This is a genomic window from Nitrospinota bacterium, assembly GCA_027619975.1.
Classification (GTDB): domain Bacteria; phylum Nitrospinota; class Nitrospinia; order Nitrospinales; family VA-1; genus JADFGI01.
Genome location: JAQCGX010000020.1, coordinates 1 through 55,346 on the forward strand (window position 1 = coordinate 1; position 55,346 = coordinate 55,346).

Sequence of the window (55,346 nt, forward strand, 5' to 3'; positions counted from 1 at the left end):
TGGTTTTCTTAAATTAACAGTAAACTTGAAATTAACATTTTAAGGTCCCAAAAATAGTTTTTCAGCAACCTGTTAGGGTGACTTTTACAAATTGATAACTTTGCCTATAACCAGTGCTAACCCATTTTTAACAGGAGGTGGCGATACTCTTAGTTGAATTTTCGAAACCTCTTTAAAAGGCGCCACCGGCAAACTAAAAACTAAAGCTGACGTTCTTCATAACAACTCTCCACGAAAAATAGTCACTGCCTGTCCCTCAAGAAGAGCACGGTCCCCGTTCAAGGAAACCCGCACAAAACCGCCCCTGGTGGAAGCCTGGTACCCAAACAATTTCTGTTTGCCAAGCTGATCTGCCCAATAGGGCCCTAAACTACAATGCGCCGATCCGGTCACCGGGTCTTCATCAATTCCCGCCCCAGGCGCGAAAAACCGGGAGACAAAATCATATTTTTCTGAAGCCGACCGACTGGTCACAATGACTCCCCTGACCGGAAAAGCTTTGAGCGCCTTTAAATCCGGTTTCAAGGTGCAAACCATAGATTCGGATGCCACCTCAACCAGATAATCTGTTCCATCCCAGCCGGTGAATTTTGCGTTCACACCCAACGCCGCCATCAAGCCTTCAGGAGGCGGAATGTTTTCAACCGTATTTGCGGGAAAATCCAATTCGATCCATTGACCCCGGCGGTGCGCCGTCAGGAGTCCACTGCGGGTATTGAAATGAGCGGGTTGATCCGTTTGCAGGACACTCTCTTCCCATAGCGCATGGGCGCTGGCCAGCGTCGCATGGCCGCAAAGATCCACCTCCGTCGTTGGCGTGAACCAGCGCAAATCAAAAGCGTTGGGTTTTGGAACGATAAAAGCGGTTTCCGATAGATTCATCTCTCTGGCAATATTTTGCATCCAGGCCGCATCTCCAGGCGTATCTAAAATACAAACGGCAGCGGGATTGCCTTTAAAAGGTTCCGAGGTAAAAGCGTCGATCTGAATTATTTTTATTCCCACAATTTTGCACCCATAAAGCCAATGCTAATACCAACCGGCAAAAACACTTTTCCTGGCCAGCAGGATTATAACCTGAATAAAAAAAAGCCCCTTGGGAATTACCCAAGGGGCCTAATGATTAACCCTGAATCACTACTTTGCTTAACAGTCGTAGTACAAATGGAATTCCAAAGGATGCGGACGCAGTCTCATCGGAGTGATCTCCTTTTCCCTTTTGTAATCGATCCACTGGTCGATCACATCCTGAGTGAAAACGTCACCTTTCAGGAGAAAGTCATGATCCTCTTCCAAAGCGGCCAACGCTTCATCCAGTGAATGGGGAAGGGTGGGCATTCCCGCCAGCTCTTCCGGCCCCAAAGCATAGATATCCTTGTCCAGCGGTTCACCGGGGTCGATTTTATTTTCAATGCCGTCCAATCCCGCCATCAGCATGGCCGCAAAGGCCAGATACCCGTTGCAGGAAGGGTCCGGAAAGCGAACCTCAACACGCTTGGCCTTCGGGCTTGGGGAATACATGGGAATGCGGCAGGCCGCGCTCCGGTTGCGACTGGAATAAGCCAGGTTCACGGGAGCTTCAAACCCAGGCACCAACCGTTTGTAAGAATTGATGGTTGGCCCTGTAATAGCACAAATGGCGCGTGCATGTTTCAGGATGCCGCCAATATAGTGGAGACCCAATTCACTGAAACCGGCATAACCGTTGCCTGCAAAAAGCGGCTTGCCATCTTTCCATACACTCTGATGGACGTGCATGCCCGATCCATTATCACCATACAGAGGCTTTGGCATGAAGGTTGCCGTTTTACCGTGTCTTTTAGCAACATTCTTGACAATGTATTTATACCATTGCAGATTGTCCGCGGTCTTGACCAGAGATGAAAACTTCATGGCGAGTTCGTTCTGTCCGCCGGTGGCCACTTCATGATGGTGGCATTCCATACCCATCCCCACATCTTCCATCAACAGCATCATTTCAGAGCGCATATCCTGAAAGGTGTCTACAGGGGACACAGGGAAATAGCCTTCCTTATGACGCGGCTTGTGCCCCAGGTTGGGGCCATCATCGCTGCCCGTGTTCCAGGTCCCTTCTTCAGAGTCCACTTGATAAAACGAGTGGTTGGAAGCAAGGTCATAACGCACATCATCAAAAATAAAAAACTCCGCTTCCGGGCCGAAGTAAGCCGTATCGCCAATGCCCGTAGACTTCAGATACGCCTCGGCCTTTTGCGCGATATTCCTGGGATCTCGGGTATATTTTTCTTTGGTTATCGGGTCAACGATGTTGCAAAGCATACTGATTGTAGGAATTTCCATGAAGGGGTCCATGACCGCCGTTGTGGAGTCAGGGATGACGAGCATGTCGCTGGCATTGATCGCCTGCCATCCACGCACACTGGAACCGTCAAACCCCAGCCCTTCTTCAAACAGATGTTCCTCCAATTCACTGATAGGAACCGAAAAGTGCTGCCACGTGCCCAAAAGGTCTATGAACTTCATGTCCACAATTCGGGCATCATTTTTTTTTGCCAAATCAACCGCTTCCTTCGGGGTCATCGAACGCTCCTGTTACAAAATAGTTTTATAAAAACCAATTCATTCATCATCGGCAAAAATCTCCCCCGGCCTCTCCCTCATTGGGGTTCGTAATACGAAACCGGTTCAGACTGATTGGGGTATATATTTAGGGTGCAAAGGAAAATACCGTATTTTTCCACTGACGGCAAGAGTTGCTTTTAAATCGCCTCTTCGCCCCTCTCACCAGTGCGAATACGGATGGTATCCACCAGGTCGGTAACAAAGATCTTGCCGTCGCCAATTCTTCCCGTTTGGGCCGCAGACATAATAGTATTGATTACATCTTCCACCTGACCATCGCTGATGATGATCTCCAACTTGATTTTGGGAAGAAAATCAACGACATATTCCGCGCCCCGGTACAATTCGGTGTGCCCTTTTTGGCGGCCAAATCCCTTCACTTCGCTGACCGTGATGCCTTTGACCCCGATCTCATTTAATTTATCTTTCACTTCGTCCAATTTGAACGGCTTGATAATCGCCTCAACCTTCTTCATAAATTTTATCCCCTTTTTTACACCCCAGATTCGAATATCCGGCCTGGGCTATACAATTCCCATGCCCCTTTTAAACGCGCCCAACACTCCAATGGGTTACCAGAGCACGCTGAATTGCTCGAATAATTTTTTTATCACCTGACTTTATAGCCCATGAAGATATTTGGTTCACAGGCAATTATTCCCCTAATAAAATGACATTCAATTCTCATGCCAACAAAAAGGAAAGTCATAGAGTCAGGGGGGGAACTCTAAGTAACTAATTTCCAAAGGGTTTAAAAATAATTAAAACTATACCCCATTGACCGAGCAATTTCAATTGCTAGAATTGCCCGGTTTTTAATCAATTACTCGAAAAAAATGATACAAAATGAGGCTTTTCCCGGATCAACTAATCACAATCCAGAGTTAACTGATTCAGGCCATTTTCCAGTTCCATCTGTTTTTCCTGAAGGGAGTCTTCGACAATTTGGCGGGTGAGGTGCATGGGGTTGCCAACATTCACGGCGCAGCGGGTAAAAGGCAGAGGCAGGATAAACCGGTCCCAACTGTTTAAAACTAATTTGTGTTTGCCCGAAAAAGTCAAGGGAACCACCGGGGTTTCAGTCATACCGGCTATTTGCAAAATCCCCGGTTGCACCTTGCAACGGGGTCCGCGCGACCCGTCGGCAATGATGGCAATCCTTCCCTCCCGCCTCAGCACCTTGATCAGGGATCGGGCAGACGGAACCGCCTTTTTAAAGGAAGACCCGCGAATGACCGCATACCCCATCAACTGGGCAAGACGGGCTAAAATATCTCCATCCTGGCTGGGGCTGATCAACAGGTACAAATCGGGTATTTTACGAATATGATAAAAAATATAGAAAATCCGGCCATGCCACAGGGTAATGATAAACCGTCCGGAAAGCCGGCGGATATACGCTTCCCCCTCTGGATTTTTGTGGTGCAACCGCAGTGTGAGACACCAAATACGGAAAATGACAAATAAAAGGTAGGGAATCAAATAATTATTGAGAAATTTTTTCATGTCCTGAAGGCTCATCGAGGTATTGGCAAATACTTTCGGCCACTCGGTTCATCACCCCTGGTTCTCCGAGAGATTCGCGGATTTTTAACAGACGTGATCGCATAGCTTCCAACCGCTCAGGATTTTTAAGAAGTGCCATGGCTTCCTGTTTGATGTTTTCGGCAGTCGCCTGCCCTTGTATCAATTCTGGAACCACCTTTTCTCCGGCGACAATATTGACCAGCCCTATCATCTCCGTATCTATGAGGATTCTGGCCAAAAAGTAAGTGACGGGGTTGAGTTTATAAATGATCACCATGGGGCATCCCAATATTCCCGCTTCCAGAGTGGCGGACCCGGAGGCGATGATGAGAAAGTCGCAACAATTCATGACATCATAGGTTTTTCCCGTAACGAGACGAATGTTCAAGGGATTCCCTTTTAACTTCCGCTTAATGATTTCAGGATCAATGGAGTCCGCAATGGGAAGGACAAACTGACAGTTTCCCAATTCATTTTGAATTTTTTCCGCCGCCTCAAGCATGACATCCAACAGGGATTGGATTTCATTTTTCCGACTGCCCGGAAGCAAACCAATGATTTTTTGGCGGGAGTCCAAATTAAATTCTGCACAGGCATCCTCTGTGTCCATGGAAGGATGCACCTTGTCGGCAAAGGGGTGGCCTAAAAACTCGGCATCCACTCCCGCTTCCAGGTACATGCGCTCTTCAAATGGAAGCACCACAAACATTCGGCTGACCGTCTCACGAATTTGTTTGATCCGGCCTTTACGCCAGGCCCAGATTTGCGGACTGATAAAATAAAATACAGGAACCTTTGCCCGTTCACACAATTTTGCCAGCATGAGATTCAAGGTGGGATAATCAATGAGGATGGCGGCGTCATATTTCCCTGAAGATATTTCGGCGGCAAGCGTACGGTAAACTTTTATATAAAGCGGCAGTTCTCCGAGAATTTCTATGGCTCCGATCGCCCCCATTCTTTCGATATCGAAAAAAGTTTCCACACCTTCCGCACGCATCTTCTTACCGCCCACACCAAAAAACCGGCACTTGGGGTGAAAAGATTTTATGGCTTCCACCAAGTGGCTTCCATGCAGGTCACCGGAAGCTTCCCCGGCAACAATAAGGATACGCAATGATTTTTTGGGCATTTAATAATGTGGCTCTCAAAAAAATGACACTTTTTGGCTTTTGCAATCACCAACCTCTTATTCCAAGAAGTTGATTCATAGTTCAAGTCGAATTTTTTGAGGCGCCCTTATTCATGTTAAATGGAATTAAAAGAGAGCAAGAGCCGAACATCACACGCAAACCACGGACAATCCCGCCTGGTCGGCCATTTCCACAACTCTTGCCTGATCGACCAGCATCACTCGTTCCGCCTCCAGCGCCAGAACCCTGGCTCCGCCCTTGACAAGTCCCTCAATGGTTTGAGGCCCCACTCCCGGACTGTCGAAACGGTAATCCTGATCGGTTCGGCTGACCTTGATGGCAACAGCGTTTCCCCTGGCCAGGGCACATCCTCTTTCAATGGCACGATCCGTTCCCTCAATCGCTTCCACAGCGATGACCGTTTTATTGCAAACGATCAGGGTTTGTCCAATTTCCATATCCGCCAGTTTTTTTGCAATCGGCAACCCAAACTCGATATCCTCTATTTCGCTTTTGGAGGGTTGACGACGGGATAAGACTCCTTGAGGAGGAAAAATTTCTCTTAAGAACTCACGTTGATCCAAAACCTGGAATCCTTCTTTCTCCATTTCTTCGATCACCCCAAGCATGAGGGTTTTGTCTTCCTTGTTCTTCAGGTTTTTCAGGAATTTTAGCGTCCGCATGTCAAACATCTGGAGACGAAAAATAACGCTCTTGTCCACTTTTCCGAGGATCATAACTTCCCGGATGTTTTCGTCTTTCAGGGTTTTAAATATCTTTGAGGTTTTGCCGACTCCTATGGAATAGGACTTCTCGGCAAAGGGGGCCAGTCGGGTATGGATTTCATCTGTAAACCCAATGGATACGATACGGACACCATTTTTCGATGCCTTACGCGCAAAATAGATGGGGATCTCACCCGCACCGGCAATGAGGCCAATCCGGGAAGGTTGGGTTTCGTTCATGCACCAGGGGTGTTTCCAAGCTGGTTGTACTTAGAAAGAATGTTCAAGGCAATCTCCAAAGAGTACAGTTCATTATCGACGGCTACTTTTCGCGGACTTCCGTTTTTAGCGCAGTCGATGAAATGCTGAAGCTCCAGCTTGAGAGGATTTTCCTTGTGAACAAAAATGCGTTCCACCAGGGACTCCTGTTTGTACATGAGGGACCCTTTACTGAGTTTATGCTCGGAAGAAGACTGTCGATGAATATATATTTCCTGATCGGTGTAGTCCAAAAGAACATAGGAATCTTTCTGGGTGACGGAAAGGGTTCTTTCTTTATTTTGTGAAGCGCGGCTCGCGACAATGTTGGCAATGCAACCATTTTCGAATCCCAGTTGCACACTTACAAGATCATCTTTCCTGGAAAACACGGAAGTTCCAAGCACATGGATATTCACAACTTTGGACTTGATTAGATTCAGGACAATATCGATATCATGGATCATAACATCCAGAACCACCCCATCATCCTTGATGCGTTCATTGTAGGAACTCATGCGCTTGCATTCCACAAAAATTGGTTGGGACACAATTTTATGGAGTTCCTGAACCGCGCCATTGAACCGCTCTATATGGCCAATGTGAAGTGTCAATTTTTTGCGGGAAGCGATATCAAACAGCTCTCTGGCCTGATCTAAATTGTCGGAGCAGGGCTTCTCCAACAAAACGTGAATACCGGCATTGAGAAAATCCTTACCGACAGAATAGTGTAATGAGGTTGGAACAGCGATGACAACAACATCCACCTCTTTAAAGATATCCCGGTAATCGGAAAAATAAGAACAGGAATAATTTTTGGCGACGGTGCGGGCTCGCCCCTCATCAATATCCGCCACCCCGACAAGGGAAACCTCGCTCATTTCCGATAAGACCCCGACATGGTATTCCCCCATCTTACCCACGCCAATGACACCTGCTTTCACCTGACCCATTATTTCGTAATCCCTCGTGATGATTGTTTAATGAAGTCGATAAGATATCGGATTTCGTCCCCCATTCCAATTTCCTCTTCTATTTTCTCAATAGCCTGTGATGTGTTGAGTTCGGGGTCCAGTAATAATTTCATAGCATTTTTTAAGGCGGCACGAACCGGGGGTTTGAAATTTTTCCGCCGCAAACCAATCGAATTGGTACTGACCAATCGAGCCGGAGCGCCTTCGACAAGCGAAAAGGGAAGAATATCTTGGGTGATGGCCGCTTTCCCCCCCACCATCGCAAACTTTCCGATGCGAACAAATTGATGCACACCTACCTGGCCGGAAACAAACGCATGGTCTTCCACCAGCACATGTCCTGATAGCCCGGTATAATTCACGATGATGACGTGATCGCCAATCTCACAATCATGGGCGATGTGCACATAGTTCATCAGCAGACAATGATTGCCAATTTTCGTTTTCTGGGATTCCTTGGCCCCCCGGTGAATGGTCACGTATTCCCGGATGACCGTGCCATCTCCGATTTCGACGGAGGATGACACATCCTTAAAATTAACGATCTGAGGCTCGCCTCCGATAGCCGCTCCATGAAAAATTCGGCAACCGCTACCAATCACGGTATTGGGGCAGATCAGGACGTGAGAACCAATTTCCGTATTATCGCCGACGGTCACATTGGGTTCAAGAATTGAATGGGGTCCGATGGAAACATTTTCCCCCAGGACCACACTCGAATCGATCTGGGCGCTCTTATGAATTGTCATCTTAAACAACCCTGAAAGGTTTCACTTTGGCGAAGAAGTACAGGTCCACCGGAACCACAGGCGGGGACGGGATGGGTAATAAACAACCTTCGAAGGATGGTACTTCGGATTTTATTTTCCAAGCATTGCCTGCAAAGTACACTCAGTAACCAGTGCATCGCCGACATAGGCTTCAGCCTGAAACCGAAACAGGGTTCCTCTCTGTTTTATCTTGTTCAACTCAAGCCGTAACTGATCCCCCGGCACCACCGGCTTGCGAAATTTGGCGGCGTCAATTCCAGTAAAAAAAACAGAAGGGCTACCTTCTTTCTTAAGAATTTTTAAGGCCAGAATACACGCAACCTGGGCCAGCGCCTCAATGATCAACACGCCCGGCATCACCGGGAATTCGGGGAAATGTCCTTGAAAAAACGGTTCGTCGGCGGTCACGTTTTTGATCCCTACGATCCGGGACTCCATGTCACATTCGGTCACTCGATCGACCATCAAAAATGGATAGCGGTGAGGAATGACTCGCTTGATTTCATTAATGTCCATCATGGCAGTAATTTGTTTTAAAAATAAATAGCATTTTAAGATGACAACTTTAGGGTCGGCGGGAGAACCTCCCCGGCTTTTTTACTTGAGCCTGAATCTGTCATCCACAAAACCAGTTTCCCACCTGAGATCTTATTTATACTTAAGGTCGTAAGCTTTTACAGCCAAATCGGTAATATCGTTTCCTTCATCGAGATAAAGGACTGATTTTTTCTCTAAAATCATAGAATAGTTACGATCCTTACCCACTGCCTGGACAATCTCTATCATTTGCAATAATAATTTTTGAGTCATTTCCTTTTCTTTTTTACCAAACTCGTTGTTCTGGTCTTCTACGTAACGCTCGAATGCAACTTTTTCTTTTCTAAAATCATCTTCTTTTTGCTTCTTAAGTGTTGGGTCCAGCACAAAGCTCTGCTTATTCAGATCCTCAAGCATCTTTTTTATTTTTTCTTCTTTTTGAGATATCACGCTTTTTTGCTTTTGAAAGCTGGCTTTGAAAGCGGCAAACCCATTTTTCCAGTCTTTAGTGCTGGAAATGGCTTTCTGGACATCAATGAAACCAAATTTGGGTGTGGAGGCGGCTGTAGCCATACTAACCGTTAACGCCCATGCCAATACTGTGATTGACAAGAGGCGACCAAGTTTTGTGATGGACCGAGTCAGTTCGTGCTGCATGAAGATTATCCCTCTCAAAATTAAAATGCTTAAATTGTAATAAACTAAAAAGCGCTGCCGGCCGTGAAGTGAAATGCCGTCAAATCCTCTCCGTCTTTTTGGTCGAGCTTGAATCCATAAGCAAAACCAACGGGACCAAACGGGCTGAGAAAACGCAATCCCACACCAACGCTGTGCCGCATTTCCACCAGGTTGATATTTTCCGCAGTTGTGGAGATATTGGTACCGTTTCCATAAACATTGCCCCGGTCATAAAACGCAAACCCGCGAAAGGACTTTGAGAAGGGAAACTGCAGTTCTGCATTGAATAGCAGGGATTGCGTTCCGCCAATGGGATCCCCTGTAGCATTCTTAGGGCCCACATCCCGTATATTGAACCCTCTCAGGCTGTTGGGACCTCCCATAAAATAGCGCTCAAATGCGGGCAAAGTGTCGCCATTATAATCTTCAGCATAATTTAACTCAGCATGAATGGCGCCCACCAACTTCCCAATAATTGGGCGGTAGATGGTAAATTCATACCCGGATTTTACGAAATCGGAACCACCAAGCGGCCCGCCGGCGAATTCAAATCGTAACACATGCTTCATACCCTTGGAAGGATTTAAAAAGTCATCCCGTGTATCGCGCACATAGCTTGGAACTATGCGGCTGGTGGTCCGGATTTCATTTTTTAGAAATGCCGTCTCATCGCCAGGATTAACATCTGAAACCTCTACATTTTCAAAACGATAATTCAACCCAACCCAGTCATACTCTGTGAGGGATTTCCCCAGGCGCAACCCGCCCCCCTGGCTTCTGGATGAAAAGCTGAAAAAGTTTGTTTTTCTATTAAAAAGATCGACTCCCCCTAGAATGTCCGTATCAAATATCCGGGGTTCCGTAAAGGCCAAATTAAAATCACTCCGTATAGCGGACAAACTGGTAGAAAAAACAAGACTCTGCCCTCTGCCGAACAGATTGTTCTGCGAAACGGACCCTGTAAAAATCACTTTTTCAACAGAACTGAAGCCGGCACCCACTGAAATTGACCCTGTGGGACGCTCGGTCACTGTCGTGGTAACATCGATCAAATCGGGCTTTTCGCCACGACCCGTGTCTATCTTAACATCTTCAAAAAACTGGGTATTATTGAGCCTCTGCTTGGTGCGTCTCAGCTTTTCGCTGTCGAACAAATCGCCTTCCCGCAAACGAAATTCCCTGCGTAGTACATTATCCCGCGAACTTACATTCCCCTGAATATTAATTTTACCGACGTAAACCTTTTTACCTTTCGCAATTTCTATGCCAAGGCTCACCGTTTTTTTATCATCATCGATTTTGGTAACCGGGTTGACATCCGCATAAGCGTAACCCTGGGTAGAATAAAGATCGGAAATTTTTAAAACGTCTTCACGAAGCCTTGATACGTTGTACCACTCGTCTTTTTTAGACTGAACCGCTCCCAGAAGTTCTTCATCGGTAAAAGTACCGTCCCCTTTAATGTCGATGCTTCCGACCTTATACCGGACCCCTTCCACCACCGGGATGGTTATATAGATTGCCTGGTCTTTTTTATTGACATCGATTTTGGGCTCCAACACACTCACCCTGACAAAACCACGGTCCTGATAGAAAGCTTCGATTCGAAACAAGTCCAGTTTCAGGATATCTTTTTGGTAGACTCCCGATTCATCCAGCCAGGAATACCAGGTTTTCTCCTTACTCTCCATTTGCTTGCGGAGCTCTTTATCTGCAAAGGCTTTGTTACCGGAAAACCTGATTTTCTCAACACTTACTTTCCCGCCTTCCTTGATGTGGATCGTGACTTCAACCAGATTTTCAGGAGTCAATTCGGTTTCGATCTTGGATTCAACAAAAAAATAACCCTTCGCGTGATAGAGATTTTCTATCATTTCAATACTTTCAGCAACTTGCTGATCGTGAAAAACAGCCCCACGGCGCAATCCTATCTTTTCCTGGATATCTTCCGAGTCTATTATTTTATTGCCAACTATTCTTAAATCACCAATGGATGCGATCTCCACCACCTTAAAGATGACATTCAACCCACCCGGCACGCTTTGCGTATCCACCTGAATGTCTTTAAATTGACCCAGGTCGTAAATTTGTTCGATGTCTTTGCGGATTTGCTGGCGAGAGAGGGGTTTACCAATTTCTGTCTTGATATAATAGAGAACCGTCGAATCATCGACCCGTTTGTTTCCCTGGATGCTCAAGGATTGAACGATCTCTCCTTCCTGGGCAAAACCCAACGCAGGGAAAAGGAGAAAAAACTGAACGACTAAAATGGATAGAAAAAACCTGGAGACTTTCGTCATTTCTTTAAAATATTCTCAAATTCCTTGATTAATCGGAAGTTTTAACGCAGGCAATTTTGGCCAAAAAAAAGTATTAAGCTTTCAATCAGTTTAAGGCAAGAAAGCTTAATACTTTTCAATGAATGGATCCATAACCGCTGAAATTAAATTTAAATTCCCAGCGGGATTCTAATACGCCTCAACAAGCATTTAGAGCCCCGGCGGATTTTTCGGTGAACACAAGCTCATCACCCCGCAAACCAACCTTGATATGCCCGCCACTCTTGAACCGACCCTTCAACATTTCATCTGAAAGCCGGTCTTCAAGATATTTTTGAATGGCACGTTGCAACGGACGGGCGCCAAAGGTTTTATCGTAACCTTTTTCAGCAAGCCATCTCTTGGCCTCCATACTCATTTCCATGGTGAGGCCTTGCTGAATGAGCTGTTCATTGACCAGCTTCAACTGAACGTCCAGAATTTCCACAATATGTTCCAAGTCCAAGGGACGGAACACCACCATCTCGCTGATCCGATTTAAAAACTCAGGGTTAAACGTTCTCTTTAAATCCTGCTTGATTTCCTTTTGCATCTTTTCATAATTCAACTCAGCATTGTCCTTGTGAAACCCTAAGGTAGTGCCTTTATCCAGGCTTCTGGAACTGATATTGGAGGTCATAATGATCACGGTGTTCTTAAAGTCAATCACCCGCCCATAACTGTCCGTCAACCGGCCATCATCCATGATCTGCAACAAAAGATGAAACACATCAGGATTGGCTTTTTCGATTTCATCGAACAGTATTACGGAGTAGGGTTTTCTCCGTACTTTTTCCGTCAACTGCCCACCTTCTTCATAACCCACATAACCGGGAGGAGCACCCGTCAAACGGGAAACATTAAACTTCTCCATATACTCCGACATGTCCAGGCGTATCAGGGAATCCCTATTACCAAACAAAAACTCGGCGAGGACATTCGCCAGCTCTGTTTTCCCCACCCCTGTCGGCCCAAGAAAGAGAAAGGTGCCGATCGGCCGACGCAAATCCTTCAGTCCAGATCGGGAACGGCGAATCGCTTTGGTGACCACCTTGACCGCCTCGCTCTGCCCGACAACCTTGGAAGACAATTCTTCTTCCATATTGAGCAGACGCTCACTTTCTTTTTCCTCAATCCGGGAAAGCGGAACCCCTGTCATGCTTGAAACCACAGCGGCGATATCTTCTTCCGTGATGGAGGGTTCGCTCAAGTCCTGGTCGCCTTCCCATCGCTCTCTTTCCTTTTCAAGCGTTTCCCGAAGCTTCTCTTCCTTGTCACGCAGATCCACAGCCTTCTCGAATTCCTGACCCTCAATACAAGTTTTCTTTTCCCGAATCAGAGAGTCAATATCCCGTTGAATCTGACGCATCTCCGGCGACTGGGTCACTTTTCTGAGGCGCACGCGGGACCCCGCTTCATCGATCACATCGATCGCCTTATCGGGCAAAAATCGATCACTGATATACCTGTCCGCGAATCGCACCGCCGTGACGATGGCCTCGTCGGTAATTTTGGCTTTGTGATGCATTTCGTAAGGCACTTTCAAACCCTTGATGATCTCAATGGTTTCCTCAACCGACGGCGGATTCACCACGACGGGCTGGAAGCGTCGCTCCAGCGCTCCGTTTTTCTCAATGTATTTCCGGTATTCTTCCAAAGTCGTTGCGCCTATACACTGAACTTCCCCGCGCGATAAAGCGGGTTTCAACATATTGGAGGCATCCACCGACCCCTCAGCGGCACCAGCGCCAACCAAGGTATGCAACTCGTCGATAAAAAGAATGATATTTTCATTCTGCATAATTTCTTTCATGATTCCCTTGAGACGCGCTTCAAACTGCCCCCGGTATTTCGTCCCCGCAATCAACGAACCCAGGTCCAGAGAAACAACTCTCTTGTTAAACAATGTATCGGGAACTTCCTTTTCCACCACCATCTGAGCCAACCCTTCGACAATGGCCGTTTTGCCCACTCCCGGCTCGCCAATCAAAACCGGATTGTTTTTTGTGCGCCGACTCAGAATCTGAATCACCCGCTCAATTTCCTTGAAACGGCCTATGATGGGGTCCAGCTTTCCATCAATCGCCATCTTCGTGAGATCACGGCTGAACTCATCCAAGGTCGGGGTCTTACCGACTTCTCTGGAGCTTTCTGTAGGCTCCTTGAACATTTCAGCGATCTTCTCCTTCACATCATCGAAAAACATCCCAAAACTATTAAGAACCCTGCAAGCAACCCCCTCCTTTTCCTTAAGCAACCCCAGAAGTAGATGCTCGGTCCCGATATAGTTATGATTCAGGGATCTGGCTTCCTCCACCGCAAATTCCAAAACTTTCTTTGCCCGCGATGTGAAAGGAATATCTCCGATGATCAAGGAGTTGGAACTACGGGGAAGATTTTTCTCAAGTTCTTTTCTAAGCTCCCTGAGATCCGCTCCCGACTTTTGCATAATGGCTACCGCAATGCCGCCGCCATCTTTCACAACACCTTGCAATATGTGTTCCGTTCCAAGATATTCATGACGGTAGAGTTCAGCTTCTTCACGTGCAAGGATTATGACCCTACGGGCTCTTTCTGTGAATCGTTTGAACATGATTCAACCACCTCGTTTAAAAATTTTGCGGGACTGTGCTTGGGTAGGTCGGGAGGGTTCGTTCCGGACTGGTGAAGCACTCTGTTTTTTTGTTTGATACCTCTATTAGTTTAGCAAAAGGAGCCAATTATACAAGGATTTATTTCTCCCCGTTCCAGTTGCCTTAACCCCTTATAACCTTTATGGTTTCAACATATCGCCCCCATAACAGAAATCGGAAAATAGGGCCGGAATCCTTCAAGCGTCGGCCGATAACTTTTTTCGCACAGACCCCGTATCCGGTTCTGTCATTTTCAGGCTCTGTTTTCGATGAAAATCGGCCTGTTTTTCCAACGATCTTCATGAATAAAAAACTATTGAGAAAACCACCCTTGATGGCTTTTTTACAAACCTAAAAAAAAACCAAAATTTTCTCTGAAAAAAAATTTCACTGACGAAATCGAGAAAGTAAGTGGGGAATTTTTAACGTCAAATCCTGGCTACCTGTCAAAACAATGACTGTGCGCCCTGACCAAAAACCCCGAAAAAAATCCAGGTATTGCACAGACATCTCGAAAAACTTAACTTGGACGACAGACCCACCTGTTTTTTTATGAGCGCTTTGGATAAATGTGGGCTCTTCAGGAAGAGAGAGCCCGTCAGAGTGGCGGACTGAGGTGAGAAAAAACTGCGACTGTTTACCAGGTTTGGCAAAAGTTGCTTCAAGAGGCAGGCGATAAGCAAAATCCTGAAAAGATTTACAATTGGAAATCTTTATCAGGAATACCCGGCCTCTTTATGAAAACACACCACGGCGGCCGTGGTGCCGGGGGGATCAAATTCATTGGACCCGGTCAAAGCCACACCGATGTCTTCTGCCTTCAGAACTTCCCAAATGACCCGGTTGTTGACCAGATTCACAATCGCAGGATATCCCGGACTGTACCTCTGTCCGTCCTTACCCTTTTTCTGGCCCAACCGCACGCGCAGAAGATTGTGAATGTATTCGGCCAGGTCCTCCACGATTCGGTCACACATCCCTTGCAGATAAAGAGCCGATTCGGAATCATGTTTTCTTTTGAACTCTTCGATGACGGGGTCCACTTGCGAACCAGAAGTGGTGATTTGCAACCCAATCAAATCCATCTGCCCCGATGATTTTGGCTGAAAATACTGGGCAATGGAAAATTGATCTTTCCTGCCCTTGCCGACACAAGGAGTGAAGTGCACCCTGGCAATCTCTTTTTGCAGATCCTTCGGGTCCCAGATGATCACATCATCCCCCTCCGATTGAGCCGGAAGCAGGGCGAACCGGGCGCGTGGCTTGATCCACTGATTGGTTTCCGACTTTTCAATCCATTCCTCTTTCAACGCCTTGAGATGCTCTGAGGTGACCCCCTTCTGCTCCCAGGAGGATTTTTTGCCAAATTTCCAGTTGAGAGAAAACAAGCTCTTTTCATCCAGACTCTGGCTCAACTTGCTCAGTTTGAACTCAGCCAGATGGATACCATACTCATTACAGGCGACATCATGCTTCTTAAAACTCACCTTGCGGCGCGGCAACGTTTCCAGCAATTTATCGTGAACCTCTTGCAGACCTTTGGCCCGTCGATACTCAATAATAAGCTTCTCGCGGTTTTCCTCAAGCAGGCTGACCCGGTTGCCCTTGTCTTGCAGAACATTCATGACATTGACTCCATCCATGCCGCTCTCACAATAGAAAACATTATCGAGAATGACATCGGTATCCGCCTGCCCGTGCATGGCCACGAAACCGGCATGGCGGCGGTTGACCGGAGCCCCGCCGATAAGAATGGGGAAATTGCGACCCGCATTCTTCAACATGCGGGCGACGGTGATCATATGGTTCGAGGTTTGCACCAACAGCGCACTCATGCCAATGGCATCGGCTTTCTCTTTCTCGGCAGTCTCAATGAAATGCTCCAGGGGAACCTGCACTCCAAGGTCGATGACCCGGTAGCCATAGTTTTCCAGCAAGGTCTTGGCCAGATCCTTGCCGATGCTGTGCACATCCTGATACACCGTGCCCAAGACCACCACTCCCTTATACTCCAGAGCCTCACCTTCGGGGACGCCGGTTTTCATGCGCATATACCGTTCCAGAAACGTCATGACATTGCGCATCACGTCGGCGCTTTTTAACAGATGCGGCAAGCTGACTTCCCCGCGCCCGAAAGCATCCCCCAACTCACGCATGGTTTTCATGAGATAACCGCTGATAAATTCGAGCGGCTCATGTTTATCGACAATTTGAACGACTTCCAGAACGATCCGGTCATGATATTCGAAATGGCCGCCATCTTTTTCCAGCGACCCTTGTTCTTTCTGTTTGAACCCGTCTCGGATTTTCTGACAGATCCGGTCTTCCAGAGAAAGATCGTCATAATCGATTTTCTTTTGCACCGTGCCGGTTTTTTTGGTCAGTGCGATCCGCTCCAGTTCTTCAAAGGCATCCATGTCCCGATGCAGGATGACTTTTTTTGCCAGGTCCACATCGTGCTGAGTGAGGCTTTCCAGAGGAACGTAGTGGTTGGGATTGAGAATGGCGCAGTCCAATCCGGCCTTTTGCGCCTCATCCAAAAACACGCTGGTGAGCACCTTGCGCATATACGGTTTTTGTGCCAGGCCGTTGGTCAGGTTGCCCACCCCGATGCTGGTTTTCAGGTCGGGATGAATCGCCTTGATGCGCGGCAGACATTTCAAGGTTTCTGCGCAAAAGTTCAACCCCTCCACCGATTCACTGCCTATCGGGTAAGCATTCACGTCGATCAAAAGCTGGTCCGGCGTCACGCCAAACTTTTCTTTCGCCTGATTGACAATTTCCAAGGCCAGGTCGAATTTTTCATCCGCCGTCTGCCCCGGTCCTTCAGGGCCATTGACTAAAGCGACGTAAACCGGGTGATGCTCTGCGGTGAGAGACAGCACCGCTTCCAGCTTGCTCTGCCCCTTGCTGTATTCTTCCAGACTGATGGAATTGATGATGGGCCGCCCTGGATAAACCTCGATCGCTTCCTGCAGGGCTTCCACGGAAAACGAGTCGAGACACATGGCTCCCTGAAAATCACTGGTGAGGTGATGGATCACCTCCGGCAAAACTTTTTCCGTTTCGACAATATTGCTGTCCATGCACACATCGATGACCTCGATGCCCAGATCCTTGACCTGCTCGCGAACGATTTCCTCCAAAGGCGCCATGTTGATCCCGCCCTCGGATTCCACCGCCTCACGAATCACCTGACTGCCCCGCACGTTGAGACGTTCGCCAATGCGGATGAGCCCCTGGGAGCTGTCGAGGGGGATCGCTTCCTGCGGACCGGAAACATAAACTGTGCGATCGGGTTGACGGCTCTTGCGTTCAACGCCCTGAATGCGTTTTCTTAAAGCCGCGATATGATCGGGCCGAGTGCCACAGCAACCGCCGACGATGGCGACACCTGATTCGCTGATAAAAGCCGCCATCATTTCCGCCATCGCTTCCGGTTCCAATTTGTAGCAGGTTCTGCCATCCTCGGAAATCGGTTGCCCCGCATTGGGAACGATGGAAATGGGATGTTGGCAAAACCGACTGAGTTTTTCCACCGTATCCCGCATAAGCTCTGGCCCTACATTGCAGTTGATGCCGAACACATCGATTCCCATTCCGGCGACTGCTGTATAGGCGGCGTGAATGTCGGTATTGAAAATCTGCATTTTTGAAAACTGATCCACCGTCACCTGAGCCATGATCGGCAGTGACCTGCCTTTTTCTGCAAACGCCCGCTTCGCGCCAACGAGGGAGGCTTTCAACTCCAGAATGTCCTGCTGGGTTTCAAACAATAAAATATCCGCGCCACCATCAATGAGCCCCACGACCTGTCGGCGGTTGTTGTCTACAATTTGCGCAAACACAGCTTTCTTGAGATCGGCCTCGGTACTCGATAAAACATAATTCGACGGGCCTATCGACCCGGCAACAAAAAGAGGCCGACCGTCATATTCTGGAAGCTGTCGGTACGTCTCGACGGCTTGTTTGGCAATTTTCGCCCCGGCAACGTTGAGATGATAAGTGATGGCCTCATAATCGCACTGCCTGAAGTCCAGTTCCTCTGGAACGGCTTGCATGTCGGCAGGGTCCAGTTTGGAGAAATCAAATTCCTTCAAACGCAATGGCGATGCACCAAACGTGTCGGTCTCTATAATATTGGCGCCGGCTTTAAGGTACTTCAGGTGGATTTCTTTAAGGTCGTCGGGCCGGGAAAAGATCAACAGATCGGTCAGCATCTTGAAGTCGGGTCCGCCAAAGGCGGCATCGGTCAGACCCAGATCCTGAACCATGGTCCCCATGGCTCCATCGAGAATCAAAACTTGTTTTTTCAGTGCTTCTTGAAAAGTCATCATTGCCATTTTTTCAGGTTAAATTAAGGGCTGCCTTTTTTTAGTGTCTCACTATTGCACTTCGACACGCTAAACCATTAAGGTTAACAGAAATTTACGTAATCGAGAAATTATCCCGAATCACCCTGCAGGAAATTATTCGTTTTACCTTACTGGTAAAAGATTTGGTCAGGAGATAGTTTGTTGGTTGGAATGACTAAAAATTTAAAGCGAGTCCCTTTTGATTGCGGTAAGTCTCTCTACAGGGCCTGTCATACGGGCAGGATGATGATAAACGTGGTTCCTTTTCGCAAGGAACTTGTTGCGGTTATTTCACCGCCATGCCGGTGAACAATTTTCTGGCAGATGGCAAGCCCCATGCCGGTGCCTTCATATTCCATTTTGCCATGAAGACGTTCAAACGGTTTGAATATTCTTTGCAAATATTGCTCGTCAAAGCCAATGCCCTGATCTTCCACGCGAATTTCATGCCAACCGTTTTCCAGCAACCGATGGCGAACGTTGACGGTGGGAGGCTTCCCCTCCTGATGAAATTTTAGCGCATTGGATATCAGGTTTTGAAACAACTGATGCATCTGCATCGGGTCGGCCTCGATCACAGGCAGGGTATCAATTTTAACTCTGGCCTGGCTCTCCTCAATCCGTGACTCAAGGTCCAGCAAAACATCGGCTACCACTTCCTTTAAATCGACACGCTGATAAGGCAGGGTTTGAACGGTCACTTTCGAGTATTGCAACAGGTCGCCGATAAATTTCTGCATTTTGTGCGCCGCCCGATCCATGCGGTCCAGATAGTCCTTGCCCCGATCATCCAGGGAGGGGGCGCAATCTTTTTTCAACCGCGATCCGAAACTGATGATTTTCCTTAAAGGTTCCTGAAGGTCGTGAGAAGCAATGGCGGCAAACTCTTGAAGATCCCGGTTGCCGGGTTCCATTTCACTGACGGGATGTACCACACTGGGGACTGCTTTTTTCCCGTTCTCAAATTCATTTTCCAATCGTCCATAATTTTTTTCCAGCGCTGGCTTGGATTCTGTATATTTTCGATCGAAATCGATTCTGAACGAATCGCGCGATTCTTCATTAGACTTCCGGCAACTGATATCCGTAAAAGTGACCACCGCCCCGACCCGCCGGTTATTTTCCAGGATAGGGGTACTTAAATATTCCACTGGAAAACAGGAACCGTCTTTTCTCCAGAAAACCTCGTCCACAACATGGCTGATAACGCCTTCTGCCAGAGCATTGCATATATGACACTGGTCAGGCGGGATAGGAGTTCCATCGACACGGGAGCGATGAATCGTCGCATGCTGATTTTTTCCGATGAGTTCCCCTGAGGCGTAGCCCAGCATTTTGGCGCCTGCCGGATTAATAAATGTTGTGTTGCCCTGCAAATCCAAACCACAAACTCCCTGCCCGGTCTCATGAGATATTAAATCCTGAAGACGGGTGGCTGTGTCCTCATTTTTTTCCGGCTCCGCGGGTTGCCGCACCTCTTGAAAAACTCGCTCTCGAGGTTTCATGCGCTCAGGTTCTTTGGGAAAAAGATCCTGCTCTTTTCTGGCAAGAACACTCTTAATTTCCTTTCCTATTCTTTCCAGATGCCCTTCCCTATCGCGCAAGGTTTTTTTCGTGAGCGCCAACTCCCTTTCCACTTCGGACAAGCGCGTTTCGTATCCTTTTAAATTGCTTTCCAGATCGTTTCTCTCCAATTCCATTTGCAGAAAGCGCCGATCTTTTTCCTCCGCAGCCTTTTTCGCCCGCGACATTTCATCCGCAACCTGTGCCAGCCGTCGTTCTTTTTCGCGCAATTGGTCCTGGGCGGCTTCAAGCCGGTCTTCCATTGCTTTTATCTGATGATCCTTTTCCCGTATTTTGTCTTGAACCTGCAGCAAGTCTTCCTCAATGCGAGTGACCGTTTCGCTTTCCCCCTTCAGATCCTGTTCCAGCTGGTTGAAATCGTCCATGACTTTCATCAACCGTTCTTCTTTTTCCCAAAGGGCCTCTGCCGTCCGATTGCGATCCTCTTCGGCTTTTGCAATCCGCGCTTCTTTATTCCGGAGGGTGTCCCTCGCGGTCATCAGCTCCTCTTGAACCTGTTGCAAATTCTCTTTGACGCGATTTAATTCTTCTGCCCCTTGATCTCGTTCCTCAAGCAAGGAACGAATACGATCTTCATTTTCCTGCAAGGTTTTCTCAATGCGTTGCAGATCTTCCTCGACATCGGCCAAACGGGCATTTTTTTTATCAATTGCCGACTGCAACAATCCGGCGTCCTTTTCCAGTTCCTGCAATTTCACGCTGTTTTCCCGCAAGGCATTTTCCGTTTCGCGCTGTTCCCGGCCGACTCTGAACAAATGAATATTGCCGGCACCCGCCGCAAGAAACGGTTTTAGATACTCCACCCAAAGGCTGTCATAGCCTCCCCTTCGGTTAGCCAGGCCGACCACCCCCAGCATTCGCCCCTCATGGTAAAACGGCAGACCCATAAACGAATCCATAGGGCCGTACCCGGCGGGCAACGGAGTTTTACTGACGGCGGGAGAAACATATTTCATGAGCAACGGTTTTCCGGACTGGATCACTTCGTCAAACAAAGGCGTCAAATTGTAGGGCTCTATTTCCGGGGAAGGTTCTTCACGGGGCAGGCCGGCTGGCGCATCCCTGAAAAAGTCCATCGCCATCCCTGCCTTTTTCTTGAAGCAGGGGTGTCCTTCTTCATTTTCAAGAACCTCGCCAATCACGCCAAACCGGCTTTCAGTGAATGACAGAAGAGATTCGAGGATATTCTTGAACAGGTAACCTTCCTCGCGCGGGGCCCTTCCCCCCGAAACTATTTGCCCAATATGGTCAATTAATTTTTGCAGTTCCAATTTTTTATTTTGTGTCTGTTTTTGAAACAGGCACAGCACCGCCACGATCCAGATCGTAAGAAGGGCAAAACTGCGATTGATCAGCGCCGGCCCCAACTCCCCGCCTGCGAAGGAAAGATAAAAACCGAGCAGGCACAAGCCGGACCCGGCAAGTGCCGCCGTATAGATATAATCCCGGCCCGGCCACCACAGACCCAGTAATACCACCAGCGCATAGGGCACACCGATGGCCAGGTCCAGGGGCATGGCCATATCCAACCCGAAGGCATCGGCCATCAACAAAATACCGCCCAGAACCAGAATAATATCCCTGCCTTTTATTCTTCCAATCGTCGCAATCATGCGATAGAAACCCTTTATCTATTTGATAGGGTAAACCTACAGGCTTATCTTTCTGTTTTCAATTGGATAATATATACTGGCGCACTTATACGCCTTATCCTGTTAGGACTTCCGAAGTAATCGTTAAAAATATTCTTTTTAATTCGGCATGCCAAAGAAGAAATTGTTATTTATACTTCTTTAGGGCATCTCTAAAAATAGACTAAATGTTCCTAATCGTTAATTTAATGTTCCTAATCGTTAATTTAAGGAGATGGCTTTGTTTTAGTGGGACAGGCTTTCCAGCCTGTCCGCACGGGCTGGAAAGCCCGTGCCACCGATATAAGAAATCTTGTGCAATGTTCGATTTCCCGTAATAAACTAATTTTTAGAGGTGTCCTTTATATTTCCGATGATTATTTAGGAGTGGTAATCGGATCAGTGGGAGAAAAACGGGTGATCAGATTTATTCTTTTTTTTCAGTTTTTTTAGGAAACAGGGGAGGCTTGTCCTTGGCACAGCGGAAGCCGACATCTTTTTTTCTGGCAAAGGGATTGAGTTTTTCCCGATACGAGGCACGGGCCTTTAGGGCCACCACTTTTTTGTAGCTCTTTTTCGGAAAATGGCCAACGCCCATATAGGATAAACCGCGAACCACCATGAATTTTTTGCCGTAGTCCGGGGATTCGTATTCGTTTTTCGGGTAGGGAAGATAATAATCCCACACCCATTCCCAGGCGTTGCCGATCATATCTTCAACCCCATAGGGGCTTCTGCCTTCAGGAAAGCTGCCGACCGGTTGCAATTTGTGGCCGATCTTTTTTTTAGGGGAATGGCTGATGTTGGCCGCCTCCCAGTTGAATTCGTTTCCCCAGGGAAAGATATTTCCCCTGGAACCGCGAGCGGCTTTTTCCCATTCCGCTTCGGTGGGAAGGCGTTTGCCCGCCCATTCGGCGTAGGCGGCGGCATCGAAAAAGTTGACGTGCGTGACCGGCAGGTCGCCATCGCCCTCTGGAAATTTCGGCCCTCCCCAAAACCGGGGCGGTTTGTGGTCGGTCGCCTGACAGAAAATATAATATTGACGATTGGTCACTTCATATTTATCAATATAAAACGCCGGCGTATCCACTCGGTGCTCAGGGAATTCATCGGCGAACCACGGCTTGGTCAGGCCGACACTCAGCGCATGATTCTCACTGTCCACCAAATCGGTGCCCATGGTGGACTCTCCGGCGGGAATCAATACCATTCCCTCCGGGTCCGGTTGCAATGAACAGCCAATCAGGCTAAACAAAATCAATGCGCAGAAATACGGTTGCAATTTTTTTAAAACTTTTTTAAAGGCAGCTCCAAAAATGCTTCCCGGCCAGGAGCGGGCCTTATAAAATAAGGGTCCGCGGGTTGCCTGACAAAAAAATAGCGAATTATTAGAGCTACCTTGAAAATTCATTATGCAAATCACTTTAAATAATCTGGCACAAATTCCCCTGCAAACCCTCGACCCGCAGAATTCTCTGACGGATTTTTCGCTCGGCCCGGTGCCTGATTCCCTGACCACTTCCATTCAGGCAATCGGTGTCATCCACCCGGTGGTCCTCACGAAATCAGGAGACCGTTTGATCATCATCTGCGGTCACCGCCGGGTGAACGCCTGCCAATCGCTGCAGATTGCCGAAATCCCCGCCCTCTTTGCCTCATCCGATCTGGACGAAGAGACGATGCTGATGCTCAACCTGACCGAAAACCAGGGTCATCGAACCTTCAGCGATATTGAAAAGGGACGGATTCTCAATAAACTTGCGGGCGCGAGCGTATCTGAAGATATTATTATTGGCAAGTATATGCCGCTCATGGGTCTGGAACGAAGTAAAAAATTGTATCAGGATTTATCCGCTATCGAGCGTTTCAGTCCCGCCCTGCAAAAACTGTGGCACGAATTGAACGCCCCCCTGCGCGTTTTTTCCGCTTTGATCACATGGGATGCGCCCAGCCGCGATGCGGCGGAAAATCTTTTTTTCAGCTTGCGTCCGGGAATCAATAAATGCCGGGACCTTCTGGAACTGGTGGAGGAAATAGCCCGGATCGAGAATACCTCTCACGGCGAGCTATTGCGCCGCGAGGAAATCCAAACCCTGCTCGCCGCAACCGAACTTTCGCCGCATGAAAAATACGACCGCATCGTTCAAACCCTCACTCCCTGGCGCTATCCGACGTTATCCGCTTTAAGAAAAAAAATTGCGCAAACGCTGGACCAGCTGACACTGGGGTCGCAGACCAAAATCCGCATTCAGGAAAGTTTCGAAACGGAGGACATTAAAATCGAAATCCGGGGCCGCAGTCAAAAATCTCTCATCGAGGACGTTGAGAAACTCGAACGCGCCGCCCGTTCAGAGGCGATGGGCGAATTGCTCAGAATTTTGCGGGAATTGAATTAAGGGCATCTCTAAAAATTAGTTTATTACAGGAAATCGAACACTGTACAAGGATTTCTTATATTGGTGGCACGGGCTTTCTAGCCCGTGCGAACAGGCTGGAAAGCCTGTTCCACTAAAACAAAGCCATCTCCTTAAGTTGACGATTAGGAGCATTTAGTCAATTTTTAGAGATACCCTTAACAGAGGGTTCGAAGATTTCTGAAAAACCAATGGATGCTTCCCTTATCTCCTCGGGATGCGCAATTTGGCAAAATCTTTCTACGTGTAAGAGTATTTCTTCAAAAATAAATTTACTGCCCGAATGGACTTGGCGATCCAGTCGTCCTGATGCGCTTCTACAAAAAACTGCTTGGCGATCAAGGTATGGACGATGGCGTAATACCCCTGATTGACTTTATCATAAGCCTGTCCCAGCGAGTAATGGGCCTGAACATGCTCGGGATTATGCTCCACGGCTTCCTTGAGCATTGCAATTTCTTCCTCAGCTTTTTCGGGTTCACGGTGAGACAGGCTGGTTTGATACAAGGCTTCCGCCAAAAAATCCCGGACTTTTTCATTGTTGGGCGTGATTGTAATCGCCTCCTGCAACGGCTTCACGGCCTCCGTATAGAGTTTCAATTTCATCAACGCCACTCCAAGTTTGAAATAGGCTTCACGAGCCATCTTCGGGCTCACCTGAATCGCGGTGCGCAAAGGCCGGACGGCTTCCTTATAATTCTTTAGTTTCGAGTGCAGCATGCCCAGGTTTAAATTGGGCATGACCGATTTTGGGTTCACCGCAATCGCTTCCTGGTAATGTTTGATCGCCTTTTGGGTATCTCCCAGCTTGGAATAAACCACCCCTAAATTGAAATTGGCATCCACCACCAGGTGATTGTCTAAACGCAGTGCCTCCTCGATTTTTTTGACCGCATCCTGGTACCGTCCCATATCTGTGTAACATATCCCCAGAGACAAATACGCAGGCCCATATTCCGGTAAAACATGAATCGCTTGCTCTATATGCTTAATGGATTCCTTATGCTGTTTTCTTTTTCCAAATATTATCGAAAGGTTGGTATGCGCCTCCGCCAGTAGCTTTCGGGCGGCCTGGCTCTTGGGGTCCAGCTGTAATGCCTTCTCAATCGGCTCGATGGCTTCATCATCCCGTCCCAGGTGGACCAGCGCAAAACCGAGTTGATAATGGCCGCTTCGAAGTTTGGGATTGATCCGTATCGCCTCCTGCAATGAGGGCAGGGCTTCTGAAAACCGCGAAAGTTCAATATAAACTTCTCCCAGGTTGTAATGACTCATGCCATCCTGAGGATTGGCTCGAACGGCTTCCTGATATTTTTCCAACAGAGCGAGAAGTTCTTCTTTCGACCGTTTGGGAGGCTCTTTCTCGGCAGGGGTTTCGGATTTCCGTGAAAACAGATTTTCCAAAACCTTCTTAATGGATGCAAATAATTGATTCACTTAAGATTCCCTTTCGATCCTAAAAAAGCTCTATTGCCGACAAGCTGAGTTAACCAAGCATCCCTCAATTATCGTATAAAACACTTAAAATCAACAGTATAGCAATTATTTTCTCAATAGGAACCCAAAAATCAAGCCTTTTCGGATGGTCTGCGGCCTGTCAACTGTGGTATTTGAATAAAAAGAAGGAGTCTTGATGGAGAGGAATGAGGCGCCCTCCCCCACTTCCCCTTGATAGGAAATAGGGGGGTCTTCACTTTTGACGGCAGGGATGTTTATTTTTCCTGGTTTTCGACTGCAGGACGAGGCACATAGGCAATGAATTGCATTTTTTCCCAGTCGGCGTTGCTGTTGGGAATAAAATAGCGCACCTTGGAGCCGCCGCTGATGGACGAGGCATCGGCCAAAAGAGCGATTGTCCATCGACCATCGACTTTTTCCCAATAGTCGATATGCGGTTCCTTGATGTCAAATTCAATATTATCATGAGCAATGGCAGGGTTGAGTCTCTCCCGGCCCTGCAACTCCACCATCACCATCGCATGGTTTCCCGCTTCGCTGATCGAGATCCTTTTCAGGACATAATTTTGAATGGTAATGAAAGGGTTGGCAAACCATCGGTGTTTTCTTTGTTGCGGGAACCCGAGCATATCCTTTTTAACCGGGTTCGCCTTTATATAGGCCAGCGGCGGGGTCAACCCGCCGGACAAGTGATGCTCAGCGCCGTCACGATAATTGTAAACCACCCGACCGTCGAAAAACTGAAACTCCTCCACGGAAACATGCTTCTTAAACTCTGGATGCTGGTAGCGATACACCCCCGGCAAATCATTGTTGATTTTTTTTTGAAAATAAGCACTTTCCAAAGCCGCCAGCCGGGCGACTTCCTGTAAATAAATCTTTTCCGTGGGAGCCGTCCAGCCTGCTCCGCAAAGAGTAAAAAATTGTAAAGCCAACACAGCAACCAAAACCCCTGTGACGGCTCGCGTCTTCACAGCCATTATCTACAACCTCCTGAAAAAAATTATCCTTCAACTCGACTGCTTATCGGCCGATTAAAAAAAATGGATTAGGATTTATTTTGCCGACGGTCACGGGCGCGGCTCTTTAAGGTGAGTCAAAATTTTCTGCGCCAGAGACTCGGTGATGCCAGGGAGGGTTTGCAATTCTTCCTGGGATGCGGCGCGGATATTATCCAGACTGCCAAAAGTTTTCAATAACTGCAACCGGCGTTTTTTGCCGATGCCCGGCACCGACTCCAACGGAGAATCCAGAGAACGCTTGTTTCTCAACTGACGATGAAAGGTGATGGCAAAGCGATGCGCCTCGTCGCGGATTCTTTGCAGTAAAAACCGCGAGGGAGAGTTTTCCTTAAACAAAACCGAGTTGTCTTGATGGAGAAGCAATACCTCATCGGTATCGAGGTTATTGCGTTGCTTTCCCTTGGCGATGCAGGCGAGATCGACCTTGCCCAACACCCCCGCTTCCTCAAGCGCTTTTGCCGCCGTGTTCAGGTGGCCCCGGCCCCCATCGATCAGCACCAGGCTGGGAAGGTCTTTACCTTCTTCGAGGAGCCTTTTGTATCTTCGCACCAGCACCTCGCGCATCATGGCATAATCGTCGATTCCCTCAACCTCAGCGATTTTGTACTTGCGGTAGGCGGATTTGTCCGCCAGCCCGTTCTTGAATTGCACCATCGACCCCACGGCATGGGTGCCGGAAATATTGGAGATATCAAAACCTTCAATCACTTCCGGAAAATTTTTAAGACTCAATGCCTCCTGCAACTCTTCCAGCATGCGAGTGGCCGTCTCGCCCTTATCCTGCTCCGTGCGCATGGCAAAACGCGCATTTTCCTCCGCCATATTTATCAGGTCGCGTTTTTTGCCACGCACCGGCGTTTCCAGAAAAACCCGGCTTTTTTTTCTTTCCGACAACCAGGAAGCGATCAAATCCATTTCTTCAATCGCATGCGGAAGCAAAATTTCCTTGGGAAGCAGGACCTCCTCGGCATAGTACTGCTTGAGAAACGAAGACAGGGTTTCGTTTTCTTCCAACTCGTTCAGACTTTTCATTTTGTAAATCTTCTCCCCCACCATTTTTCCGCCACGGACGACAAGCACCTGAACCATGGCGAACCCATGCTCTTTGCAATACCCGATCACGTCCTGATCTTCCAGCGAGGTGGAAACGATTTTCTGCTTGTCCAGAACCGTATGGACGGCTGCGATCTTGTCGCGCAAAACCCCTGCTTCCTCGTAGCGCAAATCCAGGGAAGCTTGCTTCATCTTGTTTTTCAGACGATCAACCAGTTCCGAGTTCTTGCCCTTCAGGAACAGGATGACATCATTCACCAGTTGCCCGTAATCCTCGGAAGAAATAGTTCCGGCACAGGGAGCGAGGCATCGACCCATCTGGTAATTCAGGCAGGGCCGCCGTTGCGGACTGCCGTCCAGCTTGTCCTTGCTCTGCCTGAGCGGAAAAATTTTATAAATCAGGCGGATGGTTTCACGCACTTCCTTGACCATGGTGTAGGGGCCAAAATACGTCGCCCCGTCCTTTTTCACTTTCCGCACCACTTCCAGCTTTGGAAATAACTCCTGCGTCGTCAGCCGGATGTAGGGATAATGTTTGTCGTCCTTTAAAAGAATGTTGTAGCGCGGCTGGTGTTTCTTGACGAAGTTGCTTTCCAGAATCAACGCTTCAGCTTCCGTTTGGGTGGTCAGGAATTTGATATCCCGCACCTTGCCGAGGAAGATCCGCGTCCTCGGAGGAAGCGCTCTTGAATTCTGAAAATAAGACCGGACTCTAGGCTGCAGGGACTTGGCCTTGCCAATATAAAGGATGCCGTCTTTCGCATCCTTCATGATATAAATTCCGGGTAACTTGGGAATTTTTTCCAGAATTTCAGTGAGGTGTTTTGTCATGATCGACTGACTAAATAATATTTGGATTCATTGGCCCCATTATAGCTCGTTCCCCTGCTTCAATCACAACCATCTTCCTGCAGGCGACCGCCGGATTTTTCCAAATGGGGAAAAATAATTCCTTGAAAAGCCAGCACAGCGTATATACAATGTATATCTTTTTCTATTAAAAAAGGAACTCAAGTTATGGAGTCTAGGGTCAGCGTATGGGGAAACAGTCTCGGTTTAAGAATACCCAAAGCCTTTGCCAAGGAAATCGGCTTGAAAAGCGGCTCAAAAGTCCGTCTTGAAATGGAAAAAGGAAAAATCGTTGTCAAACCGATCACAAAATATTCCTTAAAATCCCTTGTTGACCAAATCACTCCGGAAAATCAATCTGGAGAAATGGATTTCGGCAGACATGAGGGCCAGGAAATATGGTAGCCAAAAAAAAATATGTCCCGGACCGGGGACATATCATTTGGCTGGATTTCACCCCTCAGGCGGGCCACGAACAAGCAGGGCACCGCCCCGCACTGGTCATTTCTCCCAAAATCTATAACGAAAAAGCCGGGCTGTTGATCGCCTGCCCCATCACCTCAAGAGTAAAGAGCTATCCCTTTGCGGTGGAGTTCACGCCTAAATATGGAGGCGGTTGTGTATTGGCCGATCAAGTTAAAAGCCTGGACTGGAAAGTCCGCCAAGCCAAATTCAAGGCGAAAGCCCCAAAAAAAGTCATGGAAGAAGTCCTGGGAAAACTTGGCGTTTTGATTTTCGGGGAAGAGGAATAAAATAAAAGGAATGATCCCAAGATTATCTGATGAAAATTCTTGAAACAAAATTAAATTCTGTTTTGGAAAAACTATGTGGGAAGAGTCGACAAAAACCTTTCTTAACCGGTCAACCACATTGCGCGATTTCCTTCCGCCTGTTCTGATCTTCATTTTTTTGTGCTCATCGACCGTTACTCCTGATGTTTTTGCCAGTGAACCCTTGGGCAACATTCTTAGCTGGGGCTCCGATGCGGAAGGCGGCGCGCCATACGTGTATCCCGACCCCAACGACCCCACCCGATTGATCGGCTTTGAAGTCGATCTCACCCAGGCCCTTGCCAAAGAAATGGGCATGACCGCGAAACAGTCGCAAATCGACTGGTCCTCTCTGATCCCCGGATTGAAACGCGGAGATTTTCTGATCGCCATGAACGGCATCGAATGGACCGCCGACCGGGCGCGGGAGGTGGCGTTTTCCAAACCCTATTACGTTTTCGCCCAGCAACTGGTGGTCAGGAAAGATGAGCAGGCGATCCAATCCTTTAATGATATCGCAGGCCATCGGATCGCGACGCTGGAAGGAACCGCGGCCCACGACCTGCTTTTAAAAACTCCCGGCGTGGAAATCGCCAGTTACCGGGGGCAGGTGGAACCCTACCGAGATCTGGAACTGGGCCGGGTGAACGCCGTATTGCTGGACACACCCATCGCCGCTCACACCCTTCAAAGTCATCCGGCATTAAAATACGCCGGCCCGCCGGTCAGCGAAGGCGTTTACGTCGTAGCGGTGCGCAAGGAAAACCCCGTCCTGCTGAATAAAATCAACCGCGCTTTGGACAGCCTCTTTAAGAGCGGCGAGTTGCAATCCATTTATGCGAAGTGGGGATTGTGGAACGACGCGCAAACGCGGTTGCTGGGAAAACAACCGGATGCCTCTCCATCGCAAAATCCGTCCCATGAAAAAGCTCTGTGGTTTTATCTGCCCCTGCTTCTCAAGGGCGCGGGGATGACGGTTATTCTTTCCGTCGTCTCAATGGCTCTCGCCATTGCACTGGGGTTGGCGGTTTGTCTCACCCGGCTGGCGGGCGGCCCCCTGTTGAAACCGCTGGCGGTGGGGTACATCGAAATCATGCGCGGCACGCCCCTGCTCCTGCAGTTATACATCATCTACTATGGCCTGCCCAATATCGGCATCAACCTGAACGCATTTACGGCGGCGGTTCTCGGCCTGGGATTGAATTACGCCGCTTACGAGGCTGAGATTTACCGCGGCGGTCTTAAGGCGATCCCCAGGGGACAAACGGAAGCGGCTCTGTCTCTGGGCATGACTTCTGCCATGATCTACCGCAGAATCCTGATTCCGCAAACCGCGAAGATGGTCCTGCCGCCCGTGACCAATGATTTTATTTCTTTGTTCAAGGATTCCTCCCTGGTATCCATCATCGCCATCGTGGAGCTGACCAAGACCTATAATATGCTGGCGGTGTCTTCCATGCGGTTCCTGGAGCTGGGAGTGTTGACGGCGATTCTTTACCTGATGATGTCCCTGCCTTTATCTTTCCTGTCCACGCGCCTGGAACGGAGAGCCCAATGATCGCCGTCAACGGGCTTTATAAACACTTCGGGGAAAAACCCGTTTTGAGAGGAATCGACTGTCATGTAAAAAAAGGGGAAGTTCTGGTCCTCATCGGGCCTTCGGGAAGTGGAAAAAGTTCCCTCTTAAGGTGCATCGGCGGCTTGGAGCCCTTCCAGGAAGGCAGCGTGCAAGTGGGCAAAACGCGGGTCAGCGGCACGGCGTTTAAAAAAATGTCCAAATCGGAAACAGAAACCCTGCGCCAGCTGCGCATCAAGGTCGGCATGGTGTTCCAGCAATTCCATCTGTTTCCGCACATGACGGTGCTTGGCAACATCGTCGAAGCACCCATGCGGGTTCTCAAACTGTCCGAGAATCAGGCGGTTGCCAGAGCCCAGGAAGTGCTGGCTAAAGTGAAAATGACTGCGTTCATGAACCGGTTTCCGGCTTCCCTCTCCGGAGGCGAACAGCAACGCGTGGCCATCGCCCGGACTCTGGCGATGGAGCCGGAATGTGTTCTCTTCGATGAACCGACTTCCTCTCTCGATCCGGAAACCGTTGGAGACGTCCTTGCCGTCATGCGTTTTCTGGCCAGTGAGGGGATGACCTTACTGGTGGTCACGCACGAAATGTCGTTTGCCCGTGAAGTCGCGGACCGCATCCTCATGCTGGATGAAGGCAAGATCATCGAATCGGGATCCGCCGAGGAAATTTTTCAACAACCGAAACAGGACCGGACGCGAACGTTTCTCCAACGTATTCTGAACCGCTGAAGGGAATAGGCAATTTCTATTAGGACACCTCTAAAAATTAGTTTATTACGGGAAATCGAACATGGCACAAGGATTTCTTATATCGGTGGCACGGGCGACCTATCCTTAAATTTAAGGGCAGGTCGCCTGTTCCACTAAAACAAAGCCATCTCCTTAAATTAACGATTAGGAACATTTAGTCTATTTTTAGAAATGCCCATTAGTTGAAATTGGAAATAGCAGCACATTGATAATGAAAAACGATCAGGCTATACTCTCCGGCTGATGAAAACAGAAACCAACAACAAACGCGGGTTCTGGGCCAGCCGCATGGGTTTTGTCCTCGCCGCATCCGGGTCCGCCATCGGCTTGGGCAACGTCTGGAAGTTTCCTTACATCACCGGCCAGAACGGCGGCGGCGCTTTTGTTCTCATTTACCTCGTCTGCATTTTCATCATCGGCCTGCCCATCATGCTGGCCGAATTCACCCTGGGACGAAAAACCAACCTCAATCCCGTGGGCGCTTTCAAGACCCTCAAGCCCAATTCACCCTGGGTGGGCGTCGGCTACATGGGGGTTGCGGCGGGATTTCTAATTCTCTCCTTTTACGGCGTGGTGGGAGGCTGGACCCTCGCCTACATCGTCAAATCCTTCAGTCATTCGGTTCTGGAATTCCATTCACCTGCGGATGCAGGTCAGTTCTTCGGCGCCTTCATCGCCAACCCGGTGGAAGTCCTGATCTACCAGGCCATGTTCATGGGCACCTGCATGGCCATCGTCATCAAAGGCATTCACGGCGGCATCGAAAAAGCCTGTGACATTATGATGCCGACCCTGTTTGTGATTCTTCTGATTTTAATGGTGCGTTGTCTCACGCTTCCGGGTGCGATGGAGGGGGTGAAGTTTTATCTATATCCTGATTTCAGCAAGATCTCGCCTTCGGTCATTCTCATCGCCCTGGGGCAGGCATTTTTTTCCCTGAGCTTAGGGATGGGCGCCATGCTCACTTACGGGAGCTACCTCTCGGAAAAAGAAAACCTGACAGCGGCCACGGTTTACGTGGTCCTCTTCGACACCCTGATCGCCCTCCTAGTGGGGATGGTCATTTTCCCCGCCGTCTTTGCGATGGGCTTGGAACCCGCCGAAGGGCCGAGTCTGGTGTTCAGCGTTTTGCCCGCGGTCTTTTCCAGCATGCCTTTTGGAACGGTGGTTTCTATTATATTTTTCGTCCTCTTGGCCATTGCCGCCATCACATCGGGAATTTCCCTGCTCGAAGTCGTGGTGGCCTATTTCATCGACCAGATTGGCTGGACCCGGAAAAAAGCCGTGCTGATTATTGGCGGGGTGATTTTTATATTAGGAGTCCCGTCAGGGCTTTCCTTCGGCGTGATGAGCGATGTCAAATTCATGGGCATGACCTTCTTTGACAACGTGGACAACATCGCCTCCAATTACCTGCTTCCCTTAGGGGGCATGCTGACCGCTGTTTTTGTGGGATGGAAATGGGGCATCGTCAAGGCTCAGGAAGAAATCGAAAAGCACGAAACCCGGTTTCACTGGGCCAGGCAATGGGGGTTCCTCATTCGCTACATCACCCCCGTCGCCGTGGCCGTGGTTTTCTTTGCCAAATTCTTTTAGGCTTCTCCCAATAAGAACCTGATATAATAGACCCGATATCTCCTTAAATTGCAAATTTCCCCTGGAGGCATGAGTGTCATGAAACGAACCCTCCTCAAAACCCGAAAGAGTGTCTGAATGGACAAGGTAAAAGACCACGTTGCCTATATGGACGAATCGATTTTAAGCATCAGCGCCGAGGCTTCGGCTGCGGAAGCGGCAAAGAAGATGCGCGATAGTAAATTGAGCTCTCTGATCGTCGTCAAAGGCGGTGAGAATTGGGGAATAGTCACCGAAACCGATTTATCCAGAAAAATTATTGCCGAAGAACTCAACCCAAAAGAAACCAAGGTCAAATTTATAATGAACAAACCCATTGTCGCCATCGATAGCGATTCAACAATGATGAAGGCCTTCGTGAAAATGGGCAACCACAATATTCGACACCTTGCAGTTACCGAGGACGATTTGATTATCGGGGTCCTTTCGATAAATAATTTCATTTCCTACTACAAGCAGAAATTTGAAAAGGGAACAAAGTAATCATTATTTTTATATCTCGCGCATTGCATATTCATCTTGGAGGCTTGAGTGTCATGAAACGAACCCTCCCGATTTTGTTTTTTCTGATTTTTATTGTTTCCGGCGATGCGTTCGCCAACAAGGAGCCTGCCTGTAATCCTCCTTATCAACCCACGAATATTTTAAAACTCCTTTTGAACTATTCGGCAACACTTGAATACATCACCAACGCCCCGGAGCAGTGTCAAAAACCTTTCCAGCGGGATATAACGGAAGTCGTTCGATCGACCTGGCTGTTTACGAAAGGGTGTAAAAAAGTGACGTTTGAGGATTTTGAAAAGGCGGAAAAATTGCGGCAGGAAAATAGCGCACCGCCACCAAAGGGGTGAAGCTCAGAAGATCAATCCTGAGGCGGGGATTTATCCCCAACCAGTGAAAGAGAAATCAGATTTTCCTCTGGGTCGCCTGTTTATACTCGGCGGCGAATAGAGCAAAATCTATTTCGAATTCAAAGATTCCCTGGCGTTGACAGGCAGATCCTCAATATTGTTGGAGTAGTGGACCTCTCCCTTTGCATCGACCCATTGAAAAACCCGGTTTTTATTTTGCGGACCGGACGGTTTTTCATTGGAAGGCATGGCCCGGTTCCCAACTTCGGATGCGGATTCTATTTTTTCGGCTTGTGTAGATTTTAATTTTTTACTGTGGCAATGATACTCGCCGGTTTTGCGGTTGGTGTGACAGCCATCGGCATTCGTCCCCCCGGAATGCGCCCATGCATCCAAAGGCACAAACACTGCGATAAAAATAAAACTGATAATTTTTATCATGGGTCCTCTTAAAAAATCCCCGCCTTTAGGTCAAGTTTACCCCTCGGTTGTCGCCTTAAACTTCTGTCCCTTGCCCACCAGGTTTTTCGAGGGAATGGTGACTTCCTTGCCGTGGCAGGCTTCCACTTGCCCGATCACATGACTGACCAGATCGTGAGCCTGGCAGATTCTGACAACGTCTTCCACTTCCTGGGTGCCTTCCACGATCACGCAGAACCCGGTTCCCATATTGAACACTTCAAACATCTCGGCGTCGCTCACTTCTCCCCGGTCCTGAATCAGTTTAAAGACGGGTGGCGTGGGCGGCAGAGGGTCGATGACGAAACGGATGTTGTCTTTCGCTACCCGGTTCAGGTTGCAGTATCCGCCGCTTGTGATGTGCACCATCGCCTTCAAGTCAATGCCGGAGTCGAGCATTTCCATGATGGGGTTGACGTAGATGCGGGTCGGTTCAAGCAGTTCTTCTCCCAGAGTGCGGCTGAGTTTGTCTTCAAATTTGTTGACGCTGGCTTTCTGGTCTTCCCAGTTGTCGCCCAGCAGGATTTTCCGCGCCAGGGTGAGTCCGTTGGAATGCACGCCGCTGGACGCCAGACCGACGATCAAGTTTCCCGGCTCGATATTTTTTCCGGTATTGATGCGGTCGATTTTCACATGGCCGATGGCGGCTCCGATGAGGTCGATGCCGCTGATGATCTCCCGGATCTGCGAAATCTCGCCGCCGGAAATGCTGATCCCCGCCTGCCAGGCTCCCTGAGCCAGGCCCTTGCCCAATTGATCGAAGACTTTTTCATCGGTGAACGAGCAGGCGATGTAGTCCACCATGCTGACGGGACGGGCGCCGACGCAGATGACGTCGTTGACGTTCATGGCGACGCAGTCGATACCGATGGTGTCGTATTTCCCCAAAAGTTCAGCGACGAGTATTTTTGTCCCCACGCCATCAGTGCCGAAGGCGATTCCCTCGCCGTTGCCCAGATCGATGACGTTGGCAAAATAACCGATGTCCGCCGCCAGCGGATAGCGCTCACTGTATTTTCGGGTCGGCAGGATATGTTGCAGGAGACTGCCAAGGGCGCCTTCGGCTCCGGTGCTGTCGACACCGCTCTCGGCGTATTGAGATTTTTCGGACGATGCGTTTTTAGCCATTGAAATTTTTGTCCCTGTGTAAAATGTTTGGTGGAGTTGTGCGGCACATCATATCACTAAACAGAAGAATCGTCAGCGCGGGAGTTTCCAAAATATAAAAAATCAGCGAAACCCGTCAGGCGGAGGTGTTTCTGAATGGGCGAAAATAATCCGTCAGGCATATGAGGCTGTTGACGGTCAACCCGATCACGCCGGAGTGGAACCCCCATATCTTGGAATAATTGATTTCCGAAAACCCCAGGGTTCCAGACCAGGTGAGGCCGAGCGTCACCAGAAGGCCCATGAAGATGCCAACGATCACCGTGCGCGCGGTCAGCCACCGGCAATGAATGCCAAGATAAATAGCCGGGACGCATTGAATCAGCAATTCAAATTTTAATTTCAAGAGATCGATCAGATTGCCTTCATAGGTGATGGCGATCCACACAATGGGGACCATCAGCACCCATGTCGCCCAGCGGCCCACACGTGTCAACTTTGCCTGATCCGCTTCGGGACAAAGAAACCGCCCGTAAATATCTTTGGTGACCATGGAGCTGATGCTGAGAAGCGCCGAATCCGCCGTGGACATCACCGCCGCCAAAAGAGCCGCAAAAAGCACAACCACCAGCCAGTAGCCCAACTCCGAGCCTTGCATGACTTTGAGACACAAGAGGGTGAAAACCGTCTCGGATGGCGCCACGGTTTGTCCCGCGCCCGTCGCTTGCACAAGAGCATTCAGGTCGGGAACCTGTGCCGCCATGAGAACCCCGATCATAACGGCGATCAGCGTTGTCGTCAGGGGCAAAAACGCCATCACCGCCAGCGAGCGCTTTAAAACTTTAACATTGCGGGCGGCATAAATCCGCTGGATCGCCTGCGGGTAGATAGCGGCCCCCAGGCCCACCATCAGAATAAAACTGATCCATCGCCGCACTCCCTCTGCATCAGGAGGCTTCACTTTATGAACCGTATCAGGGTTTGCGGCCAATTTAGAGATCGCCACAGGCAGGGAACCGATTTCAGTCAACGCCAGATAAAGCAGGATTCCGAACCCCAGCAGTAAAATTCCACCTTGAACGGCATCGGTCCAGGCGACACTGCGCATGCCTCCCAATGACTCGTAAATCAACATGACTCCAGTCAGGCTGATCACCCCCACCCACAGAGGAATCCGGCCTTGAGAAATCCCTTCAAACGCCGTGCCCAGGGTCTTCATTTGCGCCAGAGTGAAATTGCACAGGGCGTAAACCATAAGCAGGGTCACTAAAATGCAAAGAAAACGGCTCTGAAAACGGTGATAAATGAAATCTCCTGGGGTTATAAACTGATGTTCACGGCTGATTCTGTATAATTTTGGGGCAAACAGGAGATAGGCCACAACGATCGCGGTCATAAAATGGATGGAAAGGATGAACCCCAATCCTTCACGGTAGGCGGCCCCGCTGAACCCTAAGAAGGTATTGCCGCTGTACTGGGTGGCATACAGGGTCAAAAGGAGAACAATAAACCCCATGCTCCGCCCGGCGAGAAAAAAATCCCCGAGGCTCTCATCTTTTCTTTTTGTATAAGCGTAGCCGCCGATGGCCAGGAGACTCGCAATATAAAATCCCACAACCACCAGAGCTCCCGGACCGAAGGGAAGCGCCTCAGTTTCCGGCATCATCCCTCCAGACGCGGAGAATGACAAACGCCGTGAAGGCACTGGTTATGGCACTCGCAGCCACGGCAAACACCGCCCAGGCGGGGATTCCCCACCAGGAGCCTGCGATCGGCCACACGGGAATCAAAGCCGCAAACAACAGGCCAAACCCCACCCAGACCCAGGGTTTGCTGACAGGATCGGAAAATTGCGGCTCACTGGGGGAATCCTCAGAGAATTTTCCCACAGCCCCGGTTTTATTGTTCATGCAAGAAATTGTAACAAATGAATGAAGGGAGAGTGAGTTCACCCTCTATTTTCAAAAAAGGGCACGACGGATTCCTCTGGAATCTACCGCCCGTTCCTGCGAGATACTGCGCTGTGCGCAATCAAGGATACACTCCCATCGTCCGGTAACTGTTATGAATTTTTTCGATGGCGATGGACATGGCGGCAATCCGGTAGCTATGGATTGAGTCGTGGCTCCAGAACCGTTCACGAATGGCCTGCCAGGCGGTGCGCATGGTGTCGTCGAGCCCGGAACGGACGAGATCGATTTCTTCCGACCCCGAGCAGATTTGCTCTGCCAATGCCTTGGGAACTTTATGTCCGGAACTTTCAATGGCCTGGATCAGCTGTATATTCTTGCCTTCTTCATAGCGTTTTTGAATTCTGCCGAAACGGATATGGGACAGGTTTTTGATCCACTCAAAATAAGAAACCGTGACCCCGCCCGCATTGAGATAGACATCGGGAATACTGACCACGCCCTTTTCCTGCAAAATGGCCTCGGCGGCAAAGGTTACGGGACCGTTCGCCGCTTCGGCGATGATTTTGGCCTGGATCCTGCCGGCATTTTCCTGGTTGATGACCCCTTCCATCGCCGCCGGGATCAGGATGTCGCATGCCTCTTCCAAAAGCGGCTTGCTGTCTTCAACGTAGGTTGCCCCAGGGTACCCCTTAAGGCTCTGGTGAGCGACCTTATGGTTATACACTTCCTCCACATTCAATCCGTTGGGGTCCAGCAAGGCGCCATTATATTCGAGGATGCCGACTATCTTCGCACCGTCCTCTTCCTGCAGGATTTTAGCCGTGTAATAACCGACATTGCCCAATCCCTAAACGATCACTTTCTTGCCTTCCAGATTTCCTTCCAACCCGGCCCGCTTTACGTCGTCCGGACTGCGGAAAAACTCCCGCAAACCAAAAACGACGCCACGCCCGGTCGCTTCCACGCGGCCCTGGATACCGCCCATGGACACCGGTTTTCCCGTCACGCAGGCGAGGTGGTTGATGTCGCCGGGACGGTAGGAATTATAGGTGCTCGCAATCCAGGCCATTTCCCTTTGCCCGGTTCCCATATCCGGTGCCGGAACGTTGGTTCCTGATCCGATATAATCTTTTTGAATCAATTCAAAGGCGAACCGACGTGTGATTTTTTCCATGTGCTCCCGGTCATATTTGCTCGGGTCAATGAGCAACCCCCCCTTGGAGCCGCCAAAAGGAACATCCACCAATGCGCATTTATAAGACATCAAAGCCGCCAACGCCTCAACTTCATTCTGGTCCACATGCGGAGCAAACCGGATTCCGCCCTTGGCAGGAAGTTTATGGTCGCTGTGCACCGCCCGCCAGCCGATAAAGGTTTCCACTTCTCCATTGATCTTGACCGGAAACCGAACCTGATAAACGTTATTCACGTTTCTTATATATTGAGCCATTCCGTCAGGAATTTCCAAAGTCGCCCTGGCTAAATCAAAACTCAGGTTAACGCTGTCCTTGAAGCTGACTTCCCTGTCTGGTGGTAATGTCATGTCGTCATCCTTTCCTCAGAAAAATGGTCTCAAACACATAATTTTCCACATCCCTCTGCAGAAAAAGCAAGCAAACTAATTTACAATCTCAGTTAATCAGTATACCAAAAATTCTTGATTTATGAAGCGTTATTTCTCTTTTGGCAATCAGGTAATGTCAAAAGTTTCTGATAGATATGTCATTCCAGATAGAAATACAGTAGAATATTGGCATACCAAAAATTATAAGTTTTGTCCGACTTTTTCGGTTTTTAATTGCCATGAAACAGTTCACTCATAAGTTTATCGTCACCACCGAGGGAAAAGGACTGCGCAACATCAACCGGACGATTGTCAACTGGGTGGATGAGCAGGGGGTCGGGACCGGAATTCTGACCGTTTTTCTTCGCCACACTTCGGCTTCTTTGACAATTCAGGAAAACGCGGACCCGGACGTTCTAGCCGACCTCAATGATTTTTTTAACCGGCTGGTTGCTGATGGCGACCCGGCATTTCGGCATCGGTCGGAAGGCCCGGACGACATGTCGGCCCATATTCGCGCCGCCCTGACCCAGACCCAGCTATCCGTTCCCGTTATTGATGGCCGTCTGGCTTTGGGAACCTGGCAGGACATCTATCTATTCGAGCACCGTTCCTCACCGCAACGGCGGGAGGTCGTACTTCATCTTGCAGGCGACTAAAAGGGAATCCAGTGATGCAAAAAGCAGACAAAACGTTTGAGTTTAAAGGGTCCATGATTCGCAGAATGTTTTTACTGGCCGGGATTCTCCTGGCTTTGGTCTTGTTGACAGCCTGTGGCACCCCTGAAACCCAGGAGAATTCGGAAAACCCAGCCCCCGTGACGCAATTGCCATCCCAGGTTGTTGATGGAATGAAATTGTTGCATGAAAAAAACTATGAAGCCGCCATGAGCACAGTTTTGGCTTTTCTTGCCACAGAACCGGACAACACCGATGCTCTCTCGGCCATGAGCTTGATTTATGTTAAACTAGGTCGCCTGACGGATGCCTCCCAATTAGCCAAAAGGTCGTTAGAGATCGACCCGGATCAATCCCTGCCTTACAGTGTTCTGTCAAGAGCGAAATTTCAAACGTCTGGTTTCGAGGAAGCGCTGGATTTAGCCAGGCAGGCTCTCAGGATAGACCCTAATTCCTACCTGGCCTATCAATTGATCGGGGAGGTTTATTTGCGGCAAGGATTGAACAAAGATGCGCTCACTGTTTTTAAAGAAGCCATTAAGCTGGAGCCCAATGACCCTGAAATATTAAATCTTCTCGGGTCCGGTTACATCAAGTCCAACCAACACGACAACGCTTTGCCGATTCTCCTGAAGGCACAGGAAATTGACCCCAACCTTGCGGGAGTGAATTTCAATTTGGCAGTGGTTTACGCTGAATCTCAGGATGGGGTAAAGGCCATGAAGCACATCGACATCGCAGAACATCTTTACACTCAGGCAGAAAATAAGCCCTGGATGGCCAAAACCCGGGACATCAAACGTCTGCTCGCCCAAAAATTCGAATTCACTCCCGATGATATTACGAATAAATTCTGAGAATCGGAAAAACAGCTTTCTTTCGTCAGCATCTACCCTTCCACCCATTCAAAGAAAAACCGGCATTTATTTTAGAGGAGTGACTTCCTTTACGATCACAGCGTTTTATGGAAACAAATTTCAACTCATTCAATGGATTACTGGAATTACACCGAAGTTTGAATTAAACTAATTAACAATGAAACCAATTCACCTGAGGTTGCAGCAATCAATTTTTTGACCGACACGGAATCTTCAGTCGCATCATCTTCCTTCCTCACAATGAAAAGCATGACCAACGAAACCCTCTTGATCTTCGAAATCCTGGCGCTCATTGTCCTCACAATAATCTTTTTCCGAATTCGAAAAAAAACCATCCAAAAAGAACGGAACCGGGCCCAATCGAAAATCAGGGAAAGTGAAATCCGTTATGAAAAAATTCTGGACAACGTTATTGATGGAATTTTCACGATCAACGAAACCGGAACCCTCGAAACTTTCAACCCCGCCGCCGAATTCATTTTTGGCTACAAAGCTTCCGAAGTGAAAGGCAAAAACATCAGTTTACTACTGACGAATAAAAGTGGAGAAACTCTGAAATCCTTTATCAGCAACCTCAGCGAATCGGGACAATCCCGCGTTTCCGGAGTCCAGGGGGAACTGACAGGCTTGAATAAAGAGGGTTGCGCATTTCCTATGGATTTTGCCGTGAGCGAAATCATTCATAAAAACCGGCGGACCTACACCGCCGTAGTCCGTGACATTACCGAGCGCAAACAACAGGATGAGGCCTTGCGGCAGGAATCGGCCTATGTTCAGCTTCTTCACGATGTCTCCAGCGCCGCCAACGAGGCGGACACTTTTGAGCATGCCATTCAAGTCTGCCTGGATAAAATCTGTAACTTGACCGGATGGGCGCTGGGCCATCTTTTTGTTCCTACTGAGGATTCTCCTCCCAACCTGATATCGACCAACATCTGGTGTATCAAGGATGATTCAGACAGGCTCGAAATATTCAAGAACGCCACCGATGCCCAGGTAATTAAATATGGTGAGGGGCTGCCCGGAATGGTTTTGGCCACAGGCAAGCATACCTGGGTTCGCGAGGTGCCCAGGGACCCCCGTGCCCGGCAGGGACGGTTTACGGAAGACTGTGGGATTGTCAGCGGATTCGCTTTCCCCGTGCTCATCGGCCGGGAAGTCGTGGCGGTCATGGAATTTTTTTCCACGTATCCGGTTCCCCCGGACCAGAGGCTGCTGGACGTGGTGGATCAAATTGGAACTCAACTGGGCCGGGTCGTTGAGCGCAAGCGCTCCAATGATGCCATCATCAAGGCCAAGGAAAAAGCCGAACAGTCCCGGCAGGAAGCGGACCGCGCCAGCCAGTCTAAAAGTGAATTTCTGGCCAACATGAGCCATGAAATCCGCACCCCCATGAACGCCATTATTGGCATGAGTGACTTGCTGGCGGAAACGCCTCTTAATGCAGAACAAATGCAACTGCTGAAAGTTTTTCGGGGAGCGGGGAACAATCTACTGACGCTGATCAACGATATTCTCGACCTTTCTAAAATTGAAGCGGGACAAATTGAACTGGAGGATATTGAATTCAACCCTCGGCACCTGGTGGAAAATAATATTGAAATCCTGGATTTAAAATCTCAGGAAAAAGGTCTGCCACTCAATTACCACATTTCCCCGGATGTCCCCAGTCTGCTCCGGGGGGACCCGCACCGGCTCCGCCAGGTGTTGACCAATCTCATAGGGAATGCCATCAAGTTTTCGGAACAGGGCGAGGTTCTTCTCAGGGTGGAAAAAGACCCGGAGTCAAACGATTCAGGAAAGCTGCTGTTTTCCATTTCAGATGATGGTGTGGGAATTCCTTCTGACAAACTGGAAACCATTTTCTCCAGTTTTTCTCAGGCCGATTCCTCCACCACCCGAAAGTTCGGAGGCACGGGGCTGGGGCTCTCCATTTGCAAAAGACTGGTCGAACTGATGGGCGGGAGGATCTGGGTAGAAAGTAACGTCAATATAGGCAGCACTTTTTTTTTCACGGTGCATTTTACCGTTCCCGAGCAACAGGAAACGGCCCCTGCGGAAAAACCCAAACAACTGAAGGGTGTAAAAACCCTGTTGATCGAGCACCGTTCCTCCATCCGGGGAATGATCAACGACCAGCTCCTGGATTGGGGGATGTCCGTCACAACACGGGAAAACGCCGAACAAGGCTTCAGAGAGTTGAAAAAATCCGAACATACGAAGGCCCCTTACCAGTTGCTCCTGATCAACAGTCGACTTCCAACCATTGGCGGCTTCGGATTTCTAAACAGGCTTTCCACTGAGCTTAAATTGCAGCCCGCCACCCTGATGATGATGCCCATCGACACTCGTGAGGGAGACATCGACCAGTGCCACAAAATGGGGGTGGTCGATTATATGACCAAATTTATTCAACCGGATGTTCTTCTGAAAAAAATTCATGCCGCACTGGGCCATGAGGAAGTTCTCGAAACCGTCATTCCAAATACGGCTTCCCAGGAAGATCCGCTAAACACGGCGGCCTTGAAAATTCTTCTGGTAGAGGACTCTGAAGACAATCGCTTGCTGGTTCAATTGTATCTGAACAAAACCGGGCACCAACTCGAAACCGCAGACAACGGCGAAGTGGCGGTCAGCATGTTCAAGAAAAGTGATTACCATCTGGTGTTGATGGACATGCAAATGCCGGTCATGGATGGATACACGGCCACGCAAAAAATACGGGAATGGGAAGAACAGCACCATCGCCCCAAAACACCCATCATTGCGTTAACTTCGCACGCTTTAAAAGGGGACATGGAAAAATGTCTTGCGGCGGGATGTTCTGATTATATGTCCAAACCCATTATAAAATCCAAACTTCTGGAAGCTCTCCACAATTACTCCCAGACCCCAACACAAGCAGGGTAAGGACCAGGCGCTTTTGTAACCGCTCGATTGAGACAAGATGACAGTGGCTACAAAACAGCACATCGCCACGACGGAAGGAGAGTTAATAGTCCTTTGAAACAACCGTTCTCCACTTGGTGCTTTTCAGATAGATGAGCATATTGGGGGAATGGGGCATATGGTTCACTGAAACCACCTCCCAATAACGGCTTCCCCAGTCGGACAGTTTTTTCTCCAACTCCATAATTTCACTTTCAGAGCTGGGAATGGGCTCTTTCAGGACTTTATAATTCCATTGAAACTTTTCATAAGACGCACTCATAAACGACCCTTCCTCCTGCAAAATTTATCTGCTGACCATTTGTTATCATCAGAACAGGTCAAAACCTCTCCCGTTTTTGGCCACGGAGTTTGGAAAGACCTCCCCCCTACATAAAACAAAAAGCAACCTCTATGCCAAATGAATATTAATTGAAATATAAAGGTTTATAAAATAATTTTCCTTTTGCAAACTTTTCCACAGCTTATCCCCAAAAGCAAAAACGGGGAGAAATCACGGTGAAACATCATTCAGGCGGCAAAAAACCCCCTACTTCAGGATAAACCTTAAATTTTTAACGGTTTCCCTTGCTTTGCAAAGCAAATATAAACCATTGTTTTTATAGCTGTGAATAAGTTTTTTTGCCCATTAATACAGCTTTCCGGGCAAACTTACTCACTATAATTTCAACAGGTTCTGGGAAAATTACCGGTCCTGATTTCCAAAATTTTGTAGAACCCTCAAACGTAAAGCCCCAATAAAGTGACATTTTTTGTTACTCCGTTGACTTTTCTCGGCTAAATCAGCTGGTTAAAATCATAATTCCATCCTCCTCAGGGTCCCTTTTCTTCCCAAAATCTCCCCTACCTTTTGTTTAGTTGAGACTTAATTTTCTTGGCATGGCTATTGCTTTTACTCAGGCTAATGGGAGTCACCCCCATTGATGCGAATCAAGATCAGACAGGCCAGCTATTCTAACTAATTTGCAGGGAGACTCCTATTATGGAAAAGTCACTGTTTTTTCGGAAGGCTCTTTTAAGGCTTCTTGAAATTTTTCTTGGTCATCATCATCCTCTGGTTGCCAAATACCTCGCTTACCTGGGCAGACATTACAATACAAAAGGCAATTGCGCCAAAGCAGAGCTGTTTTTTGTTCGATCCTTACAAATTCGGGAAGACGTTTTTGGTCCGAAACATCCGACCGTGGCAGATTCCCTCAATCGACTGGCGGGGCTGTATGAAGAGATGAGCGATTTCAACAGATCTGAGTTCCTTTACAAGCGCGCCCATAAAATCCAAAAGGAGCATTCCACAGAGCCGGTCGCCTGTTAATTATTTATGGGACAAAATCCTGGCCGCGCCAAACGGCGACCGATGTCTCTATTGAGAATTTGGCGCCCATCCCAGATGATTGCAAAATATGCTCACAGTTTTTTACAAGCATGACCTTTATGGCTTTTAATTAAATCCTCCCTTTATTATTTGCCATTGCCACAACGGGTTCCAACTGAAGCAAACCCTCTCCTCCAGGCATATTGGTTATTAATTTTTTTTAATTTATTTTTTGTGGACCCATTCCTGCAATAGAACCATAATAAAGCTATGAGGAATCGGCATTAAGGAGCCTGGGAACCTCGAAGCCCCTGTCCGATTCTGGCCAGTACGGGTAAATGGTTTACGGTTTTCACTCAGGGATTTTTATGCCTATTCGAGCCAATAAAAAATTCAACGAAAACAAGCTGATAAAGATTTTGAACCTTCTGGACAGTCCCATGGACGGGGAGGTTTTAGCCGCCGCCAAATCTGCGGCCCGTTATTTAAAAAACCATGGGGAATCGTGGAACGAAGTTATCCAAAAATCCCAGCCGCCGCCATTCGGGCCGCGCCAGGGCGCAAGGTTTATGTGCTTAAGAGACGCGGTGATCCTGAAACGCACCCAACGAGCCCGACTGCTTGCCGTAAGACTGACCAATGGCTTGACCGAAAACTTCTGGTTTCCCTGCTCCACTCTCAGGGAAATTGGCGGAAATATTTTTGCGGCGCGATGGATTATTGAACAGAAGGAAAAAGAGTTGCTTGAAGGGAAAAATTTTTCACATATTGACGTGGAACGTAACTGATCGACGGGTGGACAATTTAGGAGGGGAAAACGTACCCTTCATGAACGGCTTCGCCGCAAGCAGATGAGGGGTTTTCATTTAACAGGCGTGAAAGCCACGGGGAACAAAACCCACTTGCGGGATTTAAAAGGGCTTTTTAGCAAGAACCCATCATCCGGGCCCTTGAAACTATAAAGTCTCTATGCCAAAAAATTTCAAAAAAGAAACAGCGGCCCAAATACCAATACTTGCAAAAAAACCTAACGCGACGGCGATCGAGATAAAAAGGACGCCCAGCTTGACAACTTCTCTAAAAAGATTTTTTTTCATAGACACTTTCCCAAACCCAATAGAACATCACCTTCAGCTGGAAAGACCAGCCATTTTTATAAGGCCCTGAGGGGCCATTGATAAAACCGGAACACATAGTAACATTTTGTTTACAAAAATCCCTAATAATTGCTCCAGGGGGATTGCATCCGCCCGGCGGCAGCGTTAGCGGATAGAATCAACCCCAGAAACTCATTTGACCCACCACCCGGCTCCCGACAGGACGATTTTCCCCACCCGGCGGATCAATTTCCCTGCAACCGCACACAGGCTTCCACCAACCGGTCCAAATCCTGCAAACCCACTTTCAAATCCGATTTCGAGATTGTCGTATCCGCCCTGAGAACAACAAACAAATACTCCCTGGTAAGCGCGATTCCGTACAATACCCGAATGTTCTGCCCATCATCCCACTCCAGCCGATGGGTCAGCCCAGCATGAGGAAGTTTTCTGGAGGTGATTAAAGCCGGTTGCTGTGAAGAATAGAAAAATTGAAGGTGTTGCAAATAACCTGCGATGAGGTTTTCAGGCAAATCGCTGTCTGTTTTTATAAAGCCCCCTTTCAGGAACTTTATCAAATTCCCTTCCAAAATCGTTCCGACCAGGAGCTGCATGGGCCGGGTCTTATGCTGAAAACCGATATCCATGGCCAAAATCAACTTCTCATGCGTTTTGGGTAGCCGGGGTCGAATCTCAATATCATCTAGTGAGTTTTTTTGGTTGTTGCGCAAAACGTATCTGGACTCGCGTTCCTTGACAACCACATAACCAAATTCTCGTTCATAGACCCAGGCGTCCTTATCGATAGTCCAGTCGGCTGTCGGCAAAATAAACGCATAACCTTTGGCTTCATGCGCAAAACGACCCTCGGCAATCTTATGAGTGGCACAGCTTTGCGTCGCGAGCAGAAAAAAAAGCAGAATCCCGGCCCTGACCAAGAAAGCTGCTGATCGTCTCCTCCACATACAACCGCAAGTGAAAAAAAAAGGTTTCATGAAGCTTGGAGTTCAGATTGAAAAAATAGCAAGTTCTATTACAGAATCATACCAGCAGTCGAAATAATCACAATCCCTCAGTTAAACAAAGTATCCCAATAAAACGCCGCTCAAACATCAAACACCTCATAACATACTAATTTATTTGATTTTATTTCACCTCTGCGCTAACCTTAAAGGGTATCAATTTACATTTATTGTTTGTTCTAATACAAAATAACTCCGTCTTATATCATTCTAAATAAAATCAGCCATTGAAGGAACGGCATATGGATATTGAAAGAAACCATCATATTAAATTACTGATCGTGGACGACAGCCCTCATATCCGCTTCGCATATAAGCAAATATTGAATCAGATGAGCAGCATAGGATGGACCCTCCTGGAGGCAAATACTGGAGAACAGGGATTGGATTTATGCAGGACAGAAAACCCCGACTGCATTTTACTGGATTACATTTTGCCCGACACAGACGGCCTGGAATTTTTACTCCAACTGAAAAAAATATCTGTCACCACCCCGGTCATCATGCTGACCGGCCAGGGCGACGAAACAGTCGCTGTTTTGGCGATGAAGGAAGGAGCCAGCGATTATCTCGTCAAAGGTAATTTGACTCCAGTTTCTCTTAAAAAAGCTATTTTAAATTGTATCGAAGGAAAGGATTCGATGAAGACGGTGTCAAATAATCTGAAGATAAAACCGGAGAACCAATCATCCAGCCCCAATTGGTATAAAAAGAAAAAAGCGGAGTTGATCTCCGAAATACAATTATTGAAAGAAAAACTGGAATCTTCTTCAGGCATCGATCCTCTTACCGGCTTGCCCAATCGCACCAATATGCTGGATAAACTGCGCTATGAAAAGTGCCGGTTCGAACGCAACAGAAAACCCTTTTCCCTGATCATGGCGGACATAGACGATTTTTCGGTCATCCATAAGTCCTATGATGCTAAAACAGCAAATAACATCCTGGTTCAGGTGGGCAAATTCCTCGACCTTAATTCCCGAAAACAAGACGTGGTCAGTTATTGGGGCAAGGAGCGATTTCTTCTCCTTTTACCGGATACCGAATTGGATGGGGGCACAATTCTGATTGAAAAACTTTGCAAAAAAGTTGAAGCGAGGGAGTTTTCCCACTCTAACCAAGCCATCCACATCACCATGAGTTTTAGAATCGGCGCCTACGATGGTGAAACCATGACGATTGAAGATTGCATTCAGGAAGCGGATGAATGTTTACTTTAACCCTACACCAGCATCCTCAAGAAATCCTCTAGTTTTCCATTCTCTCTTTCCCCGTTCATAGATGGTGTAGAATTAAAAATCAAATTTTCCTCCTCCCCATGCGTTCATTTTTCCAGAGCAACTCAAAGTCACCTGCAAAAATTTTCCAGGCAGTAAAAAATCGTTTAAACTCCTTTGCATGGACTTCGACCCGAATAATCAAGAGGAGCGCATGCCGGGAAAGAAATTGATCTTATATTTCTGCCTGGCCTGTGGGCTTGCGGTTTCAGGTTGCGCGGGGAGCGTACCAGCGAATCTCGGTCAATTTGCTCCTTGTCCCGAGTCCCCAAATTGCGTTTCGACTCAGGCAAAGGATGAAACCCACGCCATCGCCTCGATTGCATATAGTTCTGATAGGAAAATCGCCCAAAAGCGACTACTAAAGATAATCAATTCCCTGCCCCGCACCCGGATCGTTGTGGAAAGGGACGATTATTTCCATGTCGAGTTCACATCGAGAGTCCTGCGCTTTGTGGATGACGTGGAATTTTATTTTGACGTGGAGGAAGGAAAGATTCACTTCCGCTCGGCTTCCCGTATCGGGCATTCCGACCTTGGGGTCAACCGCAAGCGCATGGAAGCGATTCGTTTACGGTTTTCATCTGCAGAATCATAAACAACCCAAATAATCTGAACCTGATTTCAATATTTAGGAGAGGCGGAGGAGGAACGGGAGCGGCGCCGCTAATTTTTCGTGATAACATTTCCGTGCCCACGATTCCAGCCTTGGCCCGGGCCAGAAGGCATCTGGACCAATTGGGGCGAAAGGAAATCTCCTTAGTGATCACCGGCGGGTTGCGGACGGCAGACGATTTCTTTAAGGCCCTGGCTCTGGGGGCCGATGCGGTGGCCGTGTCCAACTCGGCGCTTCAGGCCATCGGATGCCTGGGGATGCGTGCCTGCCACACTAATAATTGCCCTGTGGGCATCGCCACTCAGAAAAAAGATTTGCGTGACCGCCTGATCATCGATGAATCTGCAGAAAGGCTCGCCCGATTTTTCGATGCCTCTATTGAGATGATGAAAATTCTTTGCCGCGCCTGCGGTCACACAAGTTTGGATCAATTGAGTCTCAATGATTTAGCCACCTGGAAAAAAGATATGGCCGATTTGTCGGGAGTCCCATATGCCGGAGTGGGAGGCAAATAAAAAGTTCATATAGAAGTCCTTTCAAGCGCTTGAATGTGATAATTTAAATTGTCATGCAAGAGACCGAAAAATTTTTCAACTGCCCTTATTGCGGCGAACCCATTTCAATGGTTTTGGACCTGTCGGTGAACGGGCAAACGTATACGGAAGACTGCGAAGTCTGCTGTCGGCCCATTGAAATCCACTACCGCGTGCAGAACGGAGAGATCACAGAATTCTGGGCGCAGCGAACGGAATAAAAAATAACATGAATATCGATAAAAAATTGGTTCCACCAGAGAAACAGGCCTGGCCGTTACCAAAAAGTGATTACTGGTCCACACCGTTCGCCGAAATATTGATGCATCATTTGGATCTGTTTTCCGGCGCATCGGTTCTGGATGTCGCGTCCGGTCACGGGGTTCCAGCGTTTCACATCGCCGAGCAGGTCGGCCCCACAGGCCAGGTACTGGGAGTGGACATGCATCCCGGCCAGGTGCTTCGCTGTCGCACAACTCAGCAGAACCATCTTCCCTGGCTGCGTTTTGAACAGGCGGACATGCGGGCTCTGCCCGCCGATCTTGAAAAATTCGATCGCATCACCGGCAACATTTGTTTCATGTTTTTTCGTCCGCAGCGGTTCAACGCCCTGCAACAATTGATCGAGTTTTTGAAACCCGGTGGACAGATCGTGTTGACCTTCCCCTGCCTCGGCACCTTCGACTCGATATGGGAGCGGGTGAACCGGGAGATGGCCTCCCGCGGACTGAAAAAAGAGCAAGCCTCCTTGGCCGAATACATCGCCGAACGGCCTTCGTCCGAACAGGCGCGAGAATGGCTGCAGGAGCTTGCAATGGAACGCATCGAAGTGACCGAATGGCCTTTGGAAATCAAATCCGCTCCGGGGCAGGCGTTCCTCAATCATCCCCTGCTGCGCGGCGGATTTCTGGAAGACGCTTACGAATGTTTCGAAGATCAGGCGCTGGCCAACGAAGTGATGAATCTCGTTGCCGATGACCTGCCAAGTTTCACCCCCCTGCTGGCCCAGCGTTGCGCCCTGTCCGCGTGGCGCCCGAGCGAATAATAACCGGGCATGACCATTCGACAAAATGAGAAATTCTGCCGGATTTGTGATTCCCCTTCCATCCTGTTTTTTCAGGACACTCGAACATTTTATAAATGCCCGGAATGCCGGTTGATCTTTTCAGAAGACTTTCCTGACAAAAAAGATGAAGAAAACCATTACAAAACTCAATGGCAAACCACCCATCCTGATTTCTGGAAAGGTCAGGTCGATGTATTGGTACAACTGATAACTAATTATCGAACGCCAAAAAATATTTTGGACTTTGGTTCCGGGTCGGGTGAAATGACCCGCGAATTTCTTAAAAGAGGTTATGACATCACCCCGCTGGAACCCATGATCCACGGATACCTTAAGGAACAGAATTATCCGGCACAATTTGACGTGGTGATCGTAGTCGAAGTTCTGGAACACCTTCAGGACCCGTGGAAGGAAATTCATGAAATTGAAAACGTGTTGTCTCCAGATGGCAACGTCATTTTCTCAACCCTGCTCACCAACGAATTCATCGACCGACCCGACGCAGCCAATCATTTTAGAAACTGGTGGTACAAAGACGACCCCACCCATGTCAGCTTCTTTTGCAATCACGTTCTCTCCAAAATGGCCGATATGGAAAACTATGACATCGATATCATTGGCGACAAAGTGTTCGTCTTGAAAAGGACCCCATGAAAATCATCAAAATTCTGGCCGATAGCAGTTACCTGCCAGCCTTGAAAAACAGAAAGCCCGCCAATCCATGACGATTTACATCATCCTATGGATTTTATCCCTGGCCGTTCTGCTCTTTGCCATTTACCTCCGGCACAGAGCATCTCTTGCCTGACTCATGGAAACTCCACCGCAAACAGCTCCCCATCTCGTTGTATCTCAAGGGTAAATATCGATTGCCATCTCTCGGCCTGCGCCCAGAGGGTCGGTGAGGATTGAGCACCTCCGCAAAGTTTATTCCATTCACCCATCTGCACATTTGATTTTTTAGCCCGAATTGAGTAAGTTATAAGCAATCACCAAAAAGACCAACAGAGTTTTTAAATTTCTCCCAAACCCGGAGGGGCCATATGCAGGCCGCCCAGCAAACGGTGACCGAAATTCAATCGGTCCTGAACAAATTCCGCGAAGGTTACGGAAATAAGGATATCGATATTTTACTGAGTCTTTTCGATCCTGATCCCAACGTCCTGGTCATTGGAACGGGAGAAGATGAAAAACGATCGGGTCTCGCAGAAATCAAAATCCAGTTTGAACGCGATTTTTGTCAGTCAGATCAACTGACCGTGGAGTTTAAAAATGTCTCGGTATCGCAACAGGAGTCGGTGTGTTGGATTGCGGCAGACACGCACGTCTATTTCGACACCCAGGGAAGTCCCATGCAAGTGTTCCTTCGATTCACGGGCGTATTAACTCACCGCACTGGCCAATGGCTGTTTGTCCAAACCCATTTTTCACTTCCCTTTTCGGACTCTGCACAAGACGGTCCCACTCCCCAATAAATCCAAAGATTAATTTCTTACCTTAATAAATGATCCCCGCCCCAAGGGGCGGGGTATTTAAAAGTAGTTTTTTTATAACCTCCCCTAACCCCTCCTTGCAAAGGAGGGGAATGTGAAAGGAAACCCCGTAGCAGAGCTACGAGGAATTCTTTTGATTCAATCACAAATAAATTGTACAAAAAAAAGGCCCTGCTCATTTGAGCAGGGCCAACTACTTCCAGGAGCTTCCGGTCACTGGCACTTAGCCAATGACTACGGAAGCTCCCCTTATACTGTGGTTAGACAAGGGATCACCTCCTTTTATCAGGGGAATGCACATTCCGCACTCAAGGCTCCCCTGGTCCCCAAAATGCGATACTGACTTTAACAGAATGAAACAAAAATGTTCAAATGTCAAAAAACTTTGACGCTGGTTTTTGATAAAAAAAATCTACTTTCCCAGTAAACCCTTTACGGCATCTCCGATCGCGCCTGCGTTTTTCTCAACCAGTTCGGCACCGCCTTTTCCCAGAATTTCCTTCACCTCGGCGACCCCCTCCACGTTGTCGAGCACTTTGCCCAGATCAAGGGTTTTGACCGCACCCCCTGCCGCGATATTGATCGCATCGATCAACTTTTTAATCACCTCACCGGGAGTCGCTCCGCCTTTATCGCGGCCAATACCTGCCAGTTGAACTTTTGGAAGCTTGACACTCATCTTCTGTCCTTGCAATCCCACCGCACTGACATTGATCTTGCCATCAAGAATGATGAGATTATCTATGATGAGTTTTTTTCCACTCTTCTTAGATTTTACCGGACGGCCCGCATCGGAGCCTTTTCCCTGGCCTCCACCTGTTTGACCAGCGGCATTTCTCTGCAAAGCATCAAGGTTGCTGCCATCCGTCCCCATCTCATAGGTGATCTCGGGGGCCGAAATAATAATTTCCTTTATGATTACCGTATCTTTGGTGATGCTCCCCACATCCAGTTGCAGGCTGATTTCTCCCAACTTAAACGCCGTGTCCGTTTCAAAACCTTTGGGATTTCCCACCTCCAATCCCTTCAAGGTTCCCTTACCGGAAGTCGCGGAGATTTTCGTTTCGTCCAGGGTCACCTTTGCATCGAGCGCTTCGGAGCCATATTTTTCAATGGCCATGGTCACCAGCAAATCCATGGAAAAAAGCAGGAAAACAACCATAAAACCTGTAAGAACCACGACCATGGCGAGCGTGACCCAAATTGAACGTTTCATAAAGCATCCTTAATTTAATTTTTTGGAAATCTTCAACAAACCACTTCTAAAATTGCGGACCCCAGATTAACATACAATTCATTCAGATAAATATCCCTTCTCTGGAAAAACTATTCTGACCTTCTCTGTTTTCCTTTGAACAAAACTGTCGTAGCATCGGGATGGTTTTCAAGAGGCCGTCAATCTTTCATTTTATTCGATGGGGTGAACAATGCAGCGTTCAACAGTTTTAAAAGCAGTAAAAAAAATTTTGACAGTTCTGGTTCTGAGCACCCTGTTAACGAGTCCGGCAGGTGCGGAGACGAACCCTGAAAAAATCAAAAACATTAAAAAACTTCTCGTGGTTTCCGGGATTCAGGAGCAGTTATCTTATATGAAAGAAGGTGTGCTGAACTCCTATTCGCAGATGATCTCAGCCGCCTACCCGCAAGTGCCCGATGCCTTCTGGACCGAATTCAACAACCTGGTTGGCGAAAAGGACATGGAAGCTCTGATCGAACAGGTCGTTCCCGTTTACGATAAACACATGACCAATGAGGTGATCGTCAAACTGAATGAAATGTTTGAAACTCCGTTTTGGAAAGAGTGGCGAGAAAAAATGCCTCTTATCAGCCGGGAGGCAGGAGTTGCGGGACAAAAATGGTTGCATGAAACCACGCAGTCGGAAAACTTCAAAAAACAGATAGATCAAATGGTTGCAAAACACGAACTGGAAAAACTCAACTCGGCCCCCACCAAAAATTCAAAATAAGTTGCAGTTCAGGAAGTAGGGGGCTAAAGAAACTTTCCGGGGTGGGGCTGGCCGCTGGCGTCGTAATCGTTTTTCAAATGTTGCCAGCTCAAATGAATATCGCAGTTTTGACAAATAGGAATATCAAACCGCTCACGGGCGATCATTTTTTTCCTGAGGTCGGTCATCACCGTGCCGCCCCAGACCTCCGCGATACTGTCTTCCACCAAATTGCCGACGGGCGTTCCCGCGAACATATCCGCACAGCACAACACCACACTGCCATCCCAGTAAACCACCATCCATTTCCACAACTGCGTGCACGGGGCCTTGTTCGTCAGGTTGAAGCGTTTGTGAGTGAAGCGGGTGCCGACATTCGACTCGATGCCATAGCTGTCCAGAAACCCGTCTTTATCGAAACGACCCGCCCAGTTGGAAATAATATTGTCGTTGATGGGCGTCAACGCGATGGAGCAATTGTGACTCTGGATGATTCTGAAAAACTCGTGGTCGAGAGTTTCCTCCATCGTCTTTAAAGTCTTGATGCGGAAATTGACAGGAACCGGGTTTTCCAAACTATCATTGGCTTCGAGCAGGTCGATGATGTTTTTCCGCACCACGTCGTAGCTCATCTTCTTCACATCTTCAAACGTTTCCTTATCCAATTCGTCGAGACTGATATCGACCGACACCGAATGCTTCAGAAGAGTGGGAACGATTTTTTCATTCATAAAAAAGGCATTGGTCAGAACTTCCACCCTTTGGATGGTCGGGAATTTCTGCAGGTATTCGATTTTCTCCTGGATGGTCTTGTCCATCAACGGCTCACCAAACGTGCCAAAATGAACCACCCCGCCACGGACGGCATAGTCGTCTATGATTTTGCGGTACAGGTCCATCTTCATGGCGCCAAGATCGGTCAGATCCGGATTGGGGCACCAGACGCATTTGGCGTTACAGCGATTTGTCACATCCAATAAAAGCGCCGGCGGCCAGACCGCAAGTATCGCCGCCAGATCCTTCACGGCAAAATCGAATAGCGGGGAATCGTAAATCTTGCGGCGCAGATAATCCATTTCCTGAAAAAACGGAATCTTTTTAACCCAGCCTTTGATGCGGTTGCTTGCGGCAACTTTTTTTCTATCCGCTGAAACGGTTTTTGGCTTTTCTAATAGTTCCATAACATCGCTAAATGACAGTCGGTAAAAGGACAGCATTATCCTTATCGGAGTTTTGCCTTGAGTTGATTAGCGGCATATTTAATGGGCATCTCTAAAAATTAGTTTTCACAGAAAATAGACTCGTGTGCAAAATTTACTTAAATCAGTGG

The 55,346-nt window shown here is 48.3% G+C and carries 46 protein-coding genes and 2 pseudogenes; 21 read left to right on the top strand and 27 right to left on the bottom strand.

Annotated elements, in window-relative coordinates; translation table 11 throughout:
* Positions 1-216 precede the first annotated feature (216 nt).
* The 15 genes from O3C58_08405 to O3C58_08475 form a co-directional block, all read right to left on the bottom strand.
* Complete coding sequence (locus tag O3C58_08405) at positions 217-1,005, bottom strand: PhzF family phenazine biosynthesis protein (GenBank protein ID MDA0691875.1); 789 nt, start codon at positions 1,003-1,005, stop codon at positions 217-219.
* A gap of 141 nt (positions 1,006-1,146) precedes the next feature.
* Positions 1,147-2,559 (bottom strand): type I glutamate--ammonia ligase, encoded by a 1,413-nt coding sequence (gene glnA, locus O3C58_08410; GenBank protein MDA0691876.1) that lies wholly within the window; start codon positions 2,557-2,559, stop codon positions 1,147-1,149.
* A gap of 179 nt (positions 2,560-2,738) precedes the next feature.
* On the bottom strand, positions 2,739-3,077 hold the full coding sequence (locus tag O3C58_08415; GenBank protein ID MDA0691877.1) for a P-II family nitrogen regulator: 339 nt from the start codon (positions 3,075-3,077) through the stop codon (positions 2,739-2,741).
* Between the two features lie 391 nt (positions 3,078-3,468).
* Positions 3,469-4,107 carry a lysophospholipid acyltransferase family protein gene (locus O3C58_08420; GenBank protein MDA0691878.1) on the bottom strand — a complete coding sequence of 213 codons (639 nt, stop codon included), beginning with the start codon at positions 4,105-4,107 and terminating at the stop codon, positions 3,469-3,471.
* Positions 4,088-5,260: a lipid-A-disaccharide synthase gene (gene lpxB, locus O3C58_08425; GenBank protein MDA0691879.1), complete on the bottom strand. Its 1,173-nt coding sequence runs from the start codon at positions 5,258-5,260 to the stop codon at positions 4,088-4,090. Before lpxB ends, O3C58_08420 begins: the two co-directional genes overlap by 20 nt.
* Positions 5,261-5,410: 150 nt before the next feature.
* Positions 5,411-6,226, bottom strand: coding sequence for a UDP-2,3-diacylglucosamine diphosphatase LpxI (lpxI, locus tag O3C58_08430; GenBank protein MDA0691880.1), 816 nt, complete (start codon positions 6,224-6,226; stop codon positions 5,411-5,413).
* Positions 6,223-7,197: a Gfo/Idh/MocA family oxidoreductase gene (locus O3C58_08435; GenBank protein ID MDA0691881.1), complete on the bottom strand. Its 975-nt coding sequence runs from the start codon at positions 7,195-7,197 to the stop codon at positions 6,223-6,225. Before O3C58_08435 ends, lpxI begins: the two co-directional genes overlap by 4 nt.
* Positions 7,197-7,967, bottom strand: a complete 771-nt coding sequence (gene lpxA / locus O3C58_08440; GenBank protein MDA0691882.1) for an acyl-ACP--UDP-N-acetylglucosamine O-acyltransferase — start codon at positions 7,965-7,967, stop codon at positions 7,197-7,199. Before lpxA ends, O3C58_08435 begins: the two co-directional genes overlap by 1 nt.
* Positions 7,968-8,078: 111 nt before the next feature.
* Positions 8,079-8,507, bottom strand: coding sequence for a 3-hydroxyacyl-ACP dehydratase FabZ (gene fabZ, locus O3C58_08445; GenBank protein MDA0691883.1), 429 nt, complete (start codon positions 8,505-8,507; stop codon positions 8,079-8,081).
* Positions 8,508-8,636: 129 nt separating this feature from the next.
* Positions 8,637-9,182 carry an OmpH family outer membrane protein gene (locus tag O3C58_08450; protein ID MDA0691884.1) on the bottom strand — a complete coding sequence of 182 codons (546 nt, stop codon included), beginning with the start codon at positions 9,180-9,182 and terminating at the stop codon, positions 8,637-8,639.
* Positions 9,183-9,226: 44 nt separating this feature from the next.
* A complete protein-coding gene (bamA, locus tag O3C58_08455) occupies positions 9,227-11,503 on the bottom strand; it encodes an outer membrane protein assembly factor BamA (GenBank protein MDA0691885.1) in 2,277 nt (758 codons plus the stop codon).
* Positions 11,504-11,681: 178 nt separating this feature from the next.
* On the bottom strand, positions 11,682-14,114 hold the full coding sequence (locus tag O3C58_08460; protein MDA0691886.1) for an ATP-dependent Clp protease ATP-binding subunit: 2,433 nt from the start codon (positions 14,112-14,114) through the stop codon (positions 11,682-11,684).
* 756 nt (positions 14,115-14,870) lie between these two features.
* Positions 14,871-18,491 carry a homocysteine S-methyltransferase family protein gene (locus O3C58_08465; GenBank protein ID MDA0691887.1) on the bottom strand — a complete coding sequence of 1,207 codons (3,621 nt, stop codon included), beginning with the start codon at positions 18,489-18,491 and terminating at the stop codon, positions 14,871-14,873.
* A gap of 248 nt (positions 18,492-18,739) precedes the next feature.
* On the bottom strand, positions 18,740-21,706 hold the full coding sequence (locus O3C58_08470; protein MDA0691888.1) for an ATP-binding protein: 2,967 nt from the start codon (positions 21,704-21,706) through the stop codon (positions 18,740-18,742).
* 445 nt (positions 21,707-22,151) lie between these two features.
* The gene (locus O3C58_08475) at positions 22,152-22,979 is read right to left on the bottom strand and encodes an SUMF1/EgtB/PvdO family nonheme iron enzyme (GenBank protein MDA0691889.1); all 828 of its coding nucleotides are present in this window, start codon (positions 22,977-22,979) and stop codon (positions 22,152-22,154) included.
* A 157-nt stretch (positions 22,980-23,136) separates the two neighbouring features.
* Between O3C58_08475 and O3C58_08480 the strand changes: the two genes are divergently transcribed.
* Positions 23,137-24,120, top strand: coding sequence for a ParB/RepB/Spo0J family partition protein (locus O3C58_08480; protein ID MDA0691890.1), 984 nt, complete (start codon positions 23,137-23,139; stop codon positions 24,118-24,120).
* Positions 24,121-24,378: 258 nt separating this feature from the next.
* Here O3C58_08480 and O3C58_08485 read toward each other — a convergent pair whose 3' ends face one another.
* From O3C58_08485 to uvrC, 3 genes are all read right to left on the bottom strand, one after another.
* Positions 24,379-25,575 carry a tetratricopeptide repeat protein gene (locus O3C58_08485; protein MDA0691891.1) on the bottom strand — a complete coding sequence of 399 codons (1,197 nt, stop codon included), beginning with the start codon at positions 25,573-25,575 and terminating at the stop codon, positions 24,379-24,381.
* Positions 25,576-25,850: 275 nt separating this feature from the next.
* Entirely contained in the window at positions 25,851-26,576 is a 726-nt protein-coding gene (locus O3C58_08490) for a hypothetical protein (GenBank protein MDA0691892.1), read from the bottom strand.
* Positions 26,577-26,666: 90 nt separating this feature from the next.
* Entirely contained in the window at positions 26,667-28,502 is a 1,836-nt protein-coding gene (gene uvrC / locus O3C58_08495) for an excinuclease ABC subunit UvrC (GenBank protein MDA0691893.1), read from the bottom strand.
* A 186-nt stretch (positions 28,503-28,688) separates the two neighbouring features.
* Here uvrC and O3C58_08500 point away from each other — a divergent pair, with 186 nt between their 5' ends.
* The 7 genes from O3C58_08500 to O3C58_08530 all read left to right on the top strand — a co-directional run bounded on the left by O3C58_08500 (position 28,689) and on the right by O3C58_08530 (position 34,107).
* A complete protein-coding gene (locus tag O3C58_08500; GenBank protein MDA0691894.1) occupies positions 28,689-28,925 on the top strand; it encodes an AbrB/MazE/SpoVT family DNA-binding domain-containing protein in 237 nt (78 codons plus the stop codon).
* Positions 28,919-29,272 carry an endoribonuclease MazF gene (gene mazF / locus O3C58_08505; protein MDA0691895.1) on the top strand — a complete coding sequence of 118 codons (354 nt, stop codon included), beginning with the start codon at positions 28,919-28,921 and terminating at the stop codon, positions 29,270-29,272. The genes O3C58_08500 and mazF overlap by 7 nt, the downstream gene beginning before the upstream one ends.
* Positions 29,273-29,345: 73 nt before the next feature.
* Positions 29,346-30,848 carry an ABC transporter substrate-binding protein/permease gene (locus O3C58_08510; protein MDA0691896.1) on the top strand — a complete coding sequence of 501 codons (1,503 nt, stop codon included), beginning with the start codon at positions 29,346-29,348 and terminating at the stop codon, positions 30,846-30,848.
* Positions 30,845-31,600, top strand: a complete 756-nt coding sequence (locus O3C58_08515) for an amino acid ABC transporter ATP-binding protein (protein ID MDA0691897.1) — start codon at positions 30,845-30,847, stop codon at positions 31,598-31,600. The genes O3C58_08510 and O3C58_08515 overlap by 4 nt, the downstream gene beginning before the upstream one ends.
* A gap of 264 nt (positions 31,601-31,864) precedes the next feature.
* Positions 31,865-33,217 (top strand): sodium-dependent transporter, encoded by a 1,353-nt coding sequence (locus tag O3C58_08520; protein MDA0691898.1) that lies wholly within the window; start codon positions 31,865-31,867, stop codon positions 33,215-33,217.
* 117 nt (positions 33,218-33,334) lie between these two features.
* Positions 33,335-33,739: a CBS domain-containing protein gene (locus tag O3C58_08525; GenBank protein ID MDA0691899.1), complete on the top strand. Its 405-nt coding sequence runs from the start codon at positions 33,335-33,337 to the stop codon at positions 33,737-33,739.
* Positions 33,740-33,792: 53 nt separating this feature from the next.
* A complete protein-coding gene (locus tag O3C58_08530; GenBank protein MDA0691900.1) occupies positions 33,793-34,107 on the top strand; it encodes a hypothetical protein in 315 nt (104 codons plus the stop codon).
* Positions 34,108-34,215: 108 nt separating this feature from the next.
* Here O3C58_08530 and O3C58_08535 read toward each other — a convergent pair whose 3' ends face one another.
* The 5 genes and pseudogenes from O3C58_08535 to O3C58_08555 form a co-directional block, all read right to left on the bottom strand.
* Positions 34,216-34,548, bottom strand: coding sequence for a YHYH domain-containing protein (locus O3C58_08535; protein ID MDA0691901.1), 333 nt, complete (start codon positions 34,546-34,548; stop codon positions 34,216-34,218).
* A gap of 36 nt (positions 34,549-34,584) precedes the next feature.
* Positions 34,585-35,694, bottom strand: coding sequence for a phosphoribosylformylglycinamidine cyclo-ligase (purM, locus tag O3C58_08540; GenBank protein MDA0691902.1), 1,110 nt, complete (start codon positions 35,692-35,694; stop codon positions 34,585-34,587).
* 115 nt (positions 35,695-35,809) lie between these two features.
* Positions 35,810-37,339 (bottom strand): sodium:solute symporter family protein, encoded by a 1,530-nt coding sequence (locus O3C58_08545; protein ID MDA0691903.1) that lies wholly within the window; start codon positions 37,337-37,339, stop codon positions 35,810-35,812.
* The gene (locus O3C58_08550) at positions 37,323-37,583 is read right to left on the bottom strand and encodes a hypothetical protein (protein ID MDA0691904.1); all 261 of its coding nucleotides are present in this window, start codon (positions 37,581-37,583) and stop codon (positions 37,323-37,325) included. Before O3C58_08550 ends, O3C58_08545 begins: the two co-directional genes overlap by 17 nt.
* A 121-nt stretch (positions 37,584-37,704) precedes the next feature.
* Positions 37,705-39,129: pseudogene (locus tag O3C58_08555) on the bottom strand (Glu/Leu/Phe/Val dehydrogenase).
* A 260-nt stretch (positions 39,130-39,389) separates the two neighbouring features.
* Here O3C58_08555 and O3C58_08560 point away from each other — a divergent pair.
* The 3 genes from O3C58_08560 to O3C58_08570 all read left to right on the top strand — a co-directional run bounded on the left by O3C58_08560 (position 39,390) and on the right by O3C58_08570 (position 43,615).
* Positions 39,390-39,809 carry a secondary thiamine-phosphate synthase enzyme YjbQ gene (locus O3C58_08560; GenBank protein MDA0691905.1) on the top strand — a complete coding sequence of 140 codons (420 nt, stop codon included), beginning with the start codon at positions 39,390-39,392 and terminating at the stop codon, positions 39,807-39,809.
* Positions 39,810-39,823: 14 nt separating this feature from the next.
* Positions 39,824-40,684 (top strand): tetratricopeptide repeat protein, encoded by an 861-nt coding sequence (locus O3C58_08565; GenBank protein ID MDA0691906.1) that lies wholly within the window; start codon positions 39,824-39,826, stop codon positions 40,682-40,684.
* Between the two features lie 270 nt (positions 40,685-40,954).
* Complete coding sequence (locus tag O3C58_08570; GenBank protein ID MDA0691907.1) at positions 40,955-43,615, top strand: response regulator; 2,661 nt, start codon at positions 40,955-40,957, stop codon at positions 43,613-43,615.
* Positions 43,616-43,697: 82 nt separating this feature from the next.
* Here the strand turns inward: O3C58_08570 and O3C58_08575 are convergent, their stop codons facing one another.
* A complete protein-coding gene (locus tag O3C58_08575) occupies positions 43,698-43,916 on the bottom strand; it encodes a hypothetical protein (GenBank protein ID MDA0691908.1) in 219 nt (72 codons plus the stop codon).
* A gap of 720 nt (positions 43,917-44,636) precedes the next feature.
* Here O3C58_08575 and O3C58_08580 point away from each other — a divergent pair.
* Together O3C58_08580 and O3C58_08585 are read left to right on the top strand one after the other, a co-directional pair.
* Positions 44,637-44,966 carry a tetratricopeptide repeat protein gene (locus O3C58_08580; protein MDA0691909.1) on the top strand — a complete coding sequence of 110 codons (330 nt, stop codon included), beginning with the start codon at positions 44,637-44,639 and terminating at the stop codon, positions 44,964-44,966.
* Between the two features lie 368 nt (positions 44,967-45,334).
* Positions 45,335-45,754 carry a hypothetical protein gene (locus O3C58_08585; GenBank protein MDA0691910.1) on the top strand — a complete coding sequence of 140 codons (420 nt, stop codon included), beginning with the start codon at positions 45,335-45,337 and terminating at the stop codon, positions 45,752-45,754.
* A gap of 554 nt (positions 45,755-46,308) precedes the next feature.
* Here O3C58_08585 and O3C58_08590 read toward each other — a convergent pair.
* On the bottom strand, positions 46,309-47,001 hold the full coding sequence (locus O3C58_08590) for a hypothetical protein (protein ID MDA0691911.1): 693 nt from the start codon (positions 46,999-47,001) through the stop codon (positions 46,309-46,311).
* A gap of 326 nt (positions 47,002-47,327) precedes the next feature.
* Between O3C58_08590 and O3C58_08595 the strand changes: the two genes are divergently transcribed.
* From O3C58_08595 to O3C58_08625, 7 genes and pseudogenes are all read left to right on the top strand, one after another.
* The gene (locus tag O3C58_08595) at positions 47,328-48,305 is read left to right on the top strand and encodes a diguanylate cyclase (GenBank protein ID MDA0691912.1); all 978 of its coding nucleotides are present in this window, start codon (positions 47,328-47,330) and stop codon (positions 48,303-48,305) included.
* A 211-nt stretch (positions 48,306-48,516) separates the two neighbouring features.
* A complete protein-coding gene (locus tag O3C58_08600) occupies positions 48,517-48,960 on the top strand; it encodes a DUF1499 domain-containing protein (GenBank protein ID MDA0691913.1) in 444 nt (147 codons plus the stop codon).
* Between the two features lie 38 nt (positions 48,961-48,998).
* Positions 48,999-49,493 (top strand): annotated as a pseudogene (locus O3C58_08605) (glutamate synthase-related protein).
* A 53-nt stretch (positions 49,494-49,546) separates the two neighbouring features.
* On the top strand, positions 49,547-49,732 hold the full coding sequence (locus tag O3C58_08610; GenBank protein ID MDA0691914.1) for a CPXCG motif-containing cysteine-rich protein: 186 nt from the start codon (positions 49,547-49,549) through the stop codon (positions 49,730-49,732).
* An 8-nt stretch (positions 49,733-49,740) separates the two neighbouring features.
* Entirely contained in the window at positions 49,741-50,556 is an 816-nt protein-coding gene (locus tag O3C58_08615; protein ID MDA0691915.1) for a class I SAM-dependent methyltransferase, read from the top strand.
* A gap of 9 nt (positions 50,557-50,565) precedes the next feature.
* Complete coding sequence (locus O3C58_08620; GenBank protein ID MDA0691916.1) at positions 50,566-51,231, top strand: class I SAM-dependent methyltransferase; 666 nt, start codon at positions 50,566-50,568, stop codon at positions 51,229-51,231.
* Positions 51,232-51,620: 389 nt separating this feature from the next.
* On the top strand, positions 51,621-52,052 hold the full coding sequence (locus O3C58_08625; protein ID MDA0691917.1) for a nuclear transport factor 2 family protein: 432 nt from the start codon (positions 51,621-51,623) through the stop codon (positions 52,050-52,052).
* Between the two features lie 430 nt (positions 52,053-52,482).
* Here O3C58_08625 and O3C58_08630 read toward each other — a convergent pair whose 3' ends face one another.
* On the bottom strand, positions 52,483-53,286 hold the full coding sequence (locus O3C58_08630; GenBank protein ID MDA0691918.1) for a hypothetical protein: 804 nt from the start codon (positions 53,284-53,286) through the stop codon (positions 52,483-52,485).
* 211 nt (positions 53,287-53,497) lie between these two features.
* Between O3C58_08630 and O3C58_08635 the strand changes: the two genes are divergently transcribed.
* Positions 53,498-54,037 carry a DUF2059 domain-containing protein gene (locus O3C58_08635; protein ID MDA0691919.1) on the top strand — a complete coding sequence of 180 codons (540 nt, stop codon included), beginning with the start codon at positions 53,498-53,500 and terminating at the stop codon, positions 54,035-54,037.
* Positions 54,038-54,060: 23 nt separating this feature from the next.
* Here O3C58_08635 and O3C58_08640 read toward each other — a convergent pair whose 3' ends face one another.
* On the bottom strand, positions 54,061-55,197 hold the full coding sequence (locus O3C58_08640) for a radical SAM protein (GenBank protein ID MDA0691920.1): 1,137 nt from the start codon (positions 55,195-55,197) through the stop codon (positions 54,061-54,063).
* Between the last annotated feature and the right edge of the window lie 149 nt (positions 55,198-55,346).

Coding starts and splice junctions, on each gene's coding strand:
- glnA (MDA0691876.1), bottom strand. CDS start 2,559: ATGACCCCGAAGGAAGCGGTTGATTTGGCAAAAAAAAATGATGCCCGA.
- O3C58_08415 (MDA0691877.1), bottom strand. CDS start 3,077: ATGAAGAAGGTTGAGGCGATTATCAAGCCGTTCAAATTGGACGAAGTG.
- O3C58_08420 (MDA0691878.1), bottom strand. CDS start 4,107: ATGAAAAAATTTCTCAATAATTATTTGATTCCCTACCTTTTATTTGTC.
- lpxB (MDA0691879.1), bottom strand. CDS start 5,260: ATGCCCAAAAAATCATTGCGTATCCTTATTGTTGCCGGGGAAGCTTCC.
- lpxI (MDA0691880.1), bottom strand. CDS start 6,226: ATGAACGAAACCCAACCTTCCCGGATTGGCCTCATTGCCGGTGCGGGT.
- O3C58_08435 (MDA0691881.1), bottom strand. CDS start 7,197: ATGGGTCAGGTGAAAGCAGGTGTCATTGGCGTGGGTAAGATGGGGGAA.
- lpxA (MDA0691882.1), bottom strand. CDS start 7,967: ATGACAATTCATAAGAGCGCCCAGATCGATTCGAGTGTGGTCCTGGGG.
- fabZ (MDA0691883.1), bottom strand. CDS start 8,507: ATGATGGACATTAATGAAATCAAGCGAGTCATTCCTCACCGCTATCCA.
- O3C58_08450 (MDA0691884.1), bottom strand. CDS start 9,182: ATGCAGCACGAACTGACTCGGTCCATCACAAAACTTGGTCGCCTCTTG.
- bamA (MDA0691885.1), bottom strand. CDS start 11,503: ATGACGAAAGTCTCCAGGTTTTTTCTATCCATTTTAGTCGTTCAGTTT.
- O3C58_08460 (MDA0691886.1), bottom strand. CDS start 14,114: ATGTTCAAACGATTCACAGAAAGAGCCCGTAGGGTCATAATCCTTGCA.
- O3C58_08465 (MDA0691887.1), bottom strand. CDS start 18,491: ATGATGACTTTTCAAGAAGCACTGAAAAAACAAGTTTTGATTCTCGAT.
- O3C58_08470 (MDA0691888.1), bottom strand. CDS start 21,706: ATGATTGCGACGATTGGAAGAATAAAAGGCAGGGATATTATTCTGGTT.
- O3C58_08480 (MDA0691890.1), top strand. CDS start 23,137: ATGCAAATCACTTTAAATAATCTGGCACAAATTCCCCTGCAAACCCTC.
- O3C58_08490 (MDA0691892.1), bottom strand. CDS start 26,576: ATGGCTGTGAAGACGCGAGCCGTCACAGGGGTTTTGGTTGCTGTGTTG.
- uvrC (MDA0691893.1), bottom strand. CDS start 28,502: ATGACAAAACACCTCACTGAAATTCTGGAAAAAATTCCCAAGTTACCC.
- O3C58_08500 (MDA0691894.1), top strand. CDS start 28,689: ATGGAGTCTAGGGTCAGCGTATGGGGAAACAGTCTCGGTTTAAGAATA.
- mazF (MDA0691895.1), top strand. CDS start 28,919: ATGGTAGCCAAAAAAAAATATGTCCCGGACCGGGGACATATCATTTGG.
- O3C58_08510 (MDA0691896.1), top strand. CDS start 29,346: ATGTGGGAAGAGTCGACAAAAACCTTTCTTAACCGGTCAACCACATTG.
- O3C58_08515 (MDA0691897.1), top strand. CDS start 30,845: ATGATCGCCGTCAACGGGCTTTATAAACACTTCGGGGAAAAACCCGTT.
- O3C58_08520 (MDA0691898.1), top strand. CDS start 31,865: ATGAAAACAGAAACCAACAACAAACGCGGGTTCTGGGCCAGCCGCATG.
- O3C58_08525 (MDA0691899.1), top strand. CDS start 33,335: ATGGACAAGGTAAAAGACCACGTTGCCTATATGGACGAATCGATTTTA.
- O3C58_08530 (MDA0691900.1), top strand. CDS start 33,793: ATGAAACGAACCCTCCCGATTTTGTTTTTTCTGATTTTTATTGTTTCC.
- O3C58_08535 (MDA0691901.1), bottom strand. CDS start 34,548: ATGATAAAAATTATCAGTTTTATTTTTATCGCAGTGTTTGTGCCTTTG.
- purM (MDA0691902.1), bottom strand. CDS start 35,694: ATGGCTAAAAACGCATCGTCCGAAAAATCTCAATACGCCGAGAGCGGT.
- O3C58_08545 (MDA0691903.1), bottom strand. CDS start 37,339: ATGATGCCGGAAACTGAGGCGCTTCCCTTCGGTCCGGGAGCTCTGGTG.
- O3C58_08550 (MDA0691904.1), bottom strand. CDS start 37,583: ATGAACAATAAAACCGGGGCTGTGGGAAAATTCTCTGAGGATTCCCCC.
- O3C58_08560 (MDA0691905.1), top strand. CDS start 39,390: ATGAAACAGTTCACTCATAAGTTTATCGTCACCACCGAGGGAAAAGGA.
- O3C58_08565 (MDA0691906.1), top strand. CDS start 39,824: ATGCAAAAAGCAGACAAAACGTTTGAGTTTAAAGGGTCCATGATTCGC.
- O3C58_08570 (MDA0691907.1), top strand. CDS start 40,955: ATGACCAACGAAACCCTCTTGATCTTCGAAATCCTGGCGCTCATTGTC.
- O3C58_08575 (MDA0691908.1), bottom strand. CDS start 43,916: ATGAGTGCGTCTTATGAAAAGTTTCAATGGAATTATAAAGTCCTGAAA.
- O3C58_08580 (MDA0691909.1), top strand. CDS start 44,637: ATGGAAAAGTCACTGTTTTTTCGGAAGGCTCTTTTAAGGCTTCTTGAA.
- O3C58_08585 (MDA0691910.1), top strand. CDS start 45,335: ATGCCTATTCGAGCCAATAAAAAATTCAACGAAAACAAGCTGATAAAG.
- O3C58_08595 (MDA0691912.1), top strand. CDS start 47,328: ATGGATATTGAAAGAAACCATCATATTAAATTACTGATCGTGGACGAC.
- O3C58_08600 (MDA0691913.1), top strand. CDS start 48,517: ATGCCGGGAAAGAAATTGATCTTATATTTCTGCCTGGCCTGTGGGCTT.
- O3C58_08610 (MDA0691914.1), top strand. CDS start 49,547: ATGCAAGAGACCGAAAAATTTTTCAACTGCCCTTATTGCGGCGAACCC.
- O3C58_08615 (MDA0691915.1), top strand. CDS start 49,741: ATGAATATCGATAAAAAATTGGTTCCACCAGAGAAACAGGCCTGGCCG.
- O3C58_08620 (MDA0691916.1), top strand. CDS start 50,566: ATGACCATTCGACAAAATGAGAAATTCTGCCGGATTTGTGATTCCCCT.
- O3C58_08625 (MDA0691917.1), top strand. CDS start 51,621: ATGCAGGCCGCCCAGCAAACGGTGACCGAAATTCAATCGGTCCTGAAC.
- O3C58_08630 (MDA0691918.1), bottom strand. CDS start 53,286: ATGAAACGTTCAATTTGGGTCACGCTCGCCATGGTCGTGGTTCTTACA.
- O3C58_08635 (MDA0691919.1), top strand. CDS start 53,498: ATGCAGCGTTCAACAGTTTTAAAAGCAGTAAAAAAAATTTTGACAGTT.
- O3C58_08640 (MDA0691920.1), bottom strand. CDS start 55,197: ATGGAACTATTAGAAAAGCCAAAAACCGTTTCAGCGGATAGAAAAAAA.